Here is a 56,260-nt window from a genome sequence, read left to right as displayed (position 1 = left end):
TTGGCGCCATACTTGGAACGCGACTGCTTACGGTTTTTAACACCGGCAGTATCCAGGGTGCCACGCACGATGTGATAGCGCACACCGGGAAGATCCTTTACGCGACCACCGCGAATCAGCACCACCGAGTGCTCTTGCAGGTTGTGCCCCTCACCTGGAATGTAACTACTGACCTCAAAACCATTCGTGAGACGCACACGGGCGACCTTACGCAACGCTGAGTTGGGCTTTTTAGGGGTCGTCGTGTAGACACGGGTACACACCCCCCGCTTCTGCGGGTTAGCGTCCAAGGCAGGTACCTTGCTTTTTGCGACAGGTCGCTTACGTGGCTTACGCACGAGCTGATTTAATGTGGGCATTTACAACCTCCAGAGTACGATGATGACACCCAGCCTCACCGATGAGAGGGCGCATTCTAGTTAGACTTACCTTGACTGTCAAGGCAAGTCTTGGTCACACAACAAATTACTGGCCATCGGTTACCGACATGGAGAGATCACTCCCCACAGTCTTTTCCGTGGACTGGACAGGCTCCCCGCGATTCAGTCGCCGACGATGCGCATGATAGGCGAGCCCCGTCCCTGCGGGTATCAGACGTCCGACAATGACGTTTTCCTTCAAACCACGCAAGTCGTCCACCTTACCTGATACTGCCGCTTCAGTGAGCACGCGGGTGGTTTCCTGGAAACTCGCCGCCGAGATGAAGGATTCCGTGGACAGACTTGCCTTGGTGATGCCCAACAGCATCGGGGTGAAACGTGCCAGTTCTTTACCTGCCGCTTCCAGGACGTTATTTTCATCCTCCACCCGCACTCGGTCGACTTGGTCCCCGGGAATGAAGGTGCTATCGCCACTTGACGTCACTTCGACCCGTCGCAGCATTTGGCGCAGGATCACTTCGATGTGCTTATCATTGATACGCACACCCTGCAGACGATACACATCCTGCACTTCATCGACAATATAATTGGCGAGGGCCTGCACACCCAACACCCGCAAAATATCATGCGGAACCGGCTGGCCTTCTACGAGCTGCTCGCCAGGACTGACCCGTTCGCCTTCGTAAACGGTTACGTGACGGCCTTTAGGAATAAGATATTCGTGCTGGTCTCCATTCTCATCGGTGATAATCAGTCGCTGCTTACCCTTGGTGTCTTTACCAAAGCCGATGATGCCCTCGTGCTCCGCGATAACAGCGAAGTCCTTGGGACGTCGTGCCTCGAAGAGCTCAGCCACGCGGGGCAGACCACCGGTAATGTCTCGAGTCTTGGTGGTACCTACCGGCAGACGGGCCAGAATGTCACCAGGATGAATTTCCATACCTTCATGCACCGCGATAATCGCCTTTGCCGGCAAGAAATAACGCGCAGGCAGATCAGTGCCGGGCAACTTCAAATCCTGACCACGCTCATCCAGCAAGCTGATCACCGGTCGCAAATCACGCCCCTGCGGGGGACGCTGTTTGGCATCAATGACGACGAGCGTCGACAGGCCCGTGATTTCGTCGGTTTGAATGGCCACACTTGCGCCTTCCACCGCGTCTTTCAAAGAAATTTTGCCGCCGACTTCACTGACGATGGGGCGTGTATGCGGATCCCACTCCGCCACCCGCCGACCGGCGGTGACGGCAGCGTTGTCATCCATCAGGATGGTCGCGCCATAAGGCACCTTGTAACGCTCCTTCTCACGTCCCTGCTCGTCGGTGACCGTCACCTCCCCATTCCGCCCTACCACCACATGGCGACCGCTGGAATGCGTGACCAGACGCAGGTTGGGCTGGTAACGAAAGAAACCACCCTGCTTTATATCGATGCTGCTCTGGGCGGCGGATCGGCTGGCCGCACCACCGATGTGGAAGGTGCGCATGGTCAGCTGAGTACCGGGCTCACCAATCGACTGCGCCGCAATAACGCCAACCGCCTCACCGGCGTTCACCAGATGGCCACGCGCCAAGTCACGTCCGTAACAAAGTGCGCAAACACCATGACGTGAACGGCAGGTTAACGGTGAGCGCACCTTTAGAGCATCCACACCCAGTTCGTCCAATTGACCGAGATGCTGCTCGGTCAGCAACGTATTTCGTGCAATAACGACGCCGCCGGTGTTAGGGTGAACAACATCTTCCGCCACAACGCGACCCAATACTCGGTCACGCAGCGGTTCGATGATCTCGCCGCCCTCGACAAGAGAAGTCATGGGCAAACCATCTTCCGAGCCACAGTCGGTCTCGACCACGACTAAATCCTGGGTGACGTCCACCAGACGCCGCGTTAAATAACCAGAGTTCGCCGTTTTCAGCGCGGTGTCGGCAAGACCTTTACGAGCGCCATGCGTAGATATGAAGTACTGAAGGACATTGAGGCCTTCACGAAAATTCGCGGTGATGGGGGTCTCGATAATGGAGCCATCGGGCTTCGCCATCAGGCCGCGCATACCAGCAAGCTGACGAATCTGCGCAGCAGAACCACGCGCACCGGAATCGGCCATCATAAAGATAGAGTTGAACGAGTCCTGCTGGACCGAATTTCCATCTGGCAAATACACGGTATCCTTGCTGACTCGATCCATCATCGCCTTGGCGACTTCATCGGTAGCACGCGACCAGATATCGACTACTTTGTTATAGCGTTCGCCCTCGGTCACCAAACCCGAAGTGTATTGGTCTTGAATGGCTTTAACCTCATCCTCGGAGCGGGTCAGAATACCTTCTTTTTCCGGGGGGGTTACCATGTCTCCGGCGCCGAAGGAAATGCCCGCGCGAGTTGCCATGCGAAAGCCGGTATACATCAACTGGTCGGCAAAAATGACAGTATCTTTAACACCCAGGCGGCGGTAACAGATATTGATCAGCTCGCCGATCACCTTTTTCTTCAACACCCGATTGATCACGCTAAACGGAAGGCCTTCAGGAAGAATATCCCCAAGTAGGGCACGTCCCGCCGTGGTATCCATACGTTCCCCACGAAAACGGACGATAATACGAGCGTGCAGGCCAAGGTTGCCTGTCTCATACGCACGCCGCACTTCTGCCGTGTCCGCGAAAATACTGCCTGTCCCCTTCGCGTCCGCACGCTCCTGACTGACGTAATAAAGTCCGAGCACAATATCCTGAGATGGCACGATCACCGGCTCCCCGTTGGCCGGACTCAAAATATTGTTGGTAGACATCATCAATGTCCGCGCTTCCAGCTGTGCCTCCAGTGAAAGCGGGACGTGCACTGCCATCTGGTCGCCATCGAAGTCTGCGTTATATGCAGCACACACCAAAGGGTGTAATTGAATGGCCTTACCTTCGATCAGTACCGGCTCAAAGGCCTGAATACCCAAACGATGCAAGGTCGGCGCCCGGTTAAGCATGACTGGATGCTCGCGAATCACTTCTTCGAGGATATCCCAAACTTCCGGCTTTTCCTGCTCCACCAAACGCTTGGCAGCCTTGATGGTGGTCGCCAGACCGCGCTCCTCCAACTTATTGAAGATGAAAGGCTTGAACAACTCCAGGGCCATTTTCTTTGGTAATCCGCACTGGTGCAGGCGCAACTCAGGCCCGACGACGATGACGGAGCGGCCGGAGTAATCCACCCGCTTACCAAGCAGATTTTGGCGGAAACGGCCCTGCTTGCCCTTGATCATATCCGCGAGCGACTTGAGCGGACGTTTATTAGGTCCAGATATGGCACGCCCGCGCCGACCATTATCGAGCAGCGCGTCTACGGCCTCCTGCAACATACGTTTTTCATTGCGAACAATTATGTCCGGCGCTTTCAACTCCAGCAGGCGTTTGAGCCGGTTATTGCGATTAATGACGCGTCGGTAGAGATCGTTGAGATCAGAAGTCGCAAAACGGCCGCCATCCAGTGGCACCAAGGGGCGCAGATCTGGTGGCAACACCGGGAGAACCTCCATAATCATCCATTCAGGACGATTACCCGACTGTTCAAAAGCCTCCAGGATCTTCAGACGCTTACTAAGCTTCTTGGTCTTCGTATCAGAGTTGCTCTCTCGCAGTTCATTGCGGATCTGCTCAATTTCTTGTGTCAGTGGTATGCCGCGTAACAGATCGCGGATACCTTCTGCACCCATTTTCGCGGCAAACTCGTCACCGTGTTCTTCCAGGGCATCCAAATATTGGTCTTCGGTGAGGATATTCCCACGCTCAAGGGCGGTCACACCCGGATCAACCACCACATACGCTTCAAAATAAAGGACACGTTCGATATCTCGCAGAGGCATATCGAGAATCATGCCCATGCGGCTCGGTAGCGATTTGAGGAACCAGATATGCGCGACGGGACTGGCAAGCTCAATATGCCCCATCCGCTCGCGCCGAACTCGTGCCTGAGTCACCTCAACACCACACTTTTCACAGACTACGCCTCGGTGTTTAAGACGCTTGTATTTGCCGCAAAGGCACTCGTAGTCTTTGATCGGCCCAAAAATCTTGGCACAGAACAAACCTTCGCGCTCCGGCTTGAAGGTCCGGTAATTGATCGTCTCCGGCTTTTTTACTTCGCCAAAGGACCATGATCGCACCTTATCTGGAGACGCGATACCAATCCGAATCGCATCGAATTCTTCTTGCTGATCGTTCTGTTTGAAGAGCTTTAGTAAGTCTTTCAACGCATTCATCCTTGCCCGCCGCGGGCGGAAATTTTACTTGGATTGCTCCAACTCAATATCGATACCCAAAGAACGCAATTCTTTCAATAACACATTGAAAGATTCCGGCATCCCGGCATCCATGCGGAAATCACCCTTGACGATGGACTCATACATTTTGCTGCGCCCGCTCACGTCGTCCGACTTCACGGTGAGCATTTCCTGCAGAGTGTAAGCCGCACCATAGGCTTCCAGCGCCCAGACCTCCATTTCACCGAAGCGCTGACCACCAAACTGGGCCTTACCACCTAAGGGCTGCTGGGTAACCAGACTATAAGGTCCCGTGGAGCGCGCATGCATCTTGTCATCCACCAAATGATGAAGCTTGAGCATGTAGAGATAGCCCACTGTTACCGGGCGATCAAAGGCGTCACCAGTCCGACCGTCATACAGCGTAACCTGACCGCTGCGCGGCAAATCGGCCAACTCCAACATATCGCGGATCTCCTCCTCGGATGCACCATCAAAGACGGGAGTCGCCATGGGCACACCACTGCGAAGATTTGCCGATAGCTCGCGAATTTCCTGATCGGTCAGGCTGTCGATATCTTCTTTCTTGCCAGAACGGTTGTAGATTTCGGCGAGGAAGGCGCGCATCTCTGCCATAGCGACCTCGCTATCCAGCATCGCGCCTATCTTCTTACCCAGCCCCTTAGCCGCCCACCCAAGATGCGTTTCGAGAATCTGCCCCACGTTCATACGCGAAGGCACGCCCAAAGGATTGAGCACGATATCTACCGGGGTGCCATCGGCAAGATAGGGCATATCTTCTACAGGAACGATCTTCGAGACCACGCCCTTGTTACCGTGGCGTCCCGCCATCTTATCGCCCGGCTGCAAGTGCCTTTTAATGGCCACATGCACTTTTACCATCTTCAGGACACCCGGACTCAAATCATCCCCTTGCGTCAGCTTGCGCCGTTTTTCTTCAAGTACTGCGTCGAGACGCTGGCGCTGTTCCTCGAGTTGCGCGCGGATCTGCTCCAGGGCGTCGTTGCTCTCTTCCGTACGCAACCGGATCTCAAACCATTTAGTACGCGGCAAATCCTTCAGATAAGCCTTTGTCACTTTGTTTCCGGCCGCAAGACCGTTAGGACCACCCTCAGCAACCTTACCAGTAAGCTGACGCTCAATGCGCTGATAACTGTCTTCTTCAACGATACGATATTGATCGTTCAAATCCTTACGAATCCGTGCGAGCTCGTGCTCCTCGATGGACTTGGCACGGGCATCCTTCTCGATACCATCGCGAGTAAAGACCTGCACGTCGATCACCGTACCATACATACCGGCAGGCATCCGCATGGAGTTATCTTTCACGTCTGAGGCTTTTTCACCGAAGATCGCCCGCAGGAGTTTTTCTTCTGGCGTCAGCTGGGTCTCGCCCTTGGGCGTGACCTTGCCCACGAGAATGTCACCGGGCGCCAATTCCGCACCGATTACGACTATGCCGGACTCATCGAGGTGGCGCAGCGCGCCCTCTGCGACGTTGGGGATATCCCGAGTGATTTCTTCTGGTCCCAGTTTGGTGTCACGCGCGAAGACGGAAAATTCCTCAATATGAATGGTAGTGTAACGGTCTTCAGCCACTACGCGTTCCGAGATCAAAATAGAGTCCTCGAAGTTGTATCCGTTCCAAGGCGTAAAGGCCACCAAAATATTCTGGCCAAGAGCCAATTCACCCATCTCTGTGCTCGGCCCATCGGCAAGCACGTCACCGCGACTGACCACATCACCGACTTTGACCACCGGGCGCTGATTCAACGTCGTGTTCTGGTTAGAGCGTGCATACTTCACGAGATTGTAGATATCTACACCGGGCTCTTCGGCTAGGGTTTCTTCATCACTGACGCGAATGACGATACGCGCACCATCGACGATATCCACCACACCGCCACGTCGTGCGACAACAGCCGCGCCCGAATCAATGGCGACTACCCGCTCCATGCCCGTACCCACCATCGGTGCGTCGGAACGCACCGTCGGCACTGCCTGGCGTTGCATGTTAGAGCCCATCAAGGCGCGGTTAGCGTCATCATGCTCTAGGAAAGGGATCATACTGGCCGCTACCGAGACGATTTGCCGCGGCGAAACATCCATGAACTGAACTTGGTCAGGGTTCGCCAGGGCAAATTCGTTCTTGTGTCGGCAAGATACGAGCTCGTCGGTCAGCATGCCACTTTCATCCACCGCCGAGTTCGCTTGAGCAATCACATAATTGCCTTCTTCAATGGCCGAAAGATATTCGATCTCATCGGTCGCGCGGCAATCGACAACGCGCCGATAGGGCGTTTCGAGGAACCCATAGGAATTAGTGCGTGCATAGCAGGATAAACTATTGATCAGACCAATATTCGGGCCTTCTGGCGTTTCAATCGGACAGATACGGCCATAATGTGTCGGATGTACGTCACGCACCTCGAAGCCTGCCCGCTCGCGGGTCAAGCCACCCGGCCCGAGTGCGGAAACCCGGCGTTTATGGGTGACCTCCGAAAGCGGGTTGGTCTGATCCATAAACTGGGAGAGCTGGCTGGAACCGAAAAACTCGTTGACCACCGCCGCAATTGGCTTGGCATTAATGAGATCCTGAGGGGTCAGTCCCTCACTCTCGGCCAGCGCTAGGCGATCCTTCACGGCTCTCTCCACACGTACCAGACCGAGGCGGAACTGGTTCTCCATCAGTTCGCCGACCGAGCGCACACGCCGGTTACCGAGATGATCGATATCATCGATCTCGCCGACGCCATTACGTAGCGCAAGCAGCACTTTGAGGACCGCAATGATATCTTCGCTACTAAGCACGCCGGGACCAGTGATCTCCTCTCGACCCACCCTGCGATTGAACTTCATGCGGCCTACGGCAGACAGATCATAGCGATCCGGACTGAAGAACAGGCCCTGAAAAAGGTTCTGGGCCGCGTCCTTCGTCGGCGGCTCACCCGGACGCATCAGGCGATAAATTTCCATCTGCGCTTCGTGTGCATCACGCGACGTGTCGACGCGCAACGTCTCCGAAATGTAAGGGCCACGATCCAGCTCATTGATATATAGGGTATGCAGTGTGAGCGATGGTCCCTGACGCAGAGCCTCCAAGACCTCGCCGCTTACCGGCTCGTTAGCCTGCACGAGCACTTCGCCGGTTTCTGGGTGCATGACATCTTTCGCGACGACTTTACCCAGAAGGAAGGCATCAGGCACAGGGATCTCGTGCAGACCCCGGACATCGGCAAGTGCCTTTGTTTGACGCGCAGTAATTCGTTTACCCGTCTGCACCAACACTTCACCGGTCTCTGGATTGGCGATGTCAAAGGTCGCCACTTCACCCTGCAAACGTTGGGGAAGTAAGACATACCGCAGATCACCGTCAATTATGCGGAAAGTCTCTGTATCAAAAAACATCTCAAGAATATCCTGAGTGCTGTAGCTTAGGGCGCGCAGAAGGGTCGTTGCTGGCAATTTACGACGACGATCGATGCGTGCATAGACGTGATCCTTGGGATCAAATTCAAAATCTAGCCAGGAGCCTCGATAGGGAATGATGCGCGCGTTAAAAAGGAGTTTTCCCGAAGAGTGGGTCTTACCACGATCATGATCAAAGAAAACGCCCGGCGAACGATGCAATTGCGAAACGATAATACGCTCGGTGCCGTTGATTACGAAGGAACCATGCTCAGTCATCAAGGGCAGTTCGCCCATGTAGACATCTTGCTCCTTCACGTCTTTAACACGTTTGGCCCCCGTGGTGTCATCCTTTTCCATGACCGCCAAGCGCAAGCGCACACGCAGCCCGGCACAGTACGTCAGTCCACGCTGACGGCACTCCACCACATCAAATACCGGTTTTTCGAGACGATAGGAAACATAATCCAGCGTGGCGTTGCCAGAATAGCTCTCCATCGGAAAAATCGAACGGAAAACAGCTTCTAAACCCGTTTCCTTTCGCGCCGCCGGGGGCACGGATTCCTGGAGAAACTCCCGGTAGGAATCCATCTGCGTAGCCAGCAGATATGGCACAGCAAGAATGCTTTGGCTTTTGCCAAAGTCTTTACGAATCCGTTTCTTTTCAGTAAAAGAGTAGGCCATGGATGCTCCGCGCGACGACTGCATGGTTCAGGGACAAGCGGTTAAAGTTGCTTTCCGCAAACAATGAGGGGCTGGCAGCGCTTTACGCCGCCAGCCGATAAGTTTACTACATTTTAACTACGGATTACTTGATCTCCGCCTCGGCACCGGCCTCGACGAGCTGCGCTTTGACGCTTTCCGCTTCTGCCTTGGCTACGCCTTCCTTCACTGGCTTCGGTGCACCATCGACGAGATCCTTCGCTTCCTTCAGGCCAAGACCAGTAATAGCCCGGACCACCTTGATGGTGTTGACTTTGTTGGCACCAGCGCTGGTAAGGATGACGTCAAATTCGGTCTGCTCTTCTACAGCAGCGGCACCTTCACCGCCTGCGGCGCCACCGGCAGGCGCCGCAACCGCGACCGCCGCCGCAGAGACGCCAAACTTCTCTTCCATTTCTTTGATGAGTTCAGACAGTTCCAGAACGGTCATACCAGCGATAGCGTCTAAAATTTCTACTTTGGACAATGCCATTTTACCAACTCCTTATAGTTCAATGTGAGTTAAGCAGCGCGTTGATCGCGGACTGCTGCCAAGGTCCGAACAAAACGGCTTGGGACCTCGTTAAGGGTGCGGACAAAGCCGGAAACCGGTGCCTGCATAGTGCCAAGCAACTTAGCCAGCAACTCTTCGCGTGAGGGCATTTTGCTCAACTGCGCTATTGCCGCTGCATCGATCTGCTTACCACTGAGCACACCACCAGTAATGACCAGTTTGTCGAAACGCTTTGCGTGGTCGGTAAAGAGTTTAGCGAGCGCAACGGGGTCTTCCGCTGCTGCAAACACCAAAGGACCTTTTAACAAGTGGTTCATCACCGCGAAAGACGTTCCCGCGAGCGCGCGCTTCAATAGCGTGTTCTTCACAACCTGCACATGCACCGATTGTTTTTGTGCTTCTGCCCGGAAAACGGTCATTTGTGCCACTGTCAAGCCGCGATACTCTGCTACCACTGTGGCTTGCGCCCCAGCAAGTTTGGCTTGCAAAGTGGTGACGACTTGTTCCTTTTCTGCGAGTTTAAGACTCACGTGAATGTCACCTCCTATCTAACCAAGGCGGCCAAAGGGTTTGGCACGCCGTCGCCTACGCAGGGAAAATCATTAAGGCTTGCGCCCCCTGCGGTCTTCGTACGCCGGCTTGCGCCGACCTTCCCGCCCACAGACGGAAATCTTTAACCGAGGCCACCGATATCCACGGCGACGCCAGGACCCATGGTTGGGGAAAGGCTCACCTTACGAATATATATGCCCTTACTAGTGGCTGGTTTCGCTTTACGCAGGCTGTCAATCAGCGCCAAAAGATTTTCATGCAACGCCTTCACCTCGAAGGAGGACTTGCCGATGGTGCTGTGCACAATACCGCCCTTGTCAGCACGATAACGCACTTGCCCTCCCTTGGCGTTGATTACAGCAGTCCGCACATCTGCAGTCACCGTTCCGACTTTAGGGTTCGGCATCAAACCACGGGGGCCGAGTACAGGACCGAGTGTGCCCACCACACGCATGGCATCCGGCGTAGCAATCACCACATCAAAGTCCATCTGACCGGCCTTCACCTGCTCCGCAAGATCTTCCATGCCGACAATATCGGCGCCAGCCTCACGCGCATCGACTGCTTTATCGGCTGTCGCGAAGACTGCCACCCGCATTTGCTTACCAGTACCATTAGGAAGTACCACGGCGCCACGCACTACCTGATCTGATTTACGCGGATCGATACCCAAGCCCACCGCTACATCTACCGACTCATCGAATTTTGTCGTGGCCATTTTCTTAACGAGTTCGAGAGCTTCCTCTATCGCGTAACGGTTATTTCGATCCACCATCGCCTTGATGGCAAGTGTACGCTTAGACTTCGTCGCCATGTTTCAGCCCTCCACCGTCAAGCCCATACTACGGGCAGTACCACGCACGCTGCGCTTTGCTGATTCGATATTCTGCGTATTGAGATCAGGCATTTTCGTCTTGGCAATTTCTTCGACCTGCGCTTCGGTCACTTTACCCACCTTCACCGTATTGGGGCGCCCGCTCCCCTTTGGCAAACCCGCCGCTTTCATCAACAATACAGCGGCCGGTGGTGTCTTTACTTCAAAAGTGAAGCTTTTGTCTGCAAAAACAGTGATCACCACCGGTAACGGCAAACCAGGCTCAACGCCCTGTGTTTGAGCATTAAACGCCTTACAAAACTCCATGATGTTTAATCCACGCTGACCCAAGGCAGGACCAATAGGCGGGCTTGGATTGGCTTGAGTGGCCTTCACCTGCAGCTTGATATATCCGGTTATTTTCTTTGCCATTAACTTAACTCCTGCGAGGTGCGAACGCCGTCAGGCTCCCTCTGTTGAAGACGATCAGGCCTTTTCGACTTGACCAAAATCCAATTCCACAGGTGTAGAGCGACCAAAAATGGTCACCGAAACCCGCAGCTTGCTCTTTTCGAAATTAACCTCTTCGACAACGCCACTAAAATCCTTGAACGGACCGTCTACAACGCGCACTTGTTCACCCGCATCAAAGCTAAATTTCGGACGCGGCTTCTCAACGCCTTCCTTGATGCGGTCCATAATGGCGTCGGTTTCCGCCTCACTCAGCGGATGTGGGCGCCCCACAGAACCACCGACAAACCCAGTGACCCGCGGCGTGCTTTTGACGAGGTGCCAAGTGACATCGTCCATTTCCATCTGCACCAATACATAACCAGGGTAGAACATCCGTTGCGAGTTCGTCTTTTGGCCATTTCGCATTTCTACCACTTCTTCGACGGGTACAAGGATCTCACCAAATTTATCGGCAAGCCCTTCCCGATTGGCACGCTCGCGGATTTCGCCCTGCACCTTTTTCTCGAAGCCCGAGAACGCATGAACCACATACCAACGCATAGACATTTAGGCGACTCCTCCGAGTAGTAGCCGCACCACCCCAAGGAGTGCCATATCCACCAGCCACAGGAAAAGCGCGATAATCGCGATCAGACCCATAATGACGGCCGTACTACGCAAGACCTCGGGACGCGTCGGCCAGACCACTTTCAGCAACTCCACGTAAGCCTCCCGAAAAAAAACCAGAAGTGCCTTGCCGCTGTTACTGGAAGCGGAAAGCCCTGCGGCAACCAACAAAGCCAGAATCAACGCAGCACCAGGGTAATACGTACCGAGGTGGATGGGGATGAGGAAATAGGCGAACACCCCGAGGGCAGCCAATCCTGCCGCAAAATAGAGCTTCACTTTTTCCGACATGAACACCACACCTTTTCATAATGGCAGGGCAGGAGGGGCTCGAACCCCCAACCTGCGGTTTTGGAGACCGCTGCTCTACCAATTGAGCTACTGCCCTGCAGACGGCAAACGGCGGACAGTGCCGCCGTTCAACACAACAACATGAAACTTACTCGACCACCTTTGAGACCACGCCAGCGCCAACGGTACGGCCGCCTTCGCGGACTGCGAAACGCAGACCTTCTTCCATCGCGATCGGTGCAATCAACGCCACCTTAAACAGAATGTTGTCACCCGGCATCACCATTTCTACTCCTTCCGGCAACTCCACCGCACCCGTTACGTCGGTGGTACGGAAGTAAAACTGCGGACGATAACCATTGAAAAATGGTGTATGACGACCACCTTCTTCCTTGGACAACACATATACTTCGGCCTCAAAACGCGTGTGCGGCTTGATGCTGCCGGGCTTGGCCAGCACCTGACCGCGCTCTACATCATCTTTCTTGGTGCCACGCAGCAGCACGCCGACGTTGTCTCCAGACTGGCCCTGATCCAGAATCTTGCGGAACATTTCGACGCCAGTGACAATGCTCTTGGCCGTGTTGTGAATGCCAATAATCTCAATTTCATCGCCAATCTTGACAATTCCACGCTCAATACGACCCGTCACCACCGTGCCGCGGCCGGAAATCGAGAACACGTCTTCGATCGGCATCAGGAACGGTTTATCGATGGGACGCTCCGGCATGGGGATGTAACTGTCCATGGCATCCGCCAACCTAAAGATAGCAGGCTCGCCGATGTCGCTCTGGTCCCCTTCCAGCGCCTTCAGCGCGGAACCAATGATCACCGGAATGTCGTCGCCGGGGAACTCGTACTTGGAAAGCAATTCCCGCACTTCCATTTCCACCAGCTCCAGCAGTTCGGCGTCATCCACCATGTCCGCCTTGTTCAGGAACACAACAATAAAGGGTACACCCACCTGGCGAGCAAGCAGGATGTGTTCGCGGGTCTGCGGCATGGGCCCGTCCGCTGCCGAGCACACCAGAATAGCACCGTCCATCTGCGCGGCGCCGGTGATCATGTTCTTCACGTAGTCGGCGTGTCCTGGACAGTCAACGTGCGCATAGTGGCGATTTGCGGTTTCATATTCTACATGCGAGGTCGCAATCGTGATCCCGCGTGCCCGCTCTTCCGGCGCATTGTCAATCTGATCATAGGCGCGAATCTCACCACCAAACTTCGCCGACAACACCTTCGTCAGCGCCGCCGTTAATGTGGTCTTGCCATGGTCCACGTGACCAATCGTTCCCACGTTCACATGCGGCTTCGTCCGCTCAAATTTCCCTTTGGACATCAGACACTCCCCAAGAATACCAGACCCAAGTAAAGACCAAAAAATATGGAGCCCACAACCGGATTCGAACCGGTGACCTCTTCCTTACCAAGGAAGTGCTCTACCGACTGAGCTATGTGGGCCTGAACACTGGAGCGGGTGATGGGAATCGAACCCACACCATCAGCTTGGAAGGCTGAGGTTCTACCGTTGAACTACACCCGCACAATATAACTCACAACTACGCCCTGCGCTCAGCAATTAAAACATCTACAGCAGCAATTGGTGGAGGGGGGAGGATTCGAACCTCCGAAGGCAGAGCCGTCAGATTTACAGTCTGATCCCTTTGACCGCTCGGGAACCCCTCCCACGATTAGCGGCGCATTGTGCGGCTTAGACGTTTCCTTGTCAAGCAAGTCGGGCGGCTGTGGGTGGCGGTCATTTTGGGCACAGCGGTCAGCATTTTGATGATTCATGCATATCTTGCGCCTTCGGCGCCTTGACAAAGTTGCCCATTTACAACATCCTCCATAAGAGTGGTAAAGATTTTTTGCCGGGCAGATTCGCCAGGGCTTGAGAGAGGAGGGTTTCAATAATGCAACATATTAAACAAATTGCGCTGTTGGTTGCCATCAGCGGGGGGCTTCTCGCCAGCGCCGCCTATGCGGACGATGGCTACGTAGGTTATGCAATAGAACACGGTGCCAAGCCCGTTGTCACCAGCACGGGCATCTGTGTACGTGGCGGACGCCCGGTCACTGACGGTCCTGTGCCCGCCTACTGTGCCCCGGCACCGGTCGCAGTGGCGGTCGCACCGACGCCTCCCGCGCCAGCACCCGCGCCCATCGCACCTGTAGAGCGGACGATTCTAGTCAGCAAGCCGATCACCATTACTGGAATTAACTTCAAGTTTGATTCATACAAGCTTCTGGATCATGACATCAAGGTCCTTGACCAGGTGGCGAGCTTTGCAAAAAACCACCCGAATGCCGTACTCGACGTCAACGGCTATTGCAGCAAGGTGGGCACTTATGCGTACAATCTTAAGCTATCCAAACTGCGTGCCCGAAGTGTAGCGCAGTACCTGAAGCAACATGGAGTGACAAGCGATCGCATGGTACTCAAGGGGCACTCCTATGACAATCCAGTAGCCACTAACGCGACCCGACAAGGTCGATTCCTGAATCAGCGTGTGGAAATCAATTCTAACATCAAGGTGCAGAAGACCGTTCAGTAATTTCCTCCCAGCGCTAAAAGGGCGGGCGAACTAAGGCCCGCTTTTTTATTCCATGGCGGTGCGCGGCGTCATTTCCGTGATAGACTAGCCACCATGCGACAATCCTTCCTCCGTTTTGTACGTACGCTGCACATCACCCGCGTTCTCGTGCGTTATCGCCTGGACGATGTGCTCTATTTCCTCCCTTTGTTAAAACCCTATCAGGCTATTCTACGCCTAAGTCCTATGGCTTGGCTGGGACCGCGTCCGCAGGGCACCTTCGCCGAACGCTTGCGTGAGGCCCTAGAAACCCTGGGACCCACCTTTATCAAACTCGGACAGATGCTTTCAACCCGCCGAGATTTGCTTCCCGAGCATATTACTCAGGAACTCGCGAAACTTCAGGATGCTGTACCCCCCTTCCCGTCAAACGTCGCTCGGCAGATTATCGAGGCGGCACTTGGTAAACCGATTGAAGCGGTCTTCTCTCAATTTGAAGATCAGCCTGCTGCTGCGGCGTCCATTGCCCAGGTACACTTTGGACAGTTACTGGACGGCCGTGAGGTGGCAATCAAAGTCCGACGCCCTGGCCTGCAGTGGATTATTGATCAGGACCTGGCGATACTCGCCCTGCTCGCGGATCTCGCGGAGCGCTATTCTCAGGAGGGTCGTCGCTTGAGAATACGCGCGGTTGTCACCGAATATGCCAAAACCATTCGCGGTGAATTGGATCTACTACGTGAGGCGGCCAACGCCAGCCAGTTGCGGCGTAATTTTTCTGCCGAGACAGACCTACTCTATGTACCTGAAATATACTGGGATTACTGCGCGCCACCAGTATTGGTAATGGAGCGCATCTATGGCATTCCTATCGGTCAGCGCGACGCATTGCATAACGCAGGCATTGATTTTGACCAACTCTCGCGACGCGCCGCAGAAATCTTTTTTCGCCAGGTCTTTCGCGACGCATATTTCCATGCGGACATGCATCCCGGCAACGTCTTTATTGATCCGAAGAATGGACGCTTTATCGCCGTTGATTTTGGTATAATGGGCAGCCTGGATGACGCGAGCCAGCATTACCTCGCTGAAAATATGATTGCATTTTTCCGGCGCGACTACCGGCGCGTAGCAGAAGCGCATGTGGAAGCCGGATGGGTACCACCAGACACTAACGTACAAGATTTCGAAACAGCCATTCGTGCCATTGCCGAACCAGTATTTGAAAAGCCCCTGAATGAAATATCCGTCGCCAGTCTCTTGCTTCGCCTCTTCCAGACGACGCGCACCTTTCAAATGCAAACTCAGCCACAACTCCTGCTACTCCAAAAAACACTGGTCAACGTCGAAGGCATTGCCCGCGATTTCAACCCGGCACTCAACATCTGGGAAGTCGCGACACCGCTGTTGACGGAATGGCTCAGTCGTCAGCGCGGGCCGCAGGGCTGGTGGTCCGAACTTAAACAATACTTCCCACAATGGGGATTGGTGCTGCCCGAAATGCCGGTACTCCTGCACAACATCCTGCGCCAGGCCCAACAGGGGGAGCTGCCGCTGGTGATTCGCAATAACGACATCGAGGGCATTCGGCAGGAACTGCACAGTGGTTTGCAAATGCTTACCTATGGCGTAGGCGGCACATTCATTGTGGTAGGCTTAGGCATTATCGCGGCGCTGGAGCATCGGCTGGATAGCCCGATACTCAATTTGCCGGTATGGGCTTGGCTGATCATCCTGCCCACGGCACTCTGGGCCGGGACCAGTTGGGTGCGCAGCGTATTTTTCAGGCGTGGTTAAAGCATCTAAGTTACTGTTACAACAAATACGCAACCAAGCAAAGGAGGATGCCATGTGGATGGTTGTTTCTTTTTTGATAGCGGCACTGGCTGTCATTTTTGCAGTTCAGAACGGGGCACCCGCCACTATTCATTTCTTCTCGTGGACGTTTGCACAATCCCAGGGTGTAGTCCTGCTCAGTGGTTTCGTCGCCGGCTTTATTGCGAGCATGCTGATTTATCTACCCACGCATATTCGTAACAAACTAAAGATCCGTCGCCATGAACGACGTGTGATCGACCTTGAAGGGCAACTCAACGCCGAACGCGGCAAGCGGGAGTACATCGAAAAGGAACATGCCGCCGCTATGCGTGTCCAGAAAGGTAACGGCACAGCGGCCGACAATACAGAAAAAAGCACCGATTAAATGATCAGCCGCACATCAGGGCTCGACTAAGTTTTTTTTCTCGACAGCAGCCATTGTTTGAGGCTCTGGGTGCATACGCGCCAACGTTGCCAAGTTACTGGTGGCCAGGGTATTCCCGAGTGCTGCGGCCTTGTGCCACCAAAGGCTGGCCTTGCTATAATCCTGTGGTACCCCTTGCCCTAAGAAATAGAGATTACCTAGGTTGTACTGCGCGGCGGCAATACCCTGCGCTGCCGCCTTCTCCCACCAGTAAGCTGCTTTGGTTTCATTCTTACTGACACCTTGCCCGAAATAATACTGCATGCCGAGGTTATATTCGGCCTTGGCATAGCCATGGAGGGCAGCCTTCTCAAACCACTGTGCGGCCAAACCATAATTTTGCGGAACCCCATTACCTAGGGCACAACGGGTGCCAATCGTGTTTTCCAGCTTGGCGGTAGTGAGATCGGCGGGGTGGGTAGTAGCCACATCCTCCAGATCTGCCCTAGGTGTGGTCAGCGCTTCAGCCACGGGAATGGAAAGTACCAAAACTGCTGCGCCACATACAGCGAGGAGGGAACGTTTACTGAAATCATGATGAGCGCGCATAGAAACTCCAAGCTAATTGACAATATCTTCGAAGTGAAGAGGTTACACCCAAAACCTTATGCGTCGCCAGAAGTTTGTCTGGCGCCCGCCGAAACGGCATTTAGACTGGCCGCATCAGGCCCCTTTAGTGGATAGCTGAGCGTCGATCCAGGCCTCCGCTGCGTACCAATCTGCCTGGTAATCGCATCCCGCAAAGCTGCGGGCCTCAGCGAGATAGTAGGCACGTTCAGCAATCATGCGCTGACGATCGGCGGCAGAAACTGCAAGGGACTTTGAGCGCCTCCCCGCACTACGCGGCATTTTCACCGGTGCAGTGTCTTCCGCTGGTTTAGGGGCGCGAGCGGCGCGCACCTTGGGCGCAGCTGAAACTTCCTTGGGCTTTGTGACTCGTTTTTTAGGTTGTTCATCCGCCATGGCTACACTCCTGGGAACATGGAAAGACCGCCTTAGAGGTGATAGCACAAGATGGCAGATTTTTCAAAGTCAGGACAAGACCTTTTTCCGGTCGGCAGGAGCAAAAGCAGACTGGTTGCGATTTGTCAGCGACCAGCCTGCAAAGTCTCCGGAGCGCGCCATTTCTGCGCCAGCTTATCCAGGACGGCGTTCACAAAGCGATGGCCCTGCTCACCACCGAAGTCTTTACCCAGCTCTATGGCTTCATTGATGATCACCCGGTAGGGCGTTTGCGGATAGTCCCGCAATTCGTAGGCCGCCAAACGCAGAATCGCCCGTTCGACTTCGCTGACTTCATCGCTCCAGCGGCGATCCTGAACCTCCTGGGCAATGGCAGGGTCCAGCTCCGGGATTGCGGCACAAACCCCTTGCCAAAGACTTTTGAAAAAAGCAACATCGGCGCCCTGCAGGCGCTCGGGGTCAGAGATAAATTGCAACTCGATCTCGGTGCAGAGGCCAGGATTCATCTGCCACTGATAGAGGGCCTGAACGGCAGCTTGACGCGCCAGACGACGGCGACTGATTTTCATGGGGCGCTGTTCATATCTGACGCAATAACTGCACCATTTCCAGCGCAGTCATGGCAGCATCAAAGCCTTTATTGCCCGCTTTAGTTCCGGCGCGCTCAATGGCCTGCTCAATGCTATCCGTGGTCAGCACCCCAAAAATCACCGGGACCCCCGTGTCCATGGATACTTGGGCCACGCCTTTGGACACTTCGGCCGCGACATAATCAAAATGTGGAGTGCCCCCGCGAATCACCGCGCCCAAACAAAGCACTGCATCATAATTGCCACCGCGCGCGAGTTTCTGCGCGACCAGCGGCATCTCATAGGCACCCGGCACATAAACGACGTGAAGCTGTTCTTCTTTTGCACCGTGACGACGCAACGCGTCGATGGCACCCTGCTCGAGCTGTTGGGTAATAAAGCTGTTGAAGCGGCCGACCAACAGAGCAAACCGATGCTCACCAGCCTGCAAACTGCCCTCGATATGACGAATCATGACTCATCCTCGGAAACTTCCTGAAAGGGGCGCTGATCGACGATCTCCAACCCGAAGCCGCCGATACCACGGTATTGAAACTGGCTGTCGCTCAGGACCACTGCCCGATGTACTCCCAGATCAGAGAGAATCTGGGCGCCGATACCAAAGGTGCGCAGGACACGTCCGGCGTCACTCGCCTGGCCAGGTCCCTTGGGCTTTTCAGGCAGCGCGGCAACATCTCGCAGAAGTTCTTCGACACTCTCCTGATGGTGGAGGTAGACCAGCACGCCACAGCCCTCCGCGGCGATGCGCCGCAGAGCTATGGTGTTTGGACTGGCATCACCGGTGAACAGATCATTCAGTGTTTTGCCAACCTGTACCCGCACCAATATGGGTTCATCACACGCTTCCAGATCGCCGAGAACCAGGGCGAAGTGCGTTTCATTGACGACCCAGTCACGATAAACATGGAGCTGGAAGTTGCCGTATGGGGTATGCCACGGACCGCTCGCCTCGCGCTGTATGATACGCTCCCGTTCCAAGCGGTAGCTAATCAGATCGGCAATGGTGCCAATTTTGAGGCCGTGTTCTGCCGCATAGGGGAGCAGGTCGGGCAAACGCGCCATTTCACCGTCGGCGTTGAGAATTTCGCAGATGACGCCAGCGGGTTTGCAGCCCGCCAGCCGAGCAATATCTACTGCCGCTTCTGTATGACCGGCACGAACCAGTACACCCCCGGCTTCTGCCGCCAAGGGAAAGATATGACCGGGCATCACAATGTCCTCAGGCCCTGCGTCATCGGCAATGGCCGCCTGAATCGTCACGGCGCGGTCAGCGGCAGAGATACCGGTGGTGACACCGTGGGCGGCCTCAATCGAGACCGTGAACGCGGTGCCTAAGCTGGCCGTGTTGTGGCCCACCATCTGTGGAAGACGCAATTGCCCACAACGTTCGCGGGTGAGCGGTAGACACACAAGACCACGCGCCTGAGAGACCATGAAGTTGATGGCGGCAGGCGTCACAAACTCCGCCGCCATAATGAGGTCGCCTTCGTTTTCACGCCCCTCGTCATCCATCAGGATCACCATGCGTCCGGCGGCGATGTCGGCGATGATTTCCTCGGTGGGACTGATATCGGCACTGCTCATACGGGGAACCCTTTTGCGGCCAGCGAATCGCGCGTAATTTCCGATTTTAACCCGGACCTGGGGTCCGTGACCACCCAGCGCTCCAGATAGCGGGCGATGAGGTCTACCTCCAGATTGACGGCCTGTCCCGACCGCCACTGCGCGGCCGTCGTCTGCTCCAGTGTATGGGGGATGACATTGAGCGTGAACAGGTCACCATGGAGCGCATTGACGGTTAAACTGATACCGTCCACGCAGATGCTGCCCTTGGCGGCGATATAACGCAGCAGACCGAGCGGCGCGGCGATGGCAAATACCTGCGAACGTCCCGACAGGCTCACTTCACGAACATGTCCGACACCATCCACGTGGCCTGTGACCAGATGCCCTCCCAAGCGATCGGCCAGACGCAAGGCTTTTTCCAGATTGACCGGGCTGCCGGGCTTGAGACGCCCAAGAAGGGTTTTATCGAGGGTTTCGCGGGAGACATCGACGGTGAAAGTATCGCGCTGGACTTCCACCACCGTCAGACAGGCGCCGGAGACCGCAATGCTATCACCCAACAGAACATCGCTGAGATCAAGCTTCCCGGCTGCAACAATCATCCGCAGGTCGCCGCCCTGGGGCTGTACGCCACAAATCTGGCCCAAGCCCTGAATAATACCGGTAAACATCGCTTATCGCTCCTGCGGACGCAACGTCCACTTGACATCGTCGCCCAGTTGAGTGGTATTGATCACCGACCAGCGCGGCACCTCCGCGAGATTCGCATAGGGGCCGGTCGCGAGCACCGGTCGCGCATCCTGCCCGAACAGCAGCGGTGCCACATAGAGCAGCCATTCGTCGACCAAACCGGCTGTGAATAAGGACGCAGCGATGCCTGGCCCCGCTTCTACCAAAATATCATTCATTTCCCGCTGGGCAAGCATAGTCATCACTTCTTGCCAGTCCAACTCCCCTCCCGTTCCACGACAAGGAAGCAACTCCGCACCGGCGGCGCGCAGCGCCTTCCGAGCCGCGCTTGGAGCATCCGGAGAGTGACAAATCCATACCGCGCCCGGCGTATTGAAAAGCGCCGCATCGGGAGGGGTACGCAAGTGGGTATCCAAAATGATTTTCACCGGATAGCGCTGCGGAGCCACATCCAAACGTGGCGCCAGGCGGGGATTATCGGCCAGCATCGTGCCGATACCGACAAGGATGGCACTGGCACGCGCCCGCTCCAGTTGCACATCCGCGCGCGCTGCCTCCCCCGTCAGCCATTGGCTTTGCCCGTTGGCGAGCGCTGCCCGGCCATCCAGACTCATCGCCTGCTTGAGCCGCATCCACGGACGGCCATGGCGCATCCGCTGCAAGAATCCGGGATTCAGTGTTTCCGCCGCCGCTTCCAGACAACCCTCGTCAACTACAACCCCGGCAGCGCGCAGATATTCCACGCCGCGCCCCGCCACCAAAGGATTGGGGTCGCGCATGGCGATCACGACCCGCTCCACCCCCGCAGCAATCAACGCATCCGCACAGGGGGGGGTGCGGCCCTGATGGCTACAAGGCTCCAGAGTAACATAGGCGGTAGCACCACGCGCAGCATCCCCCGCTTCCGCAAGTGCGAACACTTCGGCATGCGGTTTGCCAGCCTGTAAGTGGGCGCCCCGCCCGACGACGAATCCATCTTTGACCAGCACAGCCCCCACGCGCGGATTGGGATGCGTGCTGTAGAGTCCCTGCTCGGCTAGTACCAGGGCCTCCCCCATGAAGGCAACATCCTGCTCAGTCGTCACGAGTCACGTCGACTCCCTCGCCGGGGATCCCGCCCTCTTTCATCCGCGCGATTTCGGCGCTGAAAGCGTCGACATCTTCAAAGCGCCGATAGACCGAGGCAAAACGCACATAGGCGACGGGGTCGAGGTCCCGCAAAGCCTCCATCACCAGATCGCCAATGAGGCGCGCCGGAATCTCCCGTTCACCGCGTTCGCGGATCCGCCGCTGGATCATCCGCACGGCAGCATCCACCCGCGCCGTCGCTACCGGCCGTTTGCTCAGTGCACGGGTCAAGCCCCTCTGGAGCTTGTCTTCGCTGAAGGATTCGCGTCGCCCATCGGTCTTGACGACCATGGGCAGCGCCAGCTCTGCCCGTTCAAAGGTGGTGAAGCGTTGCCCGCACTCCGGACACTCGCGCCGCCGCCGCACACTCCCGCCGTCGTCCGCGAGACGGGAGTCCACCACCCGAGTGTCGGCGTAGGCACAGAACGGACAGCGCACGGCTGCTACCTAGCCGTATACCGGGAACTGCTGACAAAGGGCTTTCATGTCCGCCTGGACACGCTCAATGACCGCCGTATCACCGGTCGCATCCAGGACGTCGGCAATGCCATTACCTAAGCGATGCATTTCGGCCTCGCCGAAGCCCCGCGTTGTTGCTGCGGGCGTACCGATTCGGATACCACTGGTGACTGCGGGCGGACGCGTGTCGAAGGGCACGGCATTCTTATTGACGGTGACGTTAGCTTGCCCTAGCGCCTCTTCTGCCTCCTTACCTGTAACCTTATCGCCCAGGTTCAGCAGGAAGAGATGGTTGTCGGTGCCACCCGAAACTGCAGCATAACCACGTCCGGCAAGCACCTTGCTCAGGGTTTGCGCATTGTGGATGACTTGCTGCTGATACACCTTGAAGTCCGGCCGCAACGCCTCGCGGAAGGCAACGGCCTTGGCAGCGATGACGTGCATCAGCGGCCCCCCCTGTATACCTGGGAAGATCAGGGAGTTCACCTTCTTGGCATACGGTTCCCGACAGAGGATCAAACCGCCGCGGGGTCCGCGCAAAGTTTTGTGGGTGGTGGTGGTGACAAAATCCGCATGGGGCACCGGACTGGGATGCAGACCCGCAGCTACGAGACCGGCGATGTGCGCCATGTCCACCATCAGATAAGCGCCGATATTGCGGGCAATTTCACCGATACGGGCGAAGTCGATCACGCGTGAGTACGCACTGGCACCCGCAACGATCATCTTCGGGCGCTCCTGCTCCGCCTGCTCCGCCATGGCGTCATAATCGATACGGCCATCTTCCGCACGCACCCCATAAGCCACCACCTGAAAGAGTTTGCCGGACACGTTCACCTTGGCGCCGTGGGTCAGATGGCCACCGTGGGCCAAGCTCATACCCATGATCTTATCGCCAGGCTGGAGCACGGAAAAATAGACCGCCTGATTGGCCTGCGAACCGGAGTGGGCCTGGACGTTGGCATGCTCGGCGCCAAAAAGCTCCAGAGCGCGGTCAATGGCCAATTGCTCGGCAATGTCTACATACTCGCAGCCGCCGTAGTAGCGCTTGCCCGGATAGCCTTCCGCATATTTATTGGTCAGCACCGAGCCCTGCGCGGCCATCACCATGGGACTGGCGTAGTTTTCAGAGGCGATGAGTTCGACATGATCTTCCTGGCGTCGGGTTTCCTTGCGCATTGCGTCCCATAGTGCAGGATCGAAATCAGCAATGGTCAGGGTTTTGGAAAACATGGCCGAACTCCTTAGAATTTTGGGAAAAATTAGGGGTAAACACTAATGGATGCGCAAGATCACGGCAAGGGTGAAAAATTGGCATGCACCATGAATCTCTTTCATCCGACACTCACGGTCCAAGTATTCCTTGGATTCAGATCTTGATGCGCACTGGCTGTGGGTGGCCCTGCAAAACGAACTTCGGCGCCGGCTTTTCTTTCTTGCCACGACGTGGCCGCTGTTTGTCCGCGAAAATATCCTGATAGGCCACATAAATGACCGGCGGACCAAGCACCCAGACCACCAAACTCAGCCACAACTGCGAGAAGGACGGCATCAATACATTACTGACCAAGATAATCGCCCAGAGGGCAATGAGGGGATCGCGCAGTTCCGGTCGGAAAATCAGGGTCAGTGTGGTTTCTACCTCGGACTCCAGCCAGCCATGCCCTTTGTGCAAGGCCAGGGCTATCCCGAAAAAGGCGGGCGAAAACCAGAAGTAGGGCATGAGCGCAAGGTCAGAAAAACGCTCGCCGAAAGCAAACCACCAGCCCCAAAACCCCTGCCCTAATCCCGATCCGTCATTCCAGGGCATCTGAATCCCCGCGAGTATCCCCCCCATGACCACCACATCCTGGCCAAACTCGAAAATCATGCCGAACACCGCGAACACCATGCCCCATAACACGGCCACATGTAGTGCGTGCCGGGTTTGTTGCGGGGTGTATTCTTCTCCTTCACTGCGCCCGGCGATGCGCAAACCGACCAGCAGTCCGAGCGGCGCCAGCGCGTCCATAAGCCAGCCAGGGAAAGGAATGGCGGTGAAAAGCATAGCCCCAGTGGCGAAGACGAGCCAAGGCTTGGGGCGCGCAGTTACCAACTCGGCACCTCCTTCCACCCAGGTCACCATTCGATCCAACCATTTCCAAACCAAAGCGCTGCTCCCGACTGAGGGCAAACGATCTGCGCACCACTCTCGTGCCAGATCAAGACAATCCTTGGTCATTTTAGCCAAGAACATGCACCATTACAAAAACCGGTTCGCCCGGGCAGTCGCAATGCTATCTTGTGGCCAGCAGCTGGCGCGATTAGACTCTTTGGGCTTTCCTTACAAAACAAAGTGCGCAATGCCAGCAAAAATACCCGCTGATTCCGTAGGATTGGTAACTCCACAGACCGTAACCTTTTCGGCACCTCTGGAACTGGAGTGTGGCCGCGACCTACCCGGCTACACCCTCACCTATGAGACCTACGGCACTCTTAACGCACAGCGGAGCAATGCCATCCTGCTCTGCCACGCCCTTTCCGGCGACCACCATGCGGCCGGTTACCACAATATGGACGATCGCAAGCCGGGCTGGTGGGAGCACCTGCTGGGGCCCGGTAAGGCCATGGACACCGAGCGCTTTTTCTTCATCTGCGCCAACTTCATCGGCTCCTGCAAAGGCTCGACGGGTCCGGCCAGCATCAATCCGGAAACTGGCACGCCTTGGGGACTGGATTTCCCGATGGTCACGGTGCACGACTGGGTGAGAACTCAGGCAGAGCTCGCCGACCATCTGGGTATTGCGCAGTGGGCTGCTGTCGTCGGTGGCAGCCTGGGGGGCATGCAGGTCATGCAGTGGACGATGGATTACCCGAAACGCTTGCGTCACGCGGTTGTTATCGCCGCGGCATCCAAGCTTACCGCGCAGAACATTGCCTTCAACGAAGTCTGCCGCCAGGCCATCATGACCGACCCAGACTTTCATGGCGGACGCTATTATGCCCACGCCACCAAGCCCCGGCGCGGACTGTCACTGGCGCGCATGATCGGACATATCACCTATCTTTCCGACAATGCCATGCGCACCAAGTTCGGTCGCGATACCCGCGGCGGCAAAGCTTTTTCCTTCGGCTTCGACGTGGATTTCGAGGTAGAGAGTTACCTGCGTTATCAGGGCTCCAGCTTTGTCGAGCGCTTCGATGCCAACAGTTATCTCTACATCACCAAGGCGTTGGACTACTTTGATCCGGCCAACGCTTTTGGCGGGAATCTGGCCGAAGCGTTCGCCTCCACACAGGCAGCCTTTCTAGTGATCTCATTCAGTTCAGACTGGCGCTTTTCCCCGGAACGCTCGCGTGAAATCGTGCAGGCCCTGTACACCTGCAATCGGGATGTCAGTTATGCCGAGATTGAGGCTGAACACGGCCACGATTCTTTCTTGATGCCCATTCCACAATATGTGGCCGTGCTCCGCGCTTATCTCGGCCGCGTTGCTGAAGAGGTGGGTGTATGACCTTGCGTAAGGACCTGGCGATCATTGCCGACTGGATTACGCCGCAAAGCCGTATTCTTGATCTAGGTTGTGGCGAGGGCGAACTGCTGGCTTACCTGCGCACTGAAAAAGGCGTACAGGGTTACGGGGTAGAAATTGAGGAGGCGCGGGTAGTAGCAGCCATACGCCGCGGCATACCGGTGATCCAGCAAGATCTCGATCAGGGCTTGCGCAATTTTGCCGATCACAGCGTCGATACGGTAGTCCTTTCCTTGACCCTGCAGGCCTCAACCTATCCCCGTGAACTGCTGTTGGAGATGCTGCGGGTCGGACGCGAGGTCATCGTCACTTTTCCCAACATGGGGCACTGGCATGCGCGCTGGCAACTAGGTGTCCGTGGCCGCATGCCAATGACAGACGTGTTACCCCATACGTGGTACGATACGCCCAATATCCATCTGTGTACGATCCATGATTTCGAGTCGCTGTGCCATGAGAACGGGATTGCAATCCATCAGCGGGTCGTACTGAACGAGCGGCGTCGTGAAACCTGGCGCAATCGCCTGTTGCCCAATCTTTTTGGCGAAGTCGCTCTCTATCGTTGCGCCCTGATGGCACACTGACCCGCTGCAGGAGAACGCCATGTCACTGGAACTCATCAGTTTTCCTCTCTGCCCTTATGTGCAGCGCTCGGTCATCACTCTGCTCCACAAGCAGGTGGGCTTCACCCTCACCCATATTGATCTGGCGCACAAACCTGAGTGGTTTCTGGCACTGTCGCCCATGGGCAAAGTGCCCTGCCTGAAAATTGATGAACACACGGTGCTCTTTGAATCACAGGTCATCAACGAATATCTGGACGAAACCATTGCCCCCGTGCTGCACCCCGCTGATCCCCTGGAACGCGCACAACACCGCGCCTGGATCGCCTTCGGCAGCGAAATACTGAGCGACCAGTTCCAGATGATGATTGCCCAGGGGGAAGAGCGTTTCGCCGCCTCTAGTCGTCAGCTTTTTGACAAACTGGAACGGCTGGACAAAATCATGGGGAACGGCACATTCCTTGCCGGTGAAAACTTCAGTCTGGTGGACGCCGCATTGGCGCCATTGTTCATGCGCATGGAAATCCTCCATGCCCTGCGCCCATTGCCGCGCTGGGAATCCTTGGGCAAACTGCGGCGCTGGACGGCATTGCTCATGGAATTGCCAGAAGTCGCTGGCTCGGTGACTGCAGACTTTCCAGACCGTTTACGCAACTATATTAGTGAGAAGGGCAGCCTGTTTTTGCGTTCTGCCTGAAGCATTGCAGCATCACAAATTCGCCCAAAGTGAAGGAGTTGACCGTATGAGCGAGCATCAAAAGAACGAGGAACAGAGCCAGGCTCCGGTGCCGACCACCCATTTCGGCTATCAGGAAGTGCCGGAAACGGAGAAGGAGCAACTCGTCAAAGGGGTTTTTAGCAGTGTCGCCAGCAAATATGACCTGATGAATGACCTGATGTCTTTCGGAGTGCATCGCTTGTGGAAACGCTTTACCATCGATCTCGCTCGTCCCCGGCCAGGGCAGCGGGTGCTTGATCTGGCAGGCGGCACGGGCGATCTGGCGGCAGCGATTTACCCCAGGGTCAGGCCCAATGGCTCCATTGTCGTTTCCGACATCAACCCGGAAATGCTTGCGGTGGGCGAAAACCGCCTGGCCGACAAGGGTATCATCGCCGGGGTAGAATTTGTGGAGGCCAACGCCGAGGAGCTTCCCTTTCCCGACCGCGAATTTGATCTCGTCACCCTGGCCTTCGGCATTCGTAACATGACTCATCCGGAACGGGCCTTGAGTGAAATTCACCGGGTCCTGAAGACCGGTGGCCGGGTACTGATCCTCGAGTTCTCTCACCCGCGCTGGCCGGGATTGCAGAGCATATACGACCTCTACTCTTTCAATCTGCTCCCGCGCATCGGTGAATTCATCGCCAAAGACCGGGAAAGTTATCAATATCTGGTGGAGTCTATCCGCCGCTTCCCCGACCAGGAAACTTTCAAGATGATGATGGAAGATGCCGGGCTGGCTCGAGTGGAGGTGTTCAACCTGTCTGGTGGCATTGTTGCGCTGCATCGCGGATTCCGGATGGATTGATGAACGTTTTTCATTGCCATACCTAAAAATTCCCTCTTGAGCCTGCTGGCACGGCAGGGCATCATGGCGACAATTTTCGCAGAGGAGTAATGCCCATGACATCGGTCCACAGTCTCGGTTTTCCCCGTATCGGCCACAAGCGTGAGCTGAAAAAGGCGCTGGAAAGCTTCTGGTCCAAGGAAATTGACGAGACGGAATTGCAGTCTCGTGCTGCCCAGTTGCGCGATCGCCACTGGCGGATCCAGCAGACCTGCGGCATGGATCTGGTGCCGGTGGGCGATTTCAGCCTCTACGACCACATGCTCGACATGAGCTGCACCCTCGGCGCTATCCCGCCGCGTTACGGCTTCTCCGGCGGCCAAATGGACCTCGCCACCTTCTTCGCCATGGCGCGCGGCTCCAGCACCCAGCCCGCCATGGAAATGACCAAATGGTTTGACGCCAATTATCACTTCATCGTTCCTGAATTCCATGAGGGTATGGATTTTCACCTCGCCAGCGACCGCATTTTTGCCCAGGTGAAAGAGGCGCAGGCACTGGGCCTGAAGGCCAAGCCCGTTTTAGTCGGCCCCATCACCTATTTGTGGTTGGGCAAGGAGAAAGACCTTAAGGCTGAAGCACACCATGACGCACAGCATCATCATGATGACAGCGCCTGTCACGGCCATGGTGCTCCGATCGGTAATGCCTGCTTTGACCGCCTGACCCTGCTGCCCAAGGTGCTGCCGGTATATGCGGAGATTCTCGCCCGCCTGACGGAAATGGGTGTGGAATGGGTGCAGATGGATGAACCCGTCCTCGCGCTCGACCTGCCCCAGGAATGGATCAAGGCACTGGATACGGCCTACCAGACCCTGAGCAAGGGCAAAACGCCCAAGGTGCTGCTGGCGACCTATTTTGATTCCGTTGCCGACCATGCCAAGCAGCTCAAGGCCCTGCCCGTCGCGGGCTTGCATCTTGACCTGCGCCGTGCGCCGCAGCAGTTGAACAGCTTCCTCACCGACTACCCCGCCGACAAGGTGCTTTCCCTCGGTGTCGTCGATGGTCGTAACGTCTGGCGCGCTGACCTCGATGCGGTGCTGGAACTTCTGCAGCCTGCCCACCAGCGGCTCGGCGATCGTCTTTGGGTCGCGCCGTCCTGCAGCTTGCTGCATACCCCCGTAGATCTGGATCAGGAGACAGAGCTGGACGCTGAACTGAAGTCCTGGCTCGCCTTCTCCGTACAGAAGCTGGACGAAGTCGCGGTCATTGGCCGCGCTTTGGACAACGGCGCGGAGTCGGTGGCCCAGGAACTGGCGGCCGCCCGCGCCGCTGTCGTGTCCCGCCGCAGCTCGCCGCGCATTCACAACCCCGCCGTCGCTCAGCGCCTCGAAGGTTTGGGCAAGGATGACGGCCAGCGCAACAGTCCCTTCCCGGCGCGGGAAGCGGCACAGCGGGCACGCTTCAAGCTGCCCGCCTTCCCGACCACTAGCATTGGCAGCTTCCCGCAAACCTCGGAAATCCGTAAGGCCCGCTTGCAGAATCGCAAAGGCGAGTTGAGCAATGCCGATTACGAGAAGGCAATGGAAGCGGAAATCGCGCTGGTAGTGAAGGAGCAGGAGCGTCTCGGCATCGATGTGCCTGTGCATGGCGAGCCCGAGCGCAATGACATGGTAGAGTACTTCGGCGAGCAATTGTCTGGATTTGCTTTTACCCGCCATGGTTGGGTACAGAGCTACGGCTCGCGCTACGTCAAGCCGCCGTTGATTTTCGGTGATGTTTCCCGCCCCACGCCGATGACCGTAGCCTGGAGCAAGTACGCCCAATCCCTGACCCAACGACCGATGAAGGGTATGCTGACCGGCCCGGTGACCATCCTGCAATGGTCTTTCGTCCGTGATGACCAACCCCGCGAGCGTACTGCGCTACAGATCGCCCTAGCCATCCGTGATGAGGTCAAGGATCTGATTGATGCTGGCATCGGCATCATTCAGATTGATGAGCCGGCCTACCGTGAAGGTCTGCCCCTCAAGCGCAAGGATTGGGATCAGTATCTCAACTGGGCGTCGCGCGCCTTCCGTATTTCGGCGCAGATCGCCCCCGATGATGTGCAGATCCACACGCATATGTGCTACTCGGAGTTCAACGATATTCTGCCCGCCATTGCGGCCATGGATGCCGACGTGATCACCATTGAGACCTCACGCTCGCAGATGGAATTGCTGGACGCTTTCGCAACCTTCAACTACCCCAACGAAATCGGACCGGGCGTCTATGACATCCACTCCCCACGCGTACCCAGCGTCGAAGAGATGGTGAGCCTGATGGAAAAGGCGGTGAAAGTGGTCCCCGCAGAGCGCCTGTGGATCAACCCCGACTGCGGTTTGAAAACCCGCAAGTGGGCGGAGGTCACCCCGGCGCTGGAGAACATGGTCGAGGCAGCTCGTCAGATTCGTGCCCGTCACAGCTAAAATGCATCATAAGCAGCACGAAGGAGCCCCCTTTTGGGGGCTTTTTTGTGACCATTTTCCAACTTATCAAATGGCTTGATAGTTGTTGAAACTTGTTGATAAAGTCCAAGTCAAAGTCGGGCTTTCATCTGAATTCCAACCGATAGCAAGGGAGTGATAGCCATGAACAATGACGTGATCGACACCATGATCAACGGCTTCAAGGATTTCCGCCACACCTATTATGAGGAACGACCAGACTTTTTTGATGCCCTGGTGGAAAAAGGTCAAAGCCCAAAAGTCATGCTGATAGGCTGTTCCGATTCCCGAGTCACACCTACGTCGCTCTACGGCCATGAGCCTGGGGACATTTTTGTGGTGCGCAACGTCGCGAACCTCGTTCCGCCAGCGGAGCAGGACGGTCATCTTCATGGCACCAGCGCAGCGGTGGATTTTGCGGTCAGTCACCTGGAGGTGGAGCACATCATTATCAACGGCCACTCTCACTGCGGTGGCATGAAAGCGCTATTGAATGGCACCGAAGGCAAGTATGTCGGTCCTTGGGTGGACATCGCCAAGGATGCCCGTTCTGACGTGATGCGGGAATATGCTGATGCCAGCCCCGAAGAACAGACGCGCGCCCTCGAAAGAGCCAGCATTCTGGTTTCTCTGGAGAATCTGCTGACCTTTGATAGCGTGCGTCGCCGCGTGGTGCGGGGTGAACTGCAGTTGCATGGCTGGTACTTTGACATGGAAGAAGGCGCCCTCCTCGCTTACAACATGGAAAAGCAGAAGTTCGATCGACTCGCCTGAGGACACAACATGAAAAACGGTATTAATCTTTCACCATTCAAAAACCTGCGCGCCGATGTACCGGCTGCCGTGGTGGTGGCCCTGGTGGCGATGCCGCTGTGCCTCGGCGTAGCTTTGGCATCAGGAACACCGCTCATCGCCGGACTTATCGCTGGCATTATGGGCGGTGTATTGGTCCCCTTGTTCAGCCGTTCGCAACTGGCCGTCAGCGGTCCGACGCCAGCCATCGTCGCCACGGTACTGGTGGCGATGCAGACACTACCGAGTTTTTCCGCTTTTCTGCTGGCGGTGGTCATCGCCGGGGTTATTCAGATCGTTTTAGGTATGATCCGTGCCGGTGTGGTCGCCTATTTTTTTCCCTCTGCCGTCATCCAGGGGATTCTGTCGGCTATCGGCATCATCCTCATCCTCAAACAGTTTCCCTATGCCATCGGTTTCGATCTGGGCGAATTCGGCAGTCAGGACTTTATTAGTGCGCATGGTGAGAATACCTTCACCGCTGTTATCGCTGCCCTGGCGCACCTGGAATGGGGCGCCCTGCTGGTCAGCGTACTTGCCCTGTCCATCCTGATCACCTGGGACAAAGTAGCGCTATTGCGTAAACAAACCTGGCTATCCGGGCCACTGATGGCGGTGATTTTTGGCACCTTGCTCAATACACTGCTCCTCCACACCGTTCCGAGCCTGGCGGTCAACGGCCCCAACCTGGTCAGCTTGCCGATCATTCGCTCTTTCGCGGATTTGCGGGGTATGCTGCACATGCCGGACTGGGAGATGATCGGATCGAAAACCGTCTGGGTGACCGCCATCGCCCTCACTTTTATTACGAGCCTCGAAAGCCTGCTTTCGATTGAGGCAGCCGACAAGCTCGACATCTTCAAACGGCGCACGCCGCTGGACCGCGAGTTGTTGAGTCAAGGGATCGCCAATGTCGCCAGCGGCCTCATCGGCGGCCTTCCGGTGGCGGCGGTTATCGTGCGCAGTACCGCCAATGTGGCGGCAGGGGCCCGCACAAAGGCGAGTGCCTTTTTGCATGGCCTATTCCTGCTACTCGCCGTACTGTTTCTGGCGACGCTGATGAACCACATTCCGCTGGCCGCCTTAGCATCCATCCTGATTTTCGTCGGCTTCAAACTGGCCCATCCAAGCATATTCACGCGAATGTTTCGGCTCGATAAATCGCAGTATCTGCCGTTCATAATCACCATAGTCGCGATTCTGTTTACCAGTCTCATCATAGGGGTAGTCGTCGGCCTGCTGACAGGAGTGTTCTTTGTGCTCAAGGCCAATTATCACAGTGCCATAGAAATTGGACGGGAGGGTTCCGCTTACAAAATTGCGCTGAATCGGGAGGTGACATTTGTCAACAAGGCACGGCTTTCCCATATCCTGGAGCGACTGCCCAAGGGTGCAGAGGTCATACTGGATGGTGAACATGTGGGTTTCATCGATCACGATGTCCTCGAAGTGATCAGGGATTTTGAACGCTCTGCGCCCTTGCGTGAAATCCGCCTACGGGAACAGGGCTTTGATGCGCCGGTGCTGAAGGCCCCCGTCTGAGACCGACATGTGCGGAAACAGGCCATCGGAGTTCCTCATAGTTCCACCGCCCGACCTGATCGGCTAATGTACAAGGCTCCCGATGCCCGGCCGCCGAATATGCTTGACGTGAATACCGTAATAACGGCTCGGGAAACGGGCGGCCAAGCACCGCACTCTAAGTCATGTAAATTTTCAGTCCGCCGACGGTAACAGCGGCATACCGAGTTCTTTGAGGAAAGCGTTGTGTTTCGCGGTCGCGATCTGGATAGCCCGCTCGATGTCCACCAGGCGCGCATGGGTCGCCGCGAGGTCGATCTCTTCCCCGACCACCGCCGTGCTGATGTAGCGGGAGATGTTCAGGTTGAAGTCGTTTTTCTCGATCTCCGCCATCGACACCCGCCGCGAGTAGCGCGTCTCTTCCTTGCGGAACTGGTAGGTATCGACAATCCGGTTGATGTGTTCCTTGGTCAATTGGTTCTGGCGCTTGCCTTTTACGAAGTGCTCGGCGGCGTTGATGAAGAGCACGTCGTCGGGCTTCTTGCACTTCTTGAGCACGAGGATGCAGACCGGGATGCCGGTGGAGTAGAAGAGGTTCGCGGGCAGGCCAATGACGGTGTCGATGTGGCCGTCCTTGAGCAGCTTGGTACGGATGCGTTCCTCGGCGCCACCACGGAAGAGCACGCCATGGGGCAGAATGATCGCCATCACGCCTTCGTCTTTGAGGAAGTGGAAACCGTGCAGCAGGAAGGCGAAGTCGGCGGCGGACTTGGGGGCAAGGCCGTGGCTTTTGAAGCGCACGTCGTCGGCCAGCGCGTCGGTGGGTTCCCAGCGGTAGCTGAAGGGCGGGTTGGCGACGATGGCGTCGAAACTCGGCTTCTTCGCCGGGTTCAGCTCGCGCAGCAAGTCCCACTCGTTGAGCAGGGTGTCGCCGTGGAAGATCTCGAACTCGGTGTCCTTCACCCCGTGCAGCAGCATGTTCATGCGCGCGAGGTTGTAGGTGGTGATGTTCTTTTCCTGGCCATAGATTTTGCCGATGGTGCCGCCGGCCTTGGCCACCTTCTTGCGCACATTGAGCAGCAGCGAGCCGGAGCCACAGGCGAAATCCAGCACGCTGTCCAGACGCTTCTTGGTGCCGGTCTTCGGTTCCTGGCTGTCCAGCGTGACGATGGCGGAGAGGATGTCGGAAATCTGCTGCGGGGTGTAGAACTCGCCCGCCTTCTTGCCCGACCCAGCGGCAAACTGGCCGATCAGGTATTCATAGGCATCGCCCAGCGCGTCGATGTTCGTGGAAAACTCCGCCAGCCCTTCGGCGATTTTCTGGATGATGGTGCAGAGCTTGGCGTTGCGGTCAACGTAGGTCTTGCCCAGCTTGGGCGAACTCAGGTCGATCTCGGAGAACAGGCCCTGAAAGGTGCTCTCGAAGGATTCCGTCTCGATGTATTTGAAGCCCGCTTGCAGCGTGTTGAGCAGCTCGCCGTTCTGGGTGCGAGCCAGGTTGGCGATGCTGTTCCACAGGTGCGCGGGCTGGATGACGTAATGCACCTTGCGCCGCATCTGCTTCTCGAAAGCCGGGATGTCGTCCAAGTTGTTGGCATACCAGAGCGCCAGCGGCACCTTGCGCGCGTCGCCGCCCACATCGGGATAATCCCGGCCCAGCTCCTTCTTCGCCGCCGTCTCGTAGTTGTCGGAGAGGTAGCGCAGGAAGAGGAAGGACAGCATGTAGTCGCGAAAGTCATCCGCATCCATCGCCCCGCGCAGTTGGTCGGCGATGCTCCAGAGGGTGTTGCCCAGTTGTTTTTGGTTTTGTTCGGTCATGGCTTATCTTTTTTGTCTTCCCGAGGGGGCAGGGTCTTGGTGTGCTTTGCCAGTTTCTTGTCTTCCGACTTTACCCGGCGTTCCAGCTTTTGCAAGTCTTCTTCGGCGGCGAGTTTTTCTGGCTGAATGCCACGCTGCCCTAGCATGTCGCGCACACTCTCGTTGTTCTTGACATGCTCATTAGTAATCGCACCTTCACCCCTTAAGTTGGCTTGCTCCACATTGTGATTCGTCATTTCGGTGGCCAGGTTTTTGGCGGCAATCGTCAGCGTAGGCAAAAAATCCGCCAATGGGCGGTTTTTCACTATGCCGTATTTGTCTTTCATGGCCTGTGTGGTATGCCCGCCAAACAGTGCCTGATCGCCCTTGGAACGGATACGGCCAAATCCCGCATCATCCACGCCGCGCTCGAAAATGTTTTGCGACAGCGATTTTTCCGACTCCCTCAGCCGGTCACGCGCCTCCATACGCGCCTGTAGCCGCATGCGATCTTCAATCATCTCCTGTTTGCGGGTTTGCACAGCGAAGTAACTTTGTGCAAAGGCAATTTCCGGCTTGCGAGGATCACCGTTCTGGGCAATCAGATAGCAGGCGTAACGGGTGAGCATGAAATCATCGATTTCACGTTTTGAACTGCTCCCCAATTCGACCATTTTCGTGACGCCACGAAAATGGTCAGAAGCCGCGTGGCCAGAGGCTACACAGGATTCCATCGCGCGCTGAATCGCGGTTTGAAAATTCTCCCAACGGGCATAACCGAGCGGTGCTTGCAGATCGCGGGCAAACCAGAACTCGATGCCGTCTGCATCGGCACGCTGCACGACTGCTTCAAGGTTGTGCTGCAAGGCTTGTAGCTGCTTATCCATGGCATGGCCTCCATTGCTTTGTGTTTTGCGAACCTGTCGGGATTCCCGACAGGTTTCCATCCGCCGCAGTTGTAAAGGATTCCTTGACAACTGAAACCTCGTGCAACTCCCCGCCCTCACAGATAGTTTTTAGATGCAGGGAGATGTTCTGCTTCGTGGCATCAAAGAGTTCCGCCATCTCCAACTGCGTCAGCCAGACGGTCTGCTCCTGCGCCCACAGCAGGCTGTAATGCGACCAGCTCAATTCGCGACGCAGTGCGTCGCGAATTGGACCAGTCACCGTCCGATAGGCGATAATTGCCTCATGGGCTGCGACGGTGAAATTTGCTACACACCGTGCAGCAAATCGATTGCCTACCAGCCACTTACCAAGCAACCTTTTGCACTTTGAACTGGCAAGTCCTCCTTGACAGTTGACGAACCGAGTTGGCGAAGGCAATTCTCTGCATAACGCGTAGAGAATTGGAAACGGCCACATGGCGCAGCGGTTGTGGTGCGCTAACCGACACCCCTCACCCTGGGCGGCAGTTGTCAACCATTGGTTGACGACTGAATCCGCGACCAGCGCCCCGTCCTCGAAGACGTTCTTTACGTGCAGGGAGATGCTCTGCTTCGTGGCATCGAAGAGCGCCGCCATCTCCAACTGCGACAGCCAGACGGTCTGCTCCTGAGCCCGAAGCTTGATCTGGCTGCGACCATCTTCAGTGGTGTAGAGAATGAGGTCTTTCATGATGCTGATGCCTTTGGCGGTGCTTTTGATGCGGTCTTTTTAGCAGCTTTTGCTGGAACTTTAGCGGGAGCAGCATCAGAAGCTGATTTAACGGCCTCGTCCTCTACTGCTTTAGGGAATAGCGCCGGATTGAATGGATACCGATTGATGAACTCATGCAGGATTTTCCGGAAGTAGTTCTTGTTCTCTTCCAGCATCTCTTGCGGTTCGAAGAGAGAATAATTGCCGTGACTGAGGATGTTGATAAGCCGCGTGTGCAGAATACCATCCTCGTCGTCCGCGTCCCGTTTAATGCACATGGAGAAATGGCGGTAGCCGTGGAAGCTCGCGGTTTTTTCCAGAATCGACCGCAACATGTTGAAGTGATGGGTGTAGAGCTTGCCGCTTCGGTCGGCTTCGTAGAGTTGGGCCAACGCTGCGACGTGGTGGAAGAAAGGTGTGTCGCCTTCCTGCTTCCTCAATATGTAGCTGCCCGGCGTCAGCCCGCGGCTGAGAAAGTGTTGGGTCGCCTTCTTGCTTCGGAGTTCATCCTTCAACTCATTGCTCACCACGTTGAAAAACAGGGTATGGTGAGTGGAGATGACGAACCTGACATCGCTCTTGGTCTCCGTGAGCAATTTCACCATGTGGCTAGCAACGGTGATGGCGTTGTGCTCGTCGAGGGACGATATCGGATCATCGATGTAGAGATACTTGACCCAGCGATAGGAGCCCTCCCCCATCAGAACTTGCTGAACGATGGAAAGAAAGACGCACCAGATGAAGATGCGCTCCTCTCCTCGTGAAATCTTGATCCAATCATCGCTCCCGCTGGTTTTGAACCGGATGTGCTTAGGCTTCGTCTCCAACTCATTCCCGAAGCGCCGGTAGAGCTCATGCGAAGGAGACGCAGGATTAGCCATCCCCGCCACTTCCTCGGCACTGTAGTAGATGATCTCGAATTTTGCCGCGCAGTATCTGCCAAAATGACCGGCAATACTGTCTCCGAGAGCGAGGTCCTTGAATCCGGATAGGAGATTTGATTGGGCATTAACTAACAGCCGTGGCTCTATGTCGTTCTCAAGGTCGTTGTCCCACCAAAACAAGTCTTCGGTGAAGGCATTGAAGTAGAGCGTATCTCTCTCCGTTTCCTTTCCAATGTTCTTGAATGTGGTGGAGAGGCGGGTCTTTCCGGTTCCGTTGTAGCCGTAGAGCAGAATGAATTTTTTATTCTCCAGCTCATCGCGAAAATGCGTCGCTAGAGTAGTGATATCTGAGAAAGGCGTCGCACTCATGCCTCAACCTCCACCGGGGATGGAAAAAGCTGCTGCATCAGCCCTTTCTTGTGGGTCTTGAGGGCTTCAAGCTTTTGGGTTTCGGCGGTGATCAGGGCGTCAAGGCTGTTCAGGCACGAGGCGATGAGCTGTTGTTCGGGGACCGAAGGAAACGGGATTTCGATCTTCGCCATCACGCCATTCATCAGTTTTGGATTGCCCACGTATGAAACGTGACTCCGCGTGACGCTGTTAAGCAGGGCAGCGATGCAGACATTGGCACAACCATTCGCATTAATCAAAACTCCGCAGACATTCGTGCAGTAGAACTTTCCGGGCCGGAAATTGACATCGCCTGCATTGGCGCCGTCTGTCGTCCAAGTGATAGCGTCTTCGTAGAGATGCTCCGAGTAGTAGCCTGCCAACCCCTTGTTTTTGGTCTGGGACGAATAGACGGGAAAAGGTGCCTCATTCGAAGCCTCATCATTGACTAAGGTCATCGAAAGGACTTCACCGCGTGTGACCCTAAAGACATCGCCAATCGCTTTCACCTCCCACGCTGCGGCGTTTTGGAATTCGGGGAAGCGGAGGCGGGGTCGGGTTTCGCCTTCGCGGGGGAAAAGCTGCTGCATCAGCCCTTTTTTATGGGTCTTAAGCGCGTCCACTTTCCGCGCTTGCGCGGCCATCAGCTCATCCACCGAACTCAGGCACTCGGCGATTTTTTGTTGTTCGGCGGGTGACGGCAATAGTGCCGCAAAATCGCCGAGCTGGCCCAATGACACGTTTGGCTGCGCGGCACCAGCCTTGATCCTCTGAATCTCTGATTGAATCGAATTCGTCTGCAATTGATGCAATAGAAATTCGTGAGATTGACCGTGTTTCAACCTAACAAGCGCAATGGCCTGATTAATATTGGCGGGCAGTATTTTGACCTCAACAAGCGCGATTACTCCAAGTGCGCCGGCAATAGAGAAGAGAATATCGTTTTCCTTCAGCTGTGAACGGAAGAATGCTTTATTGCATTCTTCGGTGATGTAAGCCGTCTTCGATGGATCAATGGAGCCATCAACTAGAGATTCAATTTTGACGAAGTGAACTCCATCATCGACATAGCTAAACCCGTAACTCGTTGGGGTTGCTCCCTTCGTGATTAGCTCGCAAAGATCGGAAAGCTGTTTCTGGCTCCACCCCTCCGCCCCGCGAAACTCCGGAAACCGCAGCTTCGGCACCATCTCGGGCCTTGCCTCATCCATCGTTGCGCTGGCTTTCGTCTTACTGCTCATACGCACTGAGTCCTGAGATGTCGCGGCCACCGGCGCGTTTGGTGAGGAGGGGGTGGAGGTCTTCCATGAGGGCGAGTTCGGCCTGGGTGCGGGCTTTCCAGCCGAGATCGAGCGGGGCCATGAGATCGCTGAGCTTTTCGCCATCGAAGATCATGCGGTCGAGGATGCCGTCCACGAAGGTTTGCAGGGCGGTGGTGGCGAGGCCGTGTTTTTGCGCGATGGCGGCAAGTTCCTTGGCGTTCTTCTCGGCCTTGAAGCGGGTGTAGCCGTCGCGGATGGCGGTCTCGGAGAGGCCCTCGCCGGCCTTGAGTGTGCCGATGTATTCGGCGATGTCGTCGCGCTCGTTCATGAACTTGGCATCGGCGCTGATGAGGCCGATGAGTTGCTCGCAGGTCATCTTGGCCTTGCCCGGCCCCTTGGCCGAGAACTTGGCGATGAGGCCCATGATGTAGTCGTAATCGATAACGGCGGAGGCGAACAGGACGAACTCGAAATCGAGCTGGTCAATGTGTTCTGCGGTGTCGTCGGCGCCGCCTTTGTCGCCGCCCTTGCCCTGCTGCGCTCTGAGCTTTTTGGCGGTTTCCAGATACTGGCCCTTGAAGCCGCGCAGGTTTTCCTCGGGCAGCACCTGCTCGATGGTGGCTTTGTTTTCCCCGGTGAGGTCGGTGTATTGGTCGAGCTGGGTTTTGAGCCGCTGGACTTCCTTGAAGCGTTCAATAAAGACGGTCTTGGCGGCATCGCCCTTGAGATTCGCCACCGCAGAGGGTGTGCAGTCCAGCCCCTGGGATTGCATGAACACATCCAGCTTTTGCACTGCTTCCTGCAATTTTTCAATTACCACGGGGGCTTTATCCACCAGCCAGATTTCGCGCGCCTGCTCGCCGGTTTTTTCGCCGGAGAACAGGGCGATGGCGGCATCCACTGAATCTTGTTGTTGGCGGAAGTCGAGGATGTTGCCGTAGGGCTTGGTGCCGTTGAGCACGCGGTTGGTGCGCGAGAAGGCCTGGATCAGGCCGTGGTGCTTGAGGTTCTTGTCCACGTAGAGCGTGTTCAAAAACTTGGAATCGAAGCCGGTGAGCAGCATGTCCACGACGATGGTGATGTCGATCTTCTGCGCAGCCGGGTAGTCGGCATTCGGCCACTGCTGGTCTTTGATGCGCTTCTGCACATCCTGGTAGTAGAGGTCGAACTCGCTCAGGCGGTGATTGGTACCGTAGCGGGCGTTGTAGTCGGCGAGGATGCTTTCAAGCGCCTTCTTCTTCGCTTCTGGCTCGACTTTGTTGTCTTCCTGCTCTTGCGGGAGGTCTTCGGAGAGCTGGTCGATGTCCTTTTTGCTTTCGGGATTTTCCGCGAGCTGCGCAGGCGGCGAGAAGACGCAGGCGATGTTCAACGGCGTGAAGTCGGGGTCGACGGCCTGTTTCTCGGCCTGCATCGTCTTGAACAGCGCGTGGTATTCGATGGCGTCGTTGATGGACGCGGTAGCGAAGAGGGCGTTGAAGCGGCGTCCAGCGGTGGCGGCGTCGTGCTTGGCGAGGATGGCTTCAATCACTGCCCTCTTGGCGATGGGTTCGCCGGGTTTGGGTGGATTCTTTCCTTCCGGCTTGAAGTAATCGACGTGGAAGCGCAGGACGTTCCCGTCCTCGATGGCGTGGGTGATGGTGTAGGCGTGGAGCTGCTTCTGGAAGAGGTCTTCCGTGGTGCGCATGGAGGCCTGGGTGTCCTCGATCTTCTGCAAGGAGGCATTGGCCTCAAAGATGGGCGTGCCGGTGAAGCCGAAAAGCTGGGCGCGGGGGAAGAACATCTTGATGGCCTTGTGGTTCTCGCCAAACTGCGAGCGGTGGCATTCGTCGAAGATGAAGACGATGCGCTTGTCACTCAGCGCTTCGAGTTGCTCCTTGTAGGTGGCCTGGCCGTTTTTGCTGCGTTGTTTGTTGCGCTTGCTGTTTTCATCCAGCGCGAGGCCGAGCTTCTGGATGGTGGTGACGATGACCTTGTCGGCGTAGTCCTCTGAAAGCAGGCGACGCACGAGGGCGGCGGTGTGGGTGTTTTCCTCGACGCAGCCTTCCTGGAACTTGTTGAATTCCTCCCGCGTCTGGCGGTCGAGGTCTTTGCGGTCCACGACGAACACGCATTTGTGGATGTGGTCGTTTTCCTTGAGCAGGGTGGATGCTTTGAAGGAGGTGAGCGTTTTGCCGCTGCCGGTGGTGTGCCAGATGTAGCCGTTGCCGTTATCTTCGTCGATGCACTGGATCATGTGCCGCACGGCATAGACCTGATAGGGTCGCATCATCATGAGCTTTTGCTCACCGGCAAGCAGCACCATGTAGCGGCTGATGGTCTGGCCAAGCTCGCACTTTTTCAGGAAGCGTTCGGCGAAGGCGTCGAGCTGGGTGATCTTGCGGTTGTCCTCGTCGGCGAATTCATAGACGGGCAGAAAGCGCTCGTCGGCATTGAAAGCGAAGTGGCGGGCGTTGTTGTTCGCGAAGTAGTAGGTGCGGTCGCGGTTGCTGACGATGAACAACTGCATGAAGCAGAGCAGCGTCTTGGTATAGCCGTTGCCGGGGTCGTGCTTGTATTCAACGATTTGCTCCATGGCCCGGCGCGGATGGACGCCCAGGGTCTTCAGCTCGATCTGCACACAGGGCACGCCATTGATGAGGAGGATGACGTCGTAGCGGTGGTGGCTGTAGTCCGTGTTGATGCGGAGCTGGTTGATGACCTCGAAGTGGTTTTTGCACCAGTCCTTGAGGTTGACGAGGCTGTAGTTCAGCGGCGTGCCGTCGTCGCGGGTGAAGGCATTGATGCTGCGCAGGGTCTTCGCGGCGGTGAAAACATCCGGGGTGACGATCTCATCCAGCAGGCGGGCGAACTCGGTATCGGTGAGGCGGACGCGGTTGAGCGCTTCGAAGTGCTGGCGGAAATTGGCCTCCAGCGCGGCGCGGTCGCGGATGTCATCGCGATAGTCGTATTTGAGGTTTTGCAGGGTGCCGATGAAGCCGTATTCGATGGTGTCCTCGCGGACGGCAGAATGCGGGCGATCAGCGGGCCGACTGTAGGTGTCTGGGGCGTCGATTTGTTTCCGGGCGCGGTTTTCCGGTTTCATGCGTTCTCCGGCGGCATGTTTTTGTGCATTCTACGCTGCCGGGCTTAAAGGACAAAATTTTGCCGTTTCCCATTAAGTGGTTGGTCGCTTACGTGACGAGATGTTGGCATTGCCAGCTAGCCCCGTCTGTGCCAAGGTCCATTCCTCCAACATTTCCGAGTGCTTCCATGCATATCTGGGTCGATGCCGACGCCTGCCCCAATGTCATCAAGGAAATTCTGTTTCGCGCCAGTACGCGTCTGAAACTGCCCCTGACTCTGGTCGCCAATCAGCCCCTGCGCGTGCCCCAATCTGCTCATATTCGCAGCGTGGTAGTGCCGGGAGGCTTTGATGTGGCCGACGATGAAATCGTGCGCTGCATTGAAGCGGGCGATCTGGTGATCACTGCGGATATCCCTCTGGCTGCTGCCGTACTTGAAAAAAATGGCCATGCCCTCAGCCCGCGCGGCGAGCGGTATTCCCCCGAAACCATCCGCGAACGCCTGCGGATACGGGACATGATGGAACAGCTTCGGGATTCCGGCGTGCGTACCGGCGGCCCCGCCACCCTGAGCCAGGCCGACCGCCAGGCCTTTGCCAACGCTCTGGATTTCCTCTTGCGTTAATAGACTGATAACGCTATCCTTGCGAACTTTTCCGGGCAGTCTCGGCGAAACCCTTGTTGGAGGTCTGTGATGTACGCGGTCATTGAAAATGGTGGCAAGCAGTATCGGGTGACAGTGGGCGACAAGCTCCGGCTCGAAAGAATGGAAGTTGAGCCCGGTGTCGAACTCGCACTGGACCGTGTCCTCATGGTCGGCGTCGGCAGTGATGTCCAGGTAGGACGGCCCCTGGTGGAGGGTGCCGCGGTGAAAGCCACCGTACTCAGCCAGGGTCGTGCCAAAAAGGTACATATTTTCAAGATGCGCCGGCGCAAGCATTACCGCAAGCAGCAGGGCCATCGTCAGTATTTTACCGAAGTCCGCATCACCGGCATTGAAGCCTAAGGAGCACAATCATGGCACATAAGAAGGCTGGAGGTTCCTCCCGTAACGGCCGCGATTCCGAGTCCAAGCGTCTGGGCGTCAAGCGCTACGCCGGACAGGAAGTCATCAGCGGCAACATCATTATTCGTCAGCGTGGCACCCAGTTTTATCCGGGCGCCAACGTCGGCATCGGCAAAGACCATACGCTCTTTGCCACCGCCGAGGGTGTCGTGAAGTTCGAGCGCAAGGGTCCGCGCCAGGTGCGCACCGTCAGCGTCGTTTCAGCGGCCTAAGCAGGCCTCTGCTCAGAGGGACCCCGCCCCGTTTCTGCGGGAGCGGGGTTTTTCTATGAAATTTATTGACGAAGTACGCATTCATGTGGCCTCCGGTAACGGCGGCCATGGATCGGTGAGTTTTCGCCGCGAGAAATTTATTCCTTTCGGCGGCCCCGATGGCGGCGATGGCGGACGCGGCGGCAGTGTTTATCTGGTTGCCCAGGCCAGCCTCAACACCCTCATCGACTTCCGCTACCAGCGCCGCTATCGCGCCGAAAATGGCCACGGTGGCGCCGGGCGCCAGATGACGGGCCGCGCTGGCCACGACCTGGAGATCAAAGTCCCGGTCGGCACCCTGGTGTATGACGACGATACTCGCGAATTGCTCGGTGACCTGCGTACCGAAGGCGAACGACTATTGGTCGCCCAGAGCGGCCGCGGCGGGCATGGTAACCTCTTCTATAAGTCGAGCGTCAACCGCACACCCCGCCAGTTTGAAAAAGGGGCTCCCGGTGAAGAGCGCAATTTACGCCTGGAGCTGCGCGTGCTCGCCGATGTCGGCCTGCTGGGCCTGCCCAATGCCGGCAAAAGTACCCTTATCCGCGCTGTCAGTGCCGCCCGCCCGAAAGTGGCAGACTACCCCTTCACTACCCTCTATCCCAATCTCGGCGTCGTCCGCGTCGCCACCCACGAATCTTTTGTACTCGCCGATATTCCCGGCCTTATTCCAGGTGCGTCTGAAGGCGCGGGGCTGGGTACCCGCTTTCTCAAACACCTCAGCCGTACCCGCCTGCTCCTCCATCTGGTGGACATGGCCCCCGCCGATGAGAGCGATCCGGCTACCAATATCCGTGCGCTGGAAGTGGAGTTGGCCGCCTATAGTCCGGCCTTGGCGGCGCGCCCCCGCTGGCTGGTGGTCAACAAGTCAGACCTCTTCTCAAGCGAAGAAGCCGAATTGCGCTTCCAGCAGATTCGCGCGGCCTTGCAATGGGAAGGGTCCGCCTTCCTGGTTTCGGCCGCCAGCGGTGCCGGATGTGGGGCATTGGTGCATGCCATCTGGCAGGCTCTTCCCGGCCTGCCCCCCGCCCCCGATCCCAAGCAGACCGAGGACTGGGGCGACGAAGACGAGGTCTTGGAGGGCTGGGAAGGGGACGATCTTGACGCTGAATGGGAGGAGGACGAGGCGTGAGCCGCGACCTGAAAACCGCACAACGCTGGATCATTAAAATCGGTAGCAGCCTGCTCACCAATAACGGCCAAGGGTTGGATCTCGCTGCTATTGAAGCTTGGGTCACAGAGATATTGGTACTCCGCCGTCATGGCATCGAGATAGTTCTCGTCTCCTCCGGCGCGGTTGCCGCTGGTATGGAGCGCCTCGGCTGGCAGACCAGACCTACGGTCCTGCACCAATTGCAAGCGGCTGCCAGCGTCGGGCAGGCAGCACTCATCCAGGTCTATGAAGATTTTTTGCGCCGCGGTGGTGTGCATGGCAGCCAGGTCCTGCTTACCCATGAAGATCTACGCGATCGTCAACGCTATCTCAATGCCCGTGCCACGCTGCGCATTCTGTTGGAGATGGGCGTAGTTCCCATCATCAATGAAAACGACGCGATTGCCAGTGCCGAAATCCGCTTTGGCGATAATGATACGCTGGCGGCCATGGTCGCCAATTTGCTGGAGGCCGACCTGCTGGTAATTCTCACTGATCAGGCGGGGCTTTATGATAGAGACCCGCGCCACGATTCTCATGCTCGCCTGCTCACGGAAGTACAAGCGGGAGACCCCGAACTGCTGCGGATGGCGGGTGGGGCTGGGACAGCGCTAGGGAGCGGCGGCATGATCACCAAGGTACGGGCAGCGAGCCGTGCTGCCCAGTCGGGCGCCGCCACCCTCATCGCCCCCGGCGGTGCCGAAGACGTACTGTTGCGCATCTGGGCCGGGGAGGAGATAGGGACGTATTTTCATCCGAGCGTCGCCAAACTGGCGGCCCGCAAGCGCTGGCTGGCGGGGCAATTGCGCCCGACCGGCACCCTGCATCTGGACGCGGGCGCCGCACGGGTGCTCCGGGAAAAGGGCAGCAGTTTGCTCCCGGTCGGTATCACTGCCGCCGAAGGCGACTTTCATCGTGGCGATCTGCTCTGCTGCGTCGATCCAGAAGGCCAAGAAGTGGCCCGTGGCTTGGTGAACTTCGCAAGGCATGACGTCCAGCTTCGTCTGGGCAAAAGCAGTAAAGCGCTGAGCACCCTATTCGGCGATGTGGATGAAGTTGAGATTATCCATAGGGATAACCTGGTACTCAGCGACGACCACAGCTAATCCGTGCGGTGCCCGGGCAAGTCATCCCGCAGTGAACAAATCCCCGCATCCTGCATGCCGCGACAGGTGCCGTAGAGATAGAGACTGTGATCGCTGATAAAAAAACCCTGATTCGCTGCGATTTCCCGCTGCCGCGCTTCTAGCGCTTCATCGAAAAACTCCAGCACTTTGCCGCAAGCCGTACAGACCATGTGATCATGGTGCCCCGTTTCGTTGAGCTCAAAGATCGCCTTATCGCCCTCGAAGTGATGTCTGCGCACCAATCCGGCCATTTCAAACTGGGTAAGGACACGATATACCGTGGCCAACCCCACCTCTTCACCAGCCTCCAGCAACTGCCGATAAATTTCTTCGGCCGTCAGATGGCGGGTGTCGCTGTCCTCGAAGAGGCGGAGTATCTTCAGTCTGGGCATGGTCGCCTTGAGACCAGCCCGCTTCAGTTCATCGCTGCTAATTCGTTCGTCGTTCATTCGCTCGTAGCAATCGCCATGCGTAATGGTTTAGGATAGTTGCACCTGATGCCTAAGACAAGGACTATGAGAAGCTTCCGCCTAATTACCCTGCTTACTTTCTGTGCCCTGCTGCTCGGCGCCTGTAGTATTTATCGCGTCGATGTACAGCAAGGCAACGCCATCACCGCCAAAGAACTGGCCGAACTGCACCCCGGCATGGATGAACTGCAGGTACGTACTATTCTCGGCTCACCGCTCCTGCAGGATCCCTGGCATCCGCATCAGTGGGTTTACGCCTACAGCTTCAAGCCAGCCTATGGCGCCACAGAGGTGCGCAAGGTTCGGATACTTTTTGATAAAGATGGGAAGCTGATCAGTGTACAAGGAGATATACATAGCACAGTCCCACCAACAGCGGCCACCGCCTCTTAAAGGCTAGCCGGACTGCGCCCCCCCGTCCGGCTTTTGTGCCCCTAACACGCTCGGCTGCCCATAAACAGCCCGCGCACGCTGGGCAAAGCGTTGCACCATCGTTTCTGCCGCATGCTTGAATATCGGCTCCAGAAAGGCACCCATCAACCGTGAAGCGAACTCAAAGCGCATGTCCAGCGTTACCTTGGTGCCTCTCGCGTCCGGCTCCAATTGCCAGAGCCCTTCCAGAAAACGGAAGGGACCATTCACCAGCCGCACCTCTGCCAGCTTTGGCCGCTGATAACGATTTTTCGTGGTGAAAGATTTGCCGAAAGCGCCGTGGGAGATAGTGATCTCTGCGACCACTTCTTCATCTTTCGACTGGATGATCCGGGTCCGTCCACACCAGGGTAAAAACTGCGGATAGGCACGAATATCCTCTACCAGGGCAAAAATTTGCGCAGCACTGTAGGGCAGTACGGCGGTTTTGCAAATATGATGCATGAAACCCTCTCAATAACGGCGCTGACCCAGTGCATGCGCCTGCACCCAACGATCCAGTTGCGCCCAAAACCATTCGATGATTCGTCGCCAACGGGGGCGCCTGCGCCAAGGCTCCGGGTCAATTTCCCGGGCCTGGTCGAACTCTCGTAAAAACAAGGTGCGCAGCAAAAGGGCGGCAAGCGGCGCGCGTAATTCCAAATTGAGCTCATGATTAAACCACAAACTCAGAAAATCAAGATTAGCGGAGCCGATCGACGCCCAGAAACCATCCACCAGCATATATTTCGCATGTAGAAAGGCGCCTTCATATTCGTAAACATGCACCCCCCTGCGCATCAGTTTTTGATAATACGCCTGAATCCCGAATCGCAAAAGTGGATGGTCGGTGATCCGGCCAGCTAGCAGGAGCCGGACATCCACACCGCGCTGCACGGCACGATAGATGGCGCGCAGAAGGATCGGATCTGGATTAAAGTAGGGGGTGGCAATCCAGATACTCTGACGCGCAGCATGGATGGCCGCGAGCAGACGGCGGCGTACGGCGAGACTTCCCGGTGGCGCGCCCTCTAAAAACCGCCCGTGCCCCCACCATAGGGCATCGGTTGGAAGAAACGTCCCCCTGCCCAATGATGGAAGGGACTCCGGGCGGTGACGAAAAAAAATCTGGCGGCACTGTTCTGCCAAATTGCCGCGACAGGCAAAGAGCATCTCGCGATAGGGCATGGTGCCCGGCACGCCGGTGAGCCAGTCATCAGCGATTGCAAAGCCACCCACTGCAGCCCACTGGCCATCCACCACGACGACACGCCGATGACTGCGTCGTAGCCTTTTTTCTAGCCCTTTGAGTTGCAAGCGGTGATACCAGTGTAAATGGGCACCAGCGGCACGCAACTCAGTCGCCCAGCCACTCGGGAAGCTGCGGCTGCCCACGGCATCCAGGGTGATATAGACCTGGACCCCTGCCACCGCTTTATCACAAAGGATACGCAAGACACGCTCAGGCCAATCGCCTTCGGCAAAAATATAGTTCTCAAAGAGAATCTCGGCCCGCGCATCAAGCAGGCACAGTTCCAGCCATTCGATGATAGCCGGCATATCGCTCAGCAGCACGCCTTCGGGAATAGGCTCCCAACGCCTTTGGCGGTGCGGCGCGAAACGTTTTGGCAACGGGTTCGACAAATCTTCAAAGTCCGTAGTGGTACATGCTGGTCACCTTCCACAGGAATACCGGCAAAGTCAATGCCACCTTTCTGCCCTGCCGTCTTTTCCCGTACAATACCCGACTGACCGGCACGGGAGTAGCAGGATGAGCAGCACCATCGCCATCAATCGCGAGGCGAAACACGAATACTTTATCGAAGAGCGCTTTGAGGCTGGCATGGTCTTACAGGGCTGGGAGGTAAAGTCGCTCCGCGCGGGTCGTCTCAACCTTCGAGACAGCTACATCGTCGTCAAAAACGCCGAACTGTGGCTGCTCGGCGCGCACATCAGCCCGCTCCTCACCGCCAGCACCCATATAAACCCAGATCCAACACGCACCCGCAAACTGCTGATGCATCGGGAACAGATCAATCGCATGATCGGCAGCGTGGAGCGCAAGGGTTTTACCATCGTTCCCCTAGCCATGTACTGGAAACAAGGCCGCGCCAAGGTAGAAATCGCACTGGTGAAAGGTAAACAGGAGCACGACAAGCGCGCCACTGCCAAAGAACGAGAGTGGCAGCGGGACAAGGCGCGCATTATGAAGGGCGGAGCGCGGGATGCCTGAACAGCGCCGAGGGACCTTTCTCTTTCAGACGCTGATCCTTTTCCTTTTTGCCTTCTGGCTTTTGGCCTTTCATACCGGGGATGCCAGCCTCTGGGACATTGATGAGCCCAATAATGCCCAGGCCCTGAAAGAAATGATGGTGCACCACAATTTGGTGGTGCCCACTTTCGACGAAGCACTACGTCCCGACAAGCCTATCCTCAACTACTGGCTGATGTGGACCGGGGTGCGCCTGCTGGGGATGAACAGTTGGGGCCTGCGCATTGGATCGGTAGCTATGGGTGCATTATTGGTACTCTATCTGGCCCTGGCCTTACGTCGCCTCTATGGGGAGCAGACGGCTTTGCTGGCGGGATTACTGACCGCCACAGCCCTGCATAGTCAGATCATCTTCCGGGCCGCTGTACCTGATCCGCTGCTCATTCTATTCGTTGCGATCGCCCTGATTTCCTATCTGCGTGGTTATCTCTACCCGGAAGAAGGGCGCCGCGGCGTTCTGGTCGCCTATGGTGCGATGGGATTGGCGACCCTGGCTAAAGGCCCTATCGGCTTCCTCCTGCCGGGGCTTGTCATTGTGATCTTTCTGCTGCTGCGCCGCGACTTGGCAAGCCTCTGGCGCCGAGGACAACCGGTTTTAGGAATTCCTCTGTTCCTCGTCATCACCTTGCCCTGGTACCTGGCCGTAGGCATGGAGACCCACTGGGCCTGGGACCAGTCATTCCTTTATCAGCAGAACGTCTATCGCTACACCGCCGCCATGCAGGGGCATCGCGGCCCGATCTATTACTATCTTTTCACCAGCGCACTGGCGCTGCTGCCCTGGACGATTTTTCTGCCACAGACCTTCGCGGAGCTCTGGCAAAGACGGGCAGCACTCCTGCAAAAAGCGCCCGCCGATGCATTCATGCTGGTCTGGGCGATTACCTGGGTCGCCTTTTTCAGCCTTGGCGCCACCAAACTCCCCAACTACGTCTGGGAGGCCTATCCCGCCCTCTTTATCCTCATCGCAGCGCGCCTTTATGCAGCACTCAATGAGGCGCAGCCCATCAGTCGCCGCGGCGTCATTCTCTCCCTCGCGGCACTATTGTTGATAGGTGTCGCTTTGGCGGTATTGGGCACCTGGTTGGTGCCCGAGCAAATCCCGCCCCTCGGTGATGTGGCTTATCTGGGCGCCCCCTATATCGCTACGGCGTTGCTGGCCCTACTCTTCGCCTGGCGCGGCCTGCTGCTACCGGTTATCAGCAGTTTGGGAGCAGGCGCAGTAGCACTTACCGCTTGTTTAGTGCTCCTGACGGTGCCCGCCTTGGACACCCTAAAGCCCTCCGTGACCATGGGCCGCATGATCCGTGCCGACGAGGGCACACAACCCTATGCCATCGCCACCTGGCGATGGTTCGAACCCAGTTTTCTGTTCTACGGAGGGCGCGGCGCCATGCGGGTACATCAGATGAAAAACCTGCAAGAACTCCCTCGCGTCGTGGCCGATGGTCAGGGTACGGCCTATCTAGCCCTCCCCGCCCACGATATACCCGCTGTACGGGCACAATTATCTAAGGCGCTGCGGGTTCGTGAACTTTACTCGGGTTATGAGCTCTATAGCCGGAAACATATCGCTCTACTACGTATTCAGACATCTTCACACTTGGAGAACAACGCATCATGACGATCATTGGCAGCATTCAATACTTAGCGCGATCCGTGGTGCTCAGTGGAATCATTCTGACCGCGGCCATGGGCAGCGCCTATGCGGCGCAGGCCTCTGCCGATCATGATCTGGACTATTGGCAGGCGCTGAGCCATACCCACTATATCGAAGAAGGCAGTAAGGGGCCAATCATCTATGATTTTCTTGATCCCAACTGCCCCTATTGCCACCAAATTTATACCTGGCTGCAAAACCCCATTGACAATGGACAGTTGCGAGTCCGCTTCATTGTCGTTGGCTTCTTGACCCATAGCAGTAAGGGCAAGGCTTCCGCCATTCTCGCCGCGGCCAATCGGATGACGGCACTTAAACAGACAGAGCTGGGGTTTGCGATGACCAAGGCAGGTCCTGAAGGCGGTATCGATCCTGCCAGCGCTACGGTAATCGCCAAAATGCAGGATCGTCTGCGCTTCAACAAATCCCGGCTCGAGGGTAAAGAATTTGAGATTCAGGGAGCCCCTGTCGCCAGCGTACCCTTTCTGGTCTACCGCAACGGCAAAACAATCCATTACATTTTTGGCTTGCCCGATAACGCGCAATGGCGAGATTTACTCAACGCATCATGAATGCGAAGCATTTATCTTCACTGATCGCCGTACTGGTGGTGCTAGCCGCAATAGGCGCCTTTGCGCTGGTACTCTGGTTACAATTTGCAAGGGACTATGCACCCTGTAGCCTCTGTGTGTATCAGCGCCTGGCCAGTCTCGCGGTGCTGGTGGTCGTCGTGATGGGATTCTTCTGGACGGGCGCAACGCGGCGCGGGTTATGGATGCTGGCCAGTGCCTATGCACTGGCAGGCGCAGGACTTGCCGGGTGGCAGTGGCATCTCAGCGCGGTAGCAAGCCGCACACCGGAAACATGCACAGCCGTGAATCTCTTTCAGGGCGGGCGCAGCTTCGGGTCTTTGGGCAAGGGCGCCGCCTCGGCCCTCTCTGGACAGGGCTCCTGTGTCGCCGCCGGGGCCCGCACTCTGGCCGGATGGCCTGTCACCCACTGGAGCCTGGTCTTCTTCCTCGCCTGTGCCATGCTGCTCTGGCTTGCCCAATGGCTTGCCGGACATCAAGGCAAATGTTAGACCCTTGACCGCGGCGCCAAAACGAGGGTCCTGCTCTGTCTAATCCGGCCAACGCCAGTCGCGGCGCAGGGTCTCCAGCACCGCAATAGCCCGGCTGGCATCCGGGGCGAGCGCGTTCACATGCCCCATTTTGCGCCGGGGCCGGGCTTCATTCTTACCGTATAGATACAGCTTGAGCTGTGGATGGCGCAATAGCGCATCCCAGTCTGGGTCGCCACTTTCCCAAAGATCACCCAGCAGATTCATCATCACCACCGGACTGATCAGACGGCTATCCCCGAGAGGCAGGCCGCATACGGCCCTGACCTGTTGGTCAAATTGGCTATGCACACAAGCATCCATGGTGAAATGTCCGCTGTTGTGGGGACGCGGCGCCATCTCGTTCACCAATAGTTGTCCCGCGCTATCCACAAAAAACTCGACAGCCAGCACCCCTACATAATCCAATGCTTCGGCAATACGCGCCGCACTGCGTCGCGCCTGATTCTGAAGCGATTCCGCAGTGCGGGCTGGCACAATACATAAATCAAGGATACCCCGGTGATGGACATTTTCAGCTACTGGATAAAAAACCATCATACCCTCGGCAGTGCGTGCCAAGATAACGGAAATTTCCTGTGCCAGGGCAATGCGTTCTTCCAGCACTGCCTCCCCCCCCCCCAGCGCCGCCCAGGCAACGAGCAGTTCTGCTGCGGATGCAACCTCCACCTGTCCTTTCCCGTCATAACCGAAACGCGCGGTCTTGAGAATGGCCGGGAAGGGTACAGTAGCCGCTGCATCAACCAGATCGGCTGTGCTGCGCAGCAGCGCAAATGGCGCGATAGCCAAATCCAGATCGCGGAAGAAGGCCTTTTCCTGCGCGCGGTCCTGAGCAATAGCCATCGCCCTGGCGCCTGGCCGCATGGGTATCACCTGCGCTATGCGCTCCAAGGAGCCCAGCGGAACATTCTCAAACTCTGTGGTAACCGCCGCGCACCTAACGGTCATCTCCTGTAAAGCGGCAGTATCCTCATAAGCCGCACAGAGATGCCGGTCCGCCACCACCGCGGCCGGACAACATGGATCGGGATCCAGCACCCAGACGCCATAACCCATGCGCCTGGCGGCCAGGGTGAACATCTGTCCGAGCTGTCCGCCGCCCAGTATCCCCAGCGTAGCACCAGGCAAAATCAAAGAGTAACCTCCGGCAATGTCATGGCCATCACCGCGGCCTCCTGCCGTGCCCGAAAATCCCGCAAGCGCCGGGCCAGCGCCGCATCTGCACCGGCCAGCATGGCGGCGGCAAACAGACCGGCATTGGCCGCGCCCGCTGTGCCAATGGCAAAGGTCGCCACCGGCACCCCCTTGGGCATCTGCACGATAGACAGCAGGGAATCCATGCCTTGGAGATGCCTGGAGGGCACTGGCACGCCCAGCACCGGCACAATGGTCTTGGCCGCCAGCATGCCAGGCAGGTGCGCTGCGCCGCCAGCGCCAGCGATGAGGCAGCGCAGCCCCCGCTGCACAGCATTAGCCGCATATTCAAAAAGAAGATCGGGCGTGCGATGTGCGGACACGACACGCTGTTCGTAAGGAATGGCCAACGCCTGCAACTGTTCTACTGCGGCGCGCATCACTTCCCAGTCGCTCTCGCTGCCCATTACCACACCCACTACCGGATGTTCCATGCCCGCCCTCCTCTCTAGGCCCTAGCGCCAAACGGGTTATAATGCCTGTCATGGATGAAGCCCTCAAGACCAGTCATCGCCCTATCCGCAGCTTTGTGCTGCGCCAGGGCCGCATTACCGCTGCTCAGATGCGCGCCGTTGCGGAACATTTACCGGCTTGGCGGATAGATGCCCATGCCGTCTGGCGGGATCCTTGGAATGGCCAAAGGCCGCTATTGCTGGAAATCGGTTTTGGAAATGGCGAACATCTTGCCGCCATCGCTGCGCAACGGGCCGGTTGGGGCTGCATCGGGGCGGAGGTACACACACCCGGCGTGGGATCCCTGCTGCTACAACTGCGGGAGGCCGGGACCGACAATGTCCGCATTGTCCATGATGATGTCGTCACCTGGCTACGGGCGCTGCCCGAAGCCCTGCTGCAGTGCATCGTCATCCAGTTTCCTGATCCATGGCCCAAAAAACGACAGCAAAAACGCCGTCTGATCCAGCCGGACTTCGCTGCATTGCTTTGCCGCTTGCTGCAGACCGGTGGCGAACTGCAGTTGGCCACCGACTGGGCGGATTATGCCGGGCAGATGCTCGCGGTGCTCAACGCCACCCCAGGCCTGCAGAATGCCAATCCAGATAATGGCTATGTCTCCCGTCCTGACAGCCGCATATTGACCCGATTTGAGCGGCGCGGGCAAGGACTGGGGCATGCGGTTTATGACCTCTGCTATCGACGCATCCCGTGACTACCAAACACTCGGACTGTGTGCGTTGCCTCATGCGCGGGCGCAGCATTTTTGCCGGGCTGAGCAGGGAAGAAGTTTGCGAACTTGGTATGAACGTCCAGGATATCCATGTCCCGGCGGGAACGGCGCTCTATCACGAGGGCGCCCCTGCGCAACATGCCTATACGCTTCGTCAAGGCGGCATCAAGCTGGTCAAGAACCCGCCCAATGGTCACGCGCAGATCGTTCGCCTGCTCCGCCATGGCGACCTCCTGGGTTTTGAAGGACTGCGCACCGATTGGCATCATCATAGTGCCATTACCCTGACCGGAACTGATCTCTGCCGTCTGGAACTGAAGGCGCTGGATGCGCTTTCCCAGCGACTCCCGGCGGTGCGTGAAGCTATTTTCGCGCGCTGGCAGCAAGCCCTACAGGAAGCCGAGGACCGCATCGTCGAACTAGGCGCGAAAAAGGCCGATGCCCGGCTGGCTACTTTCCTCTGTCAATGGGTCGGCGCCTATCCACAACAACGTGCGGCGCCCTTCCCTCTCACCCGCCAGGACCTGGGGGAATTTCTCGGCCTTTCTACTGAGCACGTCAGCCGTATCATGGCCGACCTGAAACGCCAGGGGCTACTTCACGAACACCAGGGGCAAATCGAGATTCCTGATCCACGAAAGCTGCTTCTGCACACGAGCAGTGACGACACCCGCACCTGATCCTCCGCACCCTGATAGCCAACCAGATTTGTCCACTTTGACAATTGTCAATGCAGGCACATTTGCTGCGTCTTATGGTGGGACCATGCGTATCTCAGAACACCAGTTGGGCTCCAACACCATTGTCGACATGGGGGCAACACAGGTCGTGATCAGCCACAAAGCTACCGTACCCTGTGCAGAAGTGCTCGTGGATGATGATGATTTTTCGTGCTCGGTGAAAAACGTCACTCGGGTCATTAACACGCTCGGCCACACTCAGGGCTCCCCTAACTGGGGAAAGGAGTCGCAACGAGACGAGAACCGCTGCGCTAGCGGAGGACGATTTACAACAGACGGGATCTTTCCTGCCGACGTAATTCAGGTATATTGAGGAGTACTTAGAATGAACAAACAAAATGCCTTGCAAGGGCCGCCGACAGGTTTGAGACGTGGCGGCATGAATCTCGCTGACGAAGAAGCGACGGAACAGCGGATGCTGGCAGGCACCGGGAATACAGACAAAAGGGCACGTCATCAGCACGATCAGGAGGTCTTTCATACCCTGCTTCGTCATCACGACCAGATTCAACGTGAATTGACCCGGCTTTCCAATGGAATCCGTTCGCTGACCTCTTCTACCAACCCGGAGATCGTCCGACTGCTGCACGACCATGTGCCGGCCATGCACCATCGGCTGGAAGAAAACTTTGGATTGCGTTTCTGGGATCCGGCCTTTCCCGAAATTTTCACGCAACGCGAAAAAGTACGGATGGAAGTGACCTTGGTACCCAACGGTGTCCTTGTAGAAGAGACCAGCGAGGATCCCAACGTCGTGACCCTCGTCCAGGCCCATGGCACCGTCGTCAGCCTCTTCGTGCAACGCGGCTTTGCCCAGGCCCAGGAGGTCAGCCCCTTACCAGACAACTATCAGCGTGTACTGGGTGGCTGAGCCGTCTGCCGGAGGCGTAACAAAGTCCGGCCTGCCGGGCGCCCTGTTACGCGGATGCAGTATACTGTGTGGACGGGGCTGATTGCGGCCTCCTTCCAGTTTTTTGACTCTGAGGAATAGCACATGACCCAAGTGACCATTATCGGTGCGGGATTCGGCGGGCTGACAGCCGTCCGCCATCTGCGCCGCCAGATGCCTGATGCGGAAATCACCGTCATTGCACCCAAGGCTGAGTTTATTTACTACCCCAGCTTGATTTGGATTCCCACCGGGTTGCGACAGGGCGGTAGCCTGCGGATTCAGCTGGACAATTTTTTTCGGCGTCGACGGGTACAATTCCATCCGGGCCGCGTCACCGGCCTGCGCGATAGCGGCCGTACGGTCATCACCGACCAGGGCGAAGTGCAGAACGACGCGCTCATCATCGCCAGCGGCGGGCGCAGTATCCGTAAATTACCGGGTATTGAGCACAGTTTCGCCATCTGCGACGGTATCGACGCCGCCGAAAACATCCGGGACCGCCTGGCGCTGATGGACAAGGGCACCATTGCCTTCGGCTTCGCTGGCAATCCCCTGGAGCCGACCGCCGTGCGCGGCGGCCCAGTGTTTGAACTGCTTTTCGGGATCGACACCCATCTGCGACGTATCGGCAAACGTGAACAAATCGAACTGGTGTTTTTTAATCCGATGAAGGAGCCGGGCAACCGCCTGGGTCCCAAGGCAGTTGAGGGATTGCTCGCGGAGATGGAGCGACGTAGCATTCGCACCCATCTCGGTCATAAAATCAGTGGCTTCGCAGCCGACAGAGTGATGACTGAGGGGGGGGATATTCCTGCTGATCTGATTCTGTTCATGCCCGGCATGACTGGCCCCGACTGGGCAGCCGCCAGCGGTCTGCCGCTCTCCGCTGGTGGCTTTTTCCAATCTGATCTGCACTGCGCCGTTCCAAAGCATCCAGGCGTCTTTATCGTCGGCGATGCGGGATCCTACGCGGGCAGCCCGGACTGGCTACCTAAGCAGGGCCATACGGCGGACCTTCAGGCAGAGGCCGCCGTGCATAATCTGCTCCTGCACCTGCACCTGCAAGGGAAAATCGCAGACAAGCCTTTCCGCAGCGAATTGGTCTGCATCGTCGATG

The 56,260-nt window shown here is 56.9% G+C and carries 56 protein-coding genes and 4 tRNA genes (2 of these 60 running past the window's edge); 25 read left to right on the top strand and 35 right to left on the bottom strand.

Going from position 1 to position 56,260, the window contains the following annotated elements; genetic code table 11:
• The 14 genes from rpsL to M0P56_RS11105 form a co-directional block, all read right to left on the bottom strand.
• Window positions 1-359: the 5' portion of a 30S ribosomal protein S12 gene (rpsL, locus tag M0P56_RS11170; protein WP_010641426.1), read on the bottom strand. Its footprint begins 13 nt before the window's first position; only the first 359 of its 372 coding nucleotides appear in the window; its start codon is at window positions 357-359; the stop codon falls past the left edge of the window.
• A 106-nt stretch (window positions 360-465) separates the two neighbouring features.
• Complete coding sequence (gene rpoC, locus M0P56_RS11165; protein WP_291510103.1) at window positions 466-4,629, bottom strand: DNA-directed RNA polymerase subunit beta'; 4,164 nt, start codon at window positions 4,627-4,629, stop codon at window positions 466-468.
• Window positions 4,630-4,653: 24 nt separating this feature from the next.
• Window positions 4,654-8,742 (bottom strand): DNA-directed RNA polymerase subunit beta, encoded by a 4,089-nt coding sequence (rpoB, locus tag M0P56_RS11160; protein ID WP_291510102.1) that lies wholly within the window; start codon window positions 8,740-8,742, stop codon window positions 4,654-4,656.
• Window positions 8,743-8,866: 124 nt separating this feature from the next.
• On the bottom strand, window positions 8,867-9,253 hold the full coding sequence (gene rplL / locus M0P56_RS11155; protein WP_291510101.1) for a 50S ribosomal protein L7/L12: 387 nt from the start codon (window positions 9,251-9,253) through the stop codon (window positions 8,867-8,869).
• A 29-nt stretch (window positions 9,254-9,282) separates the two neighbouring features.
• Window positions 9,283-9,804, bottom strand: coding sequence for a 50S ribosomal protein L10 (rplJ, locus tag M0P56_RS11150; RefSeq protein WP_291510100.1), 522 nt, complete (start codon window positions 9,802-9,804; stop codon window positions 9,283-9,285).
• A gap of 143 nt (window positions 9,805-9,947) precedes the next feature.
• Entirely contained in the window at window positions 9,948-10,640 is a 693-nt protein-coding gene (rplA, locus tag M0P56_RS11145; RefSeq protein WP_291510099.1) for a 50S ribosomal protein L1, read from the bottom strand.
• A gap of 3 nt (window positions 10,641-10,643) precedes the next feature.
• A complete protein-coding gene (gene rplK, locus M0P56_RS11140) occupies window positions 10,644-11,072 on the bottom strand; it encodes a 50S ribosomal protein L11 (protein ID WP_291510098.1) in 429 nt (142 codons plus the stop codon).
• Window positions 11,073-11,126: 54 nt separating this feature from the next.
• Entirely contained in the window at window positions 11,127-11,660 is a 534-nt protein-coding gene (nusG, locus tag M0P56_RS11135; RefSeq protein ID WP_291510097.1) for a transcription termination/antitermination protein NusG, read from the bottom strand.
• Window positions 11,661-12,011 (bottom strand): preprotein translocase subunit SecE, encoded by a 351-nt coding sequence (secE, locus tag M0P56_RS11130; protein WP_291510096.1) that lies wholly within the window; start codon window positions 12,009-12,011, stop codon window positions 11,661-11,663.
• A 21-nt stretch (window positions 12,012-12,032) separates the two neighbouring features.
• Window positions 12,033-12,108 (bottom strand) — tRNA-Trp (locus M0P56_RS11125).
• A gap of 51 nt (window positions 12,109-12,159) precedes the next feature.
• On the bottom strand, window positions 12,160-13,350 hold the full coding sequence (gene tuf, locus M0P56_RS11120; protein WP_291510095.1) for an elongation factor Tu: 1,191 nt from the start codon (window positions 13,348-13,350) through the stop codon (window positions 12,160-12,162).
• Between the two features lie 46 nt (window positions 13,351-13,396).
• A tRNA-Thr gene (locus tag M0P56_RS11115) sits at window positions 13,397-13,472 on the bottom strand.
• 8 nt (window positions 13,473-13,480) lie between these two features.
• Window positions 13,481-13,554: transfer RNA gene (locus M0P56_RS11110), tRNA-Gly, on the bottom strand.
• Window positions 13,555-13,612: 58 nt separating this feature from the next.
• Window positions 13,613-13,697: transfer RNA gene (locus M0P56_RS11105), tRNA-Tyr, on the bottom strand.
• A 227-nt stretch (window positions 13,698-13,924) separates the two neighbouring features.
• Here M0P56_RS11105 and M0P56_RS11100 point away from each other — a divergent pair.
• From M0P56_RS11100 to M0P56_RS11090, 3 genes are all read left to right on the top strand, one after another.
• Window positions 13,925-14,566 carry an OmpA family protein gene (locus M0P56_RS11100; RefSeq protein WP_291510094.1) on the top strand — a complete coding sequence of 214 codons (642 nt, stop codon included), beginning with the start codon at window positions 13,925-13,927 and terminating at the stop codon, window positions 14,564-14,566.
• A gap of 93 nt (window positions 14,567-14,659) precedes the next feature.
• Window positions 14,660-16,342, top strand: a complete 1,683-nt coding sequence (gene ubiB / locus M0P56_RS11095) for a ubiquinone biosynthesis regulatory protein kinase UbiB (protein WP_291510093.1) — start codon at window positions 14,660-14,662, stop codon at window positions 16,340-16,342.
• Between the two features lie 52 nt (window positions 16,343-16,394).
• Window positions 16,395-16,748 (top strand): lipopolysaccharide assembly LapA domain-containing protein, encoded by a 354-nt coding sequence (locus M0P56_RS11090; RefSeq protein WP_291510092.1) that lies wholly within the window; start codon window positions 16,395-16,397, stop codon window positions 16,746-16,748.
• 15 nt (window positions 16,749-16,763) lie between these two features.
• On the opposite strand, the gene M0P56_RS11085 is transcribed toward M0P56_RS11090, so the two are convergent.
• The 10 genes from M0P56_RS11085 to M0P56_RS11040 form a co-directional block, all read right to left on the bottom strand.
• A complete protein-coding gene (locus M0P56_RS11085) occupies window positions 16,764-17,336 on the bottom strand; it encodes a tetratricopeptide repeat protein (protein ID WP_291510091.1) in 573 nt (190 codons plus the stop codon).
• Between the two features lie 114 nt (window positions 17,337-17,450).
• Window positions 17,451-17,750 (bottom strand): DUF2934 domain-containing protein, encoded by a 300-nt coding sequence (locus tag M0P56_RS11080; RefSeq protein WP_291510090.1) that lies wholly within the window; start codon window positions 17,748-17,750, stop codon window positions 17,451-17,453.
• 125 nt (window positions 17,751-17,875) lie between these two features.
• The gene (nusB, locus tag M0P56_RS11075) at window positions 17,876-18,319 is read right to left on the bottom strand and encodes a transcription antitermination factor NusB (protein WP_291510089.1); all 444 of its coding nucleotides are present in this window, start codon (window positions 18,317-18,319) and stop codon (window positions 17,876-17,878) included.
• Window positions 18,320-18,329: 10 nt separating this feature from the next.
• Window positions 18,330-18,794: a 6,7-dimethyl-8-ribityllumazine synthase gene (gene ribE / locus M0P56_RS11070; RefSeq protein WP_291510088.1), complete on the bottom strand. Its 465-nt coding sequence runs from the start codon at window positions 18,792-18,794 to the stop codon at window positions 18,330-18,332.
• Window positions 18,791-19,924, bottom strand: coding sequence for a 3,4-dihydroxy-2-butanone-4-phosphate synthase (ribB, locus tag M0P56_RS11065; protein WP_291510087.1), 1,134 nt, complete (start codon window positions 19,922-19,924; stop codon window positions 18,791-18,793). The genes ribE and ribB overlap by 4 nt, the downstream gene beginning before the upstream one ends.
• Complete coding sequence (locus tag M0P56_RS11060; RefSeq protein ID WP_291510086.1) at window positions 19,921-20,577, bottom strand: riboflavin synthase; 657 nt, start codon at window positions 20,575-20,577, stop codon at window positions 19,921-19,923. Before M0P56_RS11060 ends, ribB begins: the two co-directional genes overlap by 4 nt.
• Before the next feature lie 3 nt (window positions 20,578-20,580).
• Entirely contained in the window at window positions 20,581-21,681 is a 1,101-nt protein-coding gene (gene ribD / locus M0P56_RS11055; RefSeq protein ID WP_291510085.1) for a bifunctional diaminohydroxyphosphoribosylaminopyrimidine deaminase/5-amino-6-(5-phosphoribosylamino)uracil reductase RibD, read from the bottom strand.
• On the bottom strand, window positions 21,671-22,162 hold the full coding sequence (gene nrdR / locus M0P56_RS11050; RefSeq protein WP_291510084.1) for a transcriptional regulator NrdR: 492 nt from the start codon (window positions 22,160-22,162) through the stop codon (window positions 21,671-21,673). Before nrdR ends, ribD begins: the two co-directional genes overlap by 11 nt.
• Before the next feature lie 9 nt (window positions 22,163-22,171).
• A complete protein-coding gene (gene glyA, locus M0P56_RS11045) occupies window positions 22,172-23,416 on the bottom strand; it encodes a serine hydroxymethyltransferase (RefSeq protein ID WP_291510083.1) in 1,245 nt (414 codons plus the stop codon).
• Between the two features lie 136 nt (window positions 23,417-23,552).
• Window positions 23,553-24,308, bottom strand: a complete 756-nt coding sequence (locus M0P56_RS11040; protein ID WP_291510163.1) for a hypothetical protein — start codon at window positions 24,306-24,308, stop codon at window positions 23,553-23,555.
• Window positions 24,309-24,525: 217 nt separating this feature from the next.
• Between M0P56_RS11040 and M0P56_RS11035 the strand changes: the two genes are divergently transcribed.
• The 7 genes from M0P56_RS11035 to M0P56_RS11005 all read left to right on the top strand — a co-directional run bounded on the left by M0P56_RS11035 (window position 24,526) and on the right by M0P56_RS11005 (window position 32,589).
• Window positions 24,526-25,677 (top strand): homoserine O-acetyltransferase, encoded by a 1,152-nt coding sequence (locus M0P56_RS11035; RefSeq protein ID WP_291510082.1) that lies wholly within the window; start codon window positions 24,526-24,528, stop codon window positions 25,675-25,677.
• Window positions 25,674-26,279 carry a methionine biosynthesis protein MetW gene (gene metW, locus M0P56_RS11030; protein WP_291510081.1) on the top strand — a complete coding sequence of 202 codons (606 nt, stop codon included), beginning with the start codon at window positions 25,674-25,676 and terminating at the stop codon, window positions 26,277-26,279. The genes M0P56_RS11035 and metW overlap by 4 nt, the downstream gene beginning before the upstream one ends.
• A gap of 19 nt (window positions 26,280-26,298) precedes the next feature.
• On the top strand, window positions 26,299-26,955 hold the full coding sequence (locus tag M0P56_RS11025; RefSeq protein WP_291510080.1) for a glutathione S-transferase family protein: 657 nt from the start codon (window positions 26,299-26,301) through the stop codon (window positions 26,953-26,955).
• Window positions 26,956-27,001: 46 nt separating this feature from the next.
• Window positions 27,002-27,787, top strand: coding sequence for a bifunctional demethylmenaquinone methyltransferase/2-methoxy-6-polyprenyl-1,4-benzoquinol methylase UbiE (ubiE, locus tag M0P56_RS11020; RefSeq protein WP_291510079.1), 786 nt, complete (start codon window positions 27,002-27,004; stop codon window positions 27,785-27,787).
• Between the two features lie 95 nt (window positions 27,788-27,882).
• Window positions 27,883-30,237, top strand: coding sequence for a 5-methyltetrahydropteroyltriglutamate--homocysteine S-methyltransferase (gene metE / locus M0P56_RS11015; RefSeq protein WP_291510078.1), 2,355 nt, complete (start codon window positions 27,883-27,885; stop codon window positions 30,235-30,237).
• Window positions 30,238-30,399: 162 nt separating this feature from the next.
• A complete protein-coding gene (locus M0P56_RS11010) occupies window positions 30,400-31,029 on the top strand; it encodes a carbonic anhydrase (protein WP_291510077.1) in 630 nt (209 codons plus the stop codon).
• A gap of 9 nt (window positions 31,030-31,038) precedes the next feature.
• Window positions 31,039-32,589 (top strand): SulP family inorganic anion transporter, encoded by a 1,551-nt coding sequence (locus M0P56_RS11005; RefSeq protein WP_291510076.1) that lies wholly within the window; start codon window positions 31,039-31,041, stop codon window positions 32,587-32,589.
• A 174-nt stretch (window positions 32,590-32,763) separates the two neighbouring features.
• Here the strand turns inward: M0P56_RS11005 and M0P56_RS11000 are convergent, their stop codons facing one another.
• From M0P56_RS11000 to M0P56_RS10975, 6 genes are read right to left on the bottom strand one after another with little or no spacing between them, the layout of a single operon-like run.
• Window positions 32,764-34,386 carry a type I restriction-modification system subunit M gene (locus tag M0P56_RS11000; protein WP_291510075.1) on the bottom strand — a complete coding sequence of 541 codons (1,623 nt, stop codon included), beginning with the start codon at window positions 34,384-34,386 and terminating at the stop codon, window positions 32,764-32,766.
• Window positions 34,383-35,252: a DNA damage-inducible protein D gene (gene dinD / locus M0P56_RS10995; RefSeq protein WP_291510074.1), complete on the bottom strand. Its 870-nt coding sequence runs from the start codon at window positions 35,250-35,252 to the stop codon at window positions 34,383-34,385. The genes M0P56_RS11000 and dinD overlap by 4 nt, the downstream gene beginning before the upstream one ends.
• On the bottom strand, window positions 35,245-35,982 hold the full coding sequence (locus M0P56_RS10990; RefSeq protein ID WP_291510073.1) for a hypothetical protein: 738 nt from the start codon (window positions 35,980-35,982) through the stop codon (window positions 35,245-35,247). The genes dinD and M0P56_RS10990 overlap by 8 nt, the downstream gene beginning before the upstream one ends.
• On the bottom strand, window positions 35,979-37,256 hold the full coding sequence (locus tag M0P56_RS10985; protein ID WP_291510072.1) for an AAA family ATPase: 1,278 nt from the start codon (window positions 37,254-37,256) through the stop codon (window positions 35,979-35,981). Before M0P56_RS10985 ends, M0P56_RS10990 begins: the two co-directional genes overlap by 4 nt.
• Complete coding sequence (locus M0P56_RS10980) at window positions 37,253-38,518, bottom strand: restriction endonuclease subunit S (RefSeq protein ID WP_291510071.1); 1,266 nt, start codon at window positions 38,516-38,518, stop codon at window positions 37,253-37,255. The genes M0P56_RS10985 and M0P56_RS10980 overlap by 4 nt, the downstream gene beginning before the upstream one ends.
• Window positions 38,508-41,621, bottom strand: coding sequence for a type I restriction endonuclease subunit R (locus tag M0P56_RS10975; protein ID WP_291510070.1), 3,114 nt, complete (start codon window positions 41,619-41,621; stop codon window positions 38,508-38,510). The genes M0P56_RS10980 and M0P56_RS10975 overlap by 11 nt, the downstream gene beginning before the upstream one ends.
• 167 nt (window positions 41,622-41,788) lie before the next feature.
• Between M0P56_RS10975 and M0P56_RS10970 the strand changes: the two genes are divergently transcribed.
• From M0P56_RS10970 to proB, 5 genes are all read left to right on the top strand, one after another.
• A complete protein-coding gene (locus tag M0P56_RS10970; RefSeq protein ID WP_035193494.1) occupies window positions 41,789-42,226 on the top strand; it encodes a YaiI/YqxD family protein in 438 nt (145 codons plus the stop codon).
• A gap of 69 nt (window positions 42,227-42,295) precedes the next feature.
• Entirely contained in the window at window positions 42,296-42,607 is a 312-nt protein-coding gene (rplU, locus tag M0P56_RS10965) for a 50S ribosomal protein L21 (RefSeq protein WP_291510069.1), read from the top strand.
• A gap of 11 nt (window positions 42,608-42,618) precedes the next feature.
• Window positions 42,619-42,879: a 50S ribosomal protein L27 gene (gene rpmA, locus M0P56_RS10960; protein ID WP_009565803.1), complete on the top strand. Its 261-nt coding sequence runs from the start codon at window positions 42,619-42,621 to the stop codon at window positions 42,877-42,879.
• Between the two features lie 55 nt (window positions 42,880-42,934).
• A complete protein-coding gene (cgtA, locus tag M0P56_RS10955; RefSeq protein ID WP_291510068.1) occupies window positions 42,935-44,050 on the top strand; it encodes an Obg family GTPase CgtA in 1,116 nt (371 codons plus the stop codon).
• Window positions 44,029-45,177: a glutamate 5-kinase gene (gene proB, locus M0P56_RS10950; RefSeq protein WP_366110049.1), complete on the top strand. Its 1,149-nt coding sequence runs from the start codon at window positions 44,029-44,031 to the stop codon at window positions 45,175-45,177. The genes cgtA and proB overlap by 22 nt, the downstream gene beginning before the upstream one ends.
• On the opposite strand, the gene fur is transcribed toward proB, so the two are convergent.
• Window positions 45,174-45,647: a ferric iron uptake transcriptional regulator gene (gene fur / locus M0P56_RS10945; protein WP_291510066.1), complete on the bottom strand. Its 474-nt coding sequence runs from the start codon at window positions 45,645-45,647 to the stop codon at window positions 45,174-45,176. The genes proB and fur overlap by 4 nt on opposite strands.
• 66 nt (window positions 45,648-45,713) lie before the next feature.
• Here fur and M0P56_RS10940 point away from each other — a divergent pair, with 66 nt between their 5' ends.
• Complete coding sequence (locus tag M0P56_RS10940; RefSeq protein ID WP_291510065.1) at window positions 45,714-46,061, top strand: outer membrane protein assembly factor BamE; 348 nt, start codon at window positions 45,714-45,716, stop codon at window positions 46,059-46,061.
• A gap of 3 nt (window positions 46,062-46,064) precedes the next feature.
• Here M0P56_RS10940 and M0P56_RS10935 read toward each other — a convergent pair whose 3' ends face one another.
• Both M0P56_RS10935 and M0P56_RS10930 read right to left on the bottom strand, forming a co-directional pair.
• Window positions 46,065-46,544 (bottom strand): type II toxin-antitoxin system RatA family toxin, encoded by a 480-nt coding sequence (locus M0P56_RS10935; protein ID WP_291510064.1) that lies wholly within the window; start codon window positions 46,542-46,544, stop codon window positions 46,065-46,067.
• 9 nt (window positions 46,545-46,553) lie between these two features.
• Complete coding sequence (locus tag M0P56_RS10930; RefSeq protein WP_291510063.1) at window positions 46,554-47,723, bottom strand: phosphatidylserine/phosphatidylglycerophosphate/cardiolipin synthase family protein; 1,170 nt, start codon at window positions 47,721-47,723, stop codon at window positions 46,554-46,556.
• A gap of 127 nt (window positions 47,724-47,850) precedes the next feature.
• On the opposite strand from M0P56_RS10930, the gene smpB reads away from it, so the two are divergent.
• From smpB to M0P56_RS10910, 4 genes are read left to right on the top strand one after another with little or no spacing between them, the layout of a single operon-like run.
• A complete protein-coding gene (gene smpB, locus M0P56_RS10925) occupies window positions 47,851-48,312 on the top strand; it encodes an SsrA-binding protein SmpB (RefSeq protein WP_291510062.1) in 462 nt (153 codons plus the stop codon).
• Window positions 48,305-49,975: a glycosyltransferase family 39 protein gene (locus tag M0P56_RS10920; protein WP_291510061.1), complete on the top strand. Its 1,671-nt coding sequence runs from the start codon at window positions 48,305-48,307 to the stop codon at window positions 49,973-49,975. Before smpB ends, M0P56_RS10920 begins: the two co-directional genes overlap by 8 nt.
• Window positions 49,972-50,583, top strand: coding sequence for a thioredoxin fold domain-containing protein (locus tag M0P56_RS10915; RefSeq protein WP_291510060.1), 612 nt, complete (start codon window positions 49,972-49,974; stop codon window positions 50,581-50,583). The genes M0P56_RS10920 and M0P56_RS10915 overlap by 4 nt, the downstream gene beginning before the upstream one ends.
• A complete protein-coding gene (locus M0P56_RS10910; RefSeq protein ID WP_291510059.1) occupies window positions 50,580-51,092 on the top strand; it encodes a disulfide bond formation protein B in 513 nt (170 codons plus the stop codon). Before M0P56_RS10915 ends, M0P56_RS10910 begins: the two co-directional genes overlap by 4 nt.
• A gap of 39 nt (window positions 51,093-51,131) precedes the next feature.
• On the opposite strand, the gene M0P56_RS10905 is transcribed toward M0P56_RS10910, so the two are convergent.
• Both M0P56_RS10905 and purE read right to left on the bottom strand, forming a co-directional pair.
• Window positions 51,132-52,265, bottom strand: coding sequence for a 5-(carboxyamino)imidazole ribonucleotide synthase (locus M0P56_RS10905; RefSeq protein WP_291510058.1), 1,134 nt, complete (start codon window positions 52,263-52,265; stop codon window positions 51,132-51,134).
• Window positions 52,262-52,759: a 5-(carboxyamino)imidazole ribonucleotide mutase gene (purE, locus tag M0P56_RS10900; RefSeq protein ID WP_291510057.1), complete on the bottom strand. Its 498-nt coding sequence runs from the start codon at window positions 52,757-52,759 to the stop codon at window positions 52,262-52,264. The genes M0P56_RS10905 and purE overlap by 4 nt, the downstream gene beginning before the upstream one ends.
• A gap of 41 nt (window positions 52,760-52,800) precedes the next feature.
• Here purE and trmB point away from each other — a divergent pair, with 41 nt between their 5' ends.
• The 5 genes from trmB to M0P56_RS10875 all read left to right on the top strand — a co-directional run.
• The gene (gene trmB / locus M0P56_RS10895; protein ID WP_291510056.1) at window positions 52,801-53,493 is read left to right on the top strand and encodes a tRNA (guanosine(46)-N7)-methyltransferase TrmB; all 693 of its coding nucleotides are present in this window, start codon (window positions 52,801-52,803) and stop codon (window positions 53,491-53,493) included.
• Complete coding sequence (locus M0P56_RS10890; RefSeq protein ID WP_291510055.1) at window positions 53,490-54,191, top strand: Crp/Fnr family transcriptional regulator; 702 nt, start codon at window positions 53,490-53,492, stop codon at window positions 54,189-54,191. Before trmB ends, M0P56_RS10890 begins: the two co-directional genes overlap by 4 nt.
• A gap of 85 nt (window positions 54,192-54,276) precedes the next feature.
• Window positions 54,277-54,564 (top strand): hypothetical protein, encoded by a 288-nt coding sequence (locus M0P56_RS10885; RefSeq protein ID WP_291510054.1) that lies wholly within the window; start codon window positions 54,277-54,279, stop codon window positions 54,562-54,564.
• Between the two features lie 12 nt (window positions 54,565-54,576).
• On the top strand, window positions 54,577-55,122 hold the full coding sequence (locus M0P56_RS10880; protein WP_291510053.1) for a hypothetical protein: 546 nt from the start codon (window positions 54,577-54,579) through the stop codon (window positions 55,120-55,122).
• Window positions 55,123-55,245: 123 nt separating this feature from the next.
• Window positions 55,246-56,260: the 5' portion of an FAD-dependent oxidoreductase gene (locus M0P56_RS10875; protein WP_291510052.1), read on the top strand. The gene runs 119 nt beyond the window's last position; 1,015 of the gene's 1,134 nt are visible here — the first part of the coding sequence; its start codon is at window positions 55,246-55,248; its stop codon lies beyond the right edge, outside the window.

Source organism: Acidithiobacillus sp., assembly GCF_023229925.1.
Lineage (GTDB): Bacteria > Pseudomonadota > Gammaproteobacteria > Acidithiobacillales > Acidithiobacillaceae > Acidithiobacillus.
The sequence above is the reverse complement of the archived record's forward strand: the minus strand, read 5'-3'. Positions and strand labels throughout refer to the sequence as shown.

Coding starts and splice junctions, on each gene's coding strand:
- ubiE (WP_291510079.1), top strand. CDS start 27,002: ATGAGCGAGCATCAAAAGAACGAGGAACAGAGCCAGGCTCCGGTGCCG.
- M0P56_RS11060 (WP_291510086.1), bottom strand. CDS start 20,577: ATGTTTACCGGTATTATTCAGGGCTTGGGCCAGATTTGTGGCGTACAG.
- M0P56_RS11025 (WP_291510080.1), top strand. CDS start 26,299: ATGTCACTGGAACTCATCAGTTTTCCTCTCTGCCCTTATGTGCAGCGC.
- rplU (WP_291510069.1), top strand. CDS start 42,296: ATGTACGCGGTCATTGAAAATGGTGGCAAGCAGTATCGGGTGACAGTG.
- cgtA (WP_291510068.1), top strand. CDS start 42,935: ATGAAATTTATTGACGAAGTACGCATTCATGTGGCCTCCGGTAACGGC.
- M0P56_RS10910 (WP_291510059.1), top strand. CDS start 50,580: ATGAATGCGAAGCATTTATCTTCACTGATCGCCGTACTGGTGGTGCTA.
- M0P56_RS10970 (WP_035193494.1), top strand. CDS start 41,789: ATGCATATCTGGGTCGATGCCGACGCCTGCCCCAATGTCATCAAGGAA.
- M0P56_RS10975 (WP_291510070.1), bottom strand. CDS start 41,621: ATGAAACCGGAAAACCGCGCCCGGAAACAAATCGACGCCCCAGACACC.
- metW (WP_291510081.1), top strand. CDS start 25,674: ATGACCTTGCGTAAGGACCTGGCGATCATTGCCGACTGGATTACGCCG.
- rplA (WP_291510099.1), bottom strand. CDS start 10,640: ATGGCGACGAAGTCTAAGCGTACACTTGCCATCAAGGCGATGGTGGAT.
- nusB (WP_291510089.1), bottom strand. CDS start 18,319: ATGAAAATCAGTCGCCGTCGTCTGGCGCGTCAAGCTGCCGTTCAGGCC.
- glyA (WP_291510083.1), bottom strand. CDS start 23,416: ATGTTTTCCAAAACCCTGACCATTGCTGATTTCGATCCTGCACTATGG.
- M0P56_RS11035 (WP_291510082.1), top strand. CDS start 24,526: ATGCCAGCAAAAATACCCGCTGATTCCGTAGGATTGGTAACTCCACAG.
- rplL (WP_291510101.1), bottom strand. CDS start 9,253: ATGGCATTGTCCAAAGTAGAAATTTTAGACGCTATCGCTGGTATGACC.
- M0P56_RS10990 (WP_291510073.1), bottom strand. CDS start 35,982: ATGAAAGACCTCATTCTCTACACCACTGAAGATGGTCGCAGCCAGATC.
- purE (WP_291510057.1), bottom strand. CDS start 52,759: ATGGAACATCCGGTAGTGGGTGTGGTAATGGGCAGCGAGAGCGACTGG.
- M0P56_RS11010 (WP_291510077.1), top strand. CDS start 30,400: ATGAACAATGACGTGATCGACACCATGATCAACGGCTTCAAGGATTTC.
- rpoC (WP_291510103.1), bottom strand. CDS start 4,629: ATGAATGCGTTGAAAGACTTACTAAAGCTCTTCAAACAGAACGATCAG.
- M0P56_RS10915 (WP_291510060.1), top strand. CDS start 49,972: ATGACGATCATTGGCAGCATTCAATACTTAGCGCGATCCGTGGTGCTC.
- nusG (WP_291510097.1), bottom strand. CDS start 11,660: ATGTCTATGCGTTGGTATGTGGTTCATGCGTTCTCGGGCTTCGAGAAA.
- M0P56_RS10940 (WP_291510065.1), top strand. CDS start 45,714: ATGAGAAGCTTCCGCCTAATTACCCTGCTTACTTTCTGTGCCCTGCTG.
- M0P56_RS10920 (WP_291510061.1), top strand. CDS start 48,305: ATGCCTGAACAGCGCCGAGGGACCTTTCTCTTTCAGACGCTGATCCTT.
- M0P56_RS10980 (WP_291510071.1), bottom strand. CDS start 38,518: ATGAGCAGTAAGACGAAAGCCAGCGCAACGATGGATGAGGCAAGGCCC.
- M0P56_RS11040 (WP_291510163.1), bottom strand. CDS start 24,308: ATGGTGACCTGGGTGGAAGGAGGTGCCGAGTTGGTAACTGCGCGCCCC.
- ribB (WP_291510087.1), bottom strand. CDS start 19,924: ATGAGCAGTGCCGATATCAGTCCCACCGAGGAAATCATCGCCGACATC.
- M0P56_RS11080 (WP_291510090.1), bottom strand. CDS start 17,750: ATGGCGGATGAACAACCTAAAAAACGAGTCACAAAGCCCAAGGAAGTT.
- ubiB (WP_291510093.1), top strand. CDS start 14,660: ATGCGACAATCCTTCCTCCGTTTTGTACGTACGCTGCACATCACCCGC.
- M0P56_RS11100 (WP_291510094.1), top strand. CDS start 13,925: ATGCAACATATTAAACAAATTGCGCTGTTGGTTGCCATCAGCGGGGGG.
- M0P56_RS11090 (WP_291510092.1), top strand. CDS start 16,395: ATGTGGATGGTTGTTTCTTTTTTGATAGCGGCACTGGCTGTCATTTTT.
- M0P56_RS11005 (WP_291510076.1), top strand. CDS start 31,039: ATGAAAAACGGTATTAATCTTTCACCATTCAAAAACCTGCGCGCCGAT.
- fur (WP_291510066.1), bottom strand. CDS start 45,647: ATGAACGACGAACGAATTAGCAGCGATGAACTGAAGCGGGCTGGTCTC.
- rpoB (WP_291510102.1), bottom strand. CDS start 8,742: ATGGCCTACTCTTTTACTGAAAAGAAACGGATTCGTAAAGACTTTGGC.
- M0P56_RS10885 (WP_291510054.1), top strand. CDS start 54,277: ATGCGTATCTCAGAACACCAGTTGGGCTCCAACACCATTGTCGACATG.
- trmB (WP_291510056.1), top strand. CDS start 52,801: ATGCCTGTCATGGATGAAGCCCTCAAGACCAGTCATCGCCCTATCCGC.
- M0P56_RS11000 (WP_291510075.1), bottom strand. CDS start 34,386: ATGACCGAACAAAACCAAAAACAACTGGGCAACACCCTCTGGAGCATC.
- ribE (WP_291510088.1), bottom strand. CDS start 18,794: ATGATTCGTCATATCGAGGGCAGTTTGCAGGCTGGTGAGCATCGGTTT.
- tuf (WP_291510095.1), bottom strand. CDS start 13,350: ATGTCCAAAGGGAAATTTGAGCGGACGAAGCCGCATGTGAACGTGGGA.
- smpB (WP_291510062.1), top strand. CDS start 47,851: ATGAGCAGCACCATCGCCATCAATCGCGAGGCGAAACACGAATACTTT.
- M0P56_RS10880 (WP_291510053.1), top strand. CDS start 54,577: ATGAACAAACAAAATGCCTTGCAAGGGCCGCCGACAGGTTTGAGACGT.
- dinD (WP_291510074.1), bottom strand. CDS start 35,252: ATGGATAAGCAGCTACAAGCCTTGCAGCACAACCTTGAAGCAGTCGTG.
- proB (WP_366110049.1), top strand. CDS start 44,029: ATGGGAGGAGGACGAGGCGTGAGCCGCGACCTGAAAACCGCACAACGC.
- M0P56_RS10935 (WP_291510064.1), bottom strand. CDS start 46,544: ATGCATCATATTTGCAAAACCGCCGTACTGCCCTACAGTGCTGCGCAA.
- metE (WP_291510078.1), top strand. CDS start 27,883: ATGACATCGGTCCACAGTCTCGGTTTTCCCCGTATCGGCCACAAGCGT.
- secE (WP_291510096.1), bottom strand. CDS start 12,011: ATGTCGGAAAAAGTGAAGCTCTATTTTGCGGCAGGATTGGCTGCCCTC.
- rplK (WP_291510098.1), bottom strand. CDS start 11,072: ATGGCAAAGAAAATAACCGGATATATCAAGCTGCAGGTGAAGGCCACT.
- rpmA (WP_009565803.1), top strand. CDS start 42,619: ATGGCACATAAGAAGGCTGGAGGTTCCTCCCGTAACGGCCGCGATTCC.
- M0P56_RS11085 (WP_291510091.1), bottom strand. CDS start 17,336: ATGCGCGCTCATCATGATTTCAGTAAACGTTCCCTCCTCGCTGTATGT.
- M0P56_RS10985 (WP_291510072.1), bottom strand. CDS start 37,256: ATGAGTGCGACGCCTTTCTCAGATATCACTACTCTAGCGACGCATTTT.